52 protein-coding genes and 1 pseudogene (2 of these 53 running past the window's edge) are annotated in these 55902 nt (G+C 71.1%); 28 read left to right on the forward strand and 25 right to left on the reverse strand.

Features of this window, described 5'->3' with window-relative positions; genetic code table 11:
* On the forward strand, positions 1-116 hold the end of the coding sequence (locus tag ACZ601_RS08415; RefSeq protein WP_469534618.1) for a tetratricopeptide repeat protein. The gene continues 715 nt to the left of window position 1, outside the view; the window shows 116 of its 831 coding nt (coding positions 716-831); its start codon lies beyond the left edge, outside the window; it ends in the stop codon at positions 114-116.
* A 63-nt stretch (positions 117-179) separates the two neighbouring features.
* Here ACZ601_RS08415 and ACZ601_RS08420 read toward each other — a convergent pair whose 3' ends face one another.
* Entirely contained in the window at positions 180-830 is a 651-nt protein-coding gene (locus ACZ601_RS08420) for an NAD(P)-dependent oxidoreductase (protein ID WP_469534621.1), read from the reverse strand.
* A 126-nt stretch (positions 831-956) separates the two neighbouring features.
* Here ACZ601_RS08420 and ACZ601_RS08425 point away from each other — a divergent pair, with 126 nt between their 5' ends.
* On the forward strand, positions 957-1352 hold the full coding sequence (locus ACZ601_RS08425; RefSeq protein WP_469535274.1) for a winged helix-turn-helix transcriptional regulator: 396 nt from the start codon (positions 957-959) through the stop codon (positions 1350-1352).
* Here ACZ601_RS08425 and ACZ601_RS08430 read toward each other — a convergent pair.
* Together ACZ601_RS08430 and ACZ601_RS08435 are read right to left on the reverse strand one after the other, a co-directional pair.
* Complete coding sequence (locus ACZ601_RS08430) at positions 1305-1616, reverse strand: hypothetical protein (protein WP_469534624.1); 312 nt, start codon at positions 1614-1616, stop codon at positions 1305-1307. The two genes, ACZ601_RS08425 and ACZ601_RS08430, sit on opposite strands and share 48 nt — an antisense overlap.
* The gene (locus ACZ601_RS08435) at positions 1613-1927 is read right to left on the reverse strand and encodes a hypothetical protein (protein WP_469534627.1); all 315 of its coding nucleotides are present in this window, start codon (positions 1925-1927) and stop codon (positions 1613-1615) included. Before ACZ601_RS08435 ends, ACZ601_RS08430 begins: the two co-directional genes overlap by 4 nt.
* A gap of 150 nt (positions 1928-2077) precedes the next feature.
* On the opposite strand from ACZ601_RS08435, the gene ACZ601_RS08440 reads away from it, so the two are divergent.
* The 5 genes and pseudogenes from ACZ601_RS08440 to ACZ601_RS08460 all read left to right on the forward strand — a co-directional run.
* The gene (locus tag ACZ601_RS08440) at positions 2078-2917 is read left to right on the forward strand and encodes a helix-turn-helix domain-containing protein (protein ID WP_469534630.1); all 840 of its coding nucleotides are present in this window, start codon (positions 2078-2080) and stop codon (positions 2915-2917) included.
* On the forward strand, positions 2889-3116 hold the full coding sequence (locus tag ACZ601_RS08445) for a DUF397 domain-containing protein (RefSeq protein ID WP_469534632.1): 228 nt from the start codon (positions 2889-2891) through the stop codon (positions 3114-3116). The genes ACZ601_RS08440 and ACZ601_RS08445 overlap by 29 nt, the downstream gene beginning before the upstream one ends.
* 56 nt (positions 3117-3172) lie before the next feature.
* Positions 3173-3382 carry a DUF397 domain-containing protein gene (locus tag ACZ601_RS08450; RefSeq protein ID WP_469534634.1) on the forward strand — a complete coding sequence of 70 codons (210 nt, stop codon included), beginning with the start codon at positions 3173-3175 and terminating at the stop codon, positions 3380-3382.
* Between the two features lie 245 nt (positions 3383-3627).
* Positions 3628-4413: a class I SAM-dependent methyltransferase gene (locus tag ACZ601_RS08455; RefSeq protein ID WP_469534636.1), complete on the forward strand. Its 786-nt coding sequence runs from the start codon at positions 3628-3630 to the stop codon at positions 4411-4413.
* A gap of 57 nt (positions 4414-4470) precedes the next feature.
* Positions 4471-4697: pseudogene (locus tag ACZ601_RS08460) on the forward strand (hypothetical protein); the annotation flags it as partial.
* Positions 4698-5920: 1223 nt separating this feature from the next.
* Here ACZ601_RS08460 and ACZ601_RS08465 read toward each other — a convergent pair.
* On the reverse strand, positions 5921-7843 hold the full coding sequence (locus ACZ601_RS08465) for a serine/threonine-protein kinase (RefSeq protein WP_469534639.1): 1923 nt from the start codon (positions 7841-7843) through the stop codon (positions 5921-5923).
* A gap of 226 nt (positions 7844-8069) precedes the next feature.
* Here ACZ601_RS08465 and ACZ601_RS08470 point away from each other — a divergent pair, with 226 nt between their 5' ends.
* Positions 8070-8660, forward strand: a complete 591-nt coding sequence (locus ACZ601_RS08470; protein WP_469534641.1) for a TetR/AcrR family transcriptional regulator — start codon at positions 8070-8072, stop codon at positions 8658-8660.
* Between the two features lie 211 nt (positions 8661-8871).
* Here the strand turns inward: ACZ601_RS08470 and ACZ601_RS08475 are convergent, their stop codons facing one another.
* The 3 genes from ACZ601_RS08475 to ACZ601_RS08485 all read right to left on the reverse strand — a co-directional run bounded on the left by ACZ601_RS08475 (position 8872) and on the right by ACZ601_RS08485 (position 12071).
* On the reverse strand, positions 8872-9699 hold the full coding sequence (locus ACZ601_RS08475; RefSeq protein WP_469534644.1) for a sugar phosphate isomerase/epimerase family protein: 828 nt from the start codon (positions 9697-9699) through the stop codon (positions 8872-8874).
* The gene (locus ACZ601_RS08480; RefSeq protein WP_469534647.1) at positions 9696-10841 is read right to left on the reverse strand and encodes a dihydrodipicolinate synthase family protein; all 1146 of its coding nucleotides are present in this window, start codon (positions 10839-10841) and stop codon (positions 9696-9698) included. The genes ACZ601_RS08475 and ACZ601_RS08480 overlap by 4 nt, the downstream gene beginning before the upstream one ends.
* A gap of 78 nt (positions 10842-10919) precedes the next feature.
* A complete protein-coding gene (locus ACZ601_RS08485; RefSeq protein ID WP_469534649.1) occupies positions 10920-12071 on the reverse strand; it encodes a Gfo/Idh/MocA family protein in 1152 nt (383 codons plus the stop codon).
* Positions 12072-12200: 129 nt separating this feature from the next.
* Between ACZ601_RS08485 and ACZ601_RS08490 the strand changes: the two genes are divergently transcribed.
* Both ACZ601_RS08490 and ACZ601_RS08495 read left to right on the forward strand, forming a co-directional pair.
* Positions 12201-13319, forward strand: a complete 1119-nt coding sequence (locus ACZ601_RS08490) for a LacI family DNA-binding transcriptional regulator (protein ID WP_469534652.1) — start codon at positions 12201-12203, stop codon at positions 13317-13319.
* 245 nt (positions 13320-13564) lie between these two features.
* On the forward strand, positions 13565-14353 hold the full coding sequence (locus tag ACZ601_RS08495; RefSeq protein WP_469534655.1) for a sugar phosphate isomerase/epimerase family protein: 789 nt from the start codon (positions 13565-13567) through the stop codon (positions 14351-14353).
* 87 nt (positions 14354-14440) lie between these two features.
* On the opposite strand, the gene ACZ601_RS08500 is transcribed toward ACZ601_RS08495, so the two are convergent.
* Complete coding sequence (locus tag ACZ601_RS08500) at positions 14441-15334, reverse strand: EamA family transporter (protein ID WP_469534657.1); 894 nt, start codon at positions 15332-15334, stop codon at positions 14441-14443.
* 100 nt (positions 15335-15434) lie between these two features.
* Between ACZ601_RS08500 and ACZ601_RS08505 the strand changes: the two genes are divergently transcribed.
* Positions 15435-16343 carry a LysR family transcriptional regulator gene (locus ACZ601_RS08505; protein ID WP_469534660.1) on the forward strand — a complete coding sequence of 303 codons (909 nt, stop codon included), beginning with the start codon at positions 15435-15437 and terminating at the stop codon, positions 16341-16343.
* Between the two features lie 162 nt (positions 16344-16505).
* Positions 16506-18356: a glycoside hydrolase family 3 protein gene (locus ACZ601_RS08510; RefSeq protein ID WP_469534663.1), complete on the forward strand. Its 1851-nt coding sequence runs from the start codon at positions 16506-16508 to the stop codon at positions 18354-18356.
* A gap of 63 nt (positions 18357-18419) precedes the next feature.
* Here the strand turns inward: ACZ601_RS08510 and ACZ601_RS08515 are convergent, their stop codons facing one another.
* The 4 genes from ACZ601_RS08515 to ACZ601_RS08530 all read right to left on the reverse strand — a co-directional run bounded on the left by ACZ601_RS08515 (position 18420) and on the right by ACZ601_RS08530 (position 26249).
* On the reverse strand, positions 18420-19895 hold the full coding sequence (locus ACZ601_RS08515; protein WP_469534666.1) for a S28 family serine protease: 1476 nt from the start codon (positions 19893-19895) through the stop codon (positions 18420-18422).
* 100 nt (positions 19896-19995) lie between these two features.
* Positions 19996-20412 (reverse strand): hypothetical protein, encoded by a 417-nt coding sequence (locus ACZ601_RS08520; protein ID WP_440574776.1) that lies wholly within the window; start codon positions 20410-20412, stop codon positions 19996-19998.
* Positions 20413-20932: 520 nt separating this feature from the next.
* On the reverse strand, positions 20933-24673 hold the full coding sequence (locus tag ACZ601_RS08525) for an ABC transporter ATP-binding protein (RefSeq protein WP_469534670.1): 3741 nt from the start codon (positions 24671-24673) through the stop codon (positions 20933-20935).
* Positions 24674-24791: 118 nt separating this feature from the next.
* On the reverse strand, positions 24792-26249 hold the full coding sequence (locus ACZ601_RS08530; protein ID WP_469534672.1) for an MFS transporter: 1458 nt from the start codon (positions 26247-26249) through the stop codon (positions 24792-24794).
* A gap of 179 nt (positions 26250-26428) precedes the next feature.
* Between ACZ601_RS08530 and ACZ601_RS08535 the strand changes: the two genes are divergently transcribed.
* On the forward strand, positions 26429-27082 hold the full coding sequence (locus tag ACZ601_RS08535) for a TetR/AcrR family transcriptional regulator (RefSeq protein ID WP_469535276.1): 654 nt from the start codon (positions 26429-26431) through the stop codon (positions 27080-27082).
* A 4-nt stretch (positions 27083-27086) separates the two neighbouring features.
* On the opposite strand, the gene ACZ601_RS08540 is transcribed toward ACZ601_RS08535, so the two are convergent.
* The 3 genes from ACZ601_RS08540 to speB form a co-directional block, all read right to left on the reverse strand.
* Entirely contained in the window at positions 27087-27980 is an 894-nt protein-coding gene (locus ACZ601_RS08540; RefSeq protein ID WP_469534675.1) for a serine hydrolase, read from the reverse strand.
* A 177-nt stretch (positions 27981-28157) separates the two neighbouring features.
* Complete coding sequence (locus ACZ601_RS08545) at positions 28158-29849, reverse strand: thiamine pyrophosphate-binding protein (protein WP_469534677.1); 1692 nt, start codon at positions 29847-29849, stop codon at positions 28158-28160.
* Positions 29846-30814 (reverse strand): agmatinase, encoded by a 969-nt coding sequence (gene speB, locus ACZ601_RS08550; protein ID WP_371773072.1) that lies wholly within the window; start codon positions 30812-30814, stop codon positions 29846-29848. Before speB ends, ACZ601_RS08545 begins: the two co-directional genes overlap by 4 nt.
* Before the next feature lie 323 nt (positions 30815-31137).
* Between speB and ACZ601_RS08555 the strand changes: the two genes are divergently transcribed.
* Complete coding sequence (locus ACZ601_RS08555) at positions 31138-31890, forward strand: TMEM175 family protein (protein WP_469534680.1); 753 nt, start codon at positions 31138-31140, stop codon at positions 31888-31890.
* A gap of 5 nt (positions 31891-31895) precedes the next feature.
* Here ACZ601_RS08555 and ACZ601_RS08560 read toward each other — a convergent pair whose 3' ends face one another.
* Positions 31896-33377 carry a sodium:solute symporter family protein gene (locus tag ACZ601_RS08560; protein ID WP_469534682.1) on the reverse strand — a complete coding sequence of 494 codons (1482 nt, stop codon included), beginning with the start codon at positions 33375-33377 and terminating at the stop codon, positions 31896-31898.
* 131 nt (positions 33378-33508) lie between these two features.
* Here ACZ601_RS08560 and ACZ601_RS08565 point away from each other — a divergent pair, with 131 nt between their 5' ends.
* Positions 33509-34981 carry a PucR family transcriptional regulator gene (locus tag ACZ601_RS08565; protein WP_469534684.1) on the forward strand — a complete coding sequence of 491 codons (1473 nt, stop codon included), beginning with the start codon at positions 33509-33511 and terminating at the stop codon, positions 34979-34981.
* Positions 34982-35003: 22 nt separating this feature from the next.
* Here ACZ601_RS08565 and ACZ601_RS08570 read toward each other — a convergent pair whose 3' ends face one another.
* Both ACZ601_RS08570 and ACZ601_RS08575 read right to left on the reverse strand, forming a co-directional pair.
* Positions 35004-36518, reverse strand: coding sequence for an MDR family MFS transporter (locus tag ACZ601_RS08570; RefSeq protein WP_469534686.1), 1515 nt, complete (start codon positions 36516-36518; stop codon positions 35004-35006).
* A gap of 32 nt (positions 36519-36550) precedes the next feature.
* A complete protein-coding gene (locus ACZ601_RS08575; RefSeq protein WP_469534688.1) occupies positions 36551-37147 on the reverse strand; it encodes an NADPH-dependent FMN reductase in 597 nt (198 codons plus the stop codon).
* A 126-nt stretch (positions 37148-37273) separates the two neighbouring features.
* Here ACZ601_RS08575 and ACZ601_RS08580 point away from each other — a divergent pair, with 126 nt between their 5' ends.
* From ACZ601_RS08580 to ACZ601_RS08595, 4 genes are all read left to right on the forward strand, one after another.
* Positions 37274-38023 (forward strand): TetR/AcrR family transcriptional regulator, encoded by a 750-nt coding sequence (locus tag ACZ601_RS08580; protein WP_469534691.1) that lies wholly within the window; start codon positions 37274-37276, stop codon positions 38021-38023.
* 170 nt (positions 38024-38193) lie between these two features.
* On the forward strand, positions 38194-39351 hold the full coding sequence (locus ACZ601_RS08585) for an acyl-CoA dehydrogenase family protein (RefSeq protein ID WP_469534693.1): 1158 nt from the start codon (positions 38194-38196) through the stop codon (positions 39349-39351).
* 20 nt (positions 39352-39371) lie between these two features.
* Positions 39372-40259 (forward strand): acyl-CoA thioesterase II, encoded by an 888-nt coding sequence (tesB, locus tag ACZ601_RS08590; protein ID WP_469534697.1) that lies wholly within the window; start codon positions 39372-39374, stop codon positions 40257-40259.
* 59 nt (positions 40260-40318) lie between these two features.
* The gene (locus ACZ601_RS08595; RefSeq protein ID WP_469534700.1) at positions 40319-41368 is read left to right on the forward strand and encodes a cation diffusion facilitator family transporter; all 1050 of its coding nucleotides are present in this window, start codon (positions 40319-40321) and stop codon (positions 41366-41368) included.
* A gap of 30 nt (positions 41369-41398) precedes the next feature.
* Here the strand turns inward: ACZ601_RS08595 and ACZ601_RS08600 are convergent, their stop codons facing one another.
* A complete protein-coding gene (locus ACZ601_RS08600; protein ID WP_469534703.1) occupies positions 41399-41761 on the reverse strand; it encodes a DoxX family protein in 363 nt (120 codons plus the stop codon).
* A 122-nt stretch (positions 41762-41883) separates the two neighbouring features.
* On the opposite strand from ACZ601_RS08600, the gene ACZ601_RS08605 reads away from it, so the two are divergent.
* Positions 41884-42261 (forward strand): winged helix-turn-helix transcriptional regulator, encoded by a 378-nt coding sequence (locus ACZ601_RS08605; RefSeq protein WP_440574726.1) that lies wholly within the window; start codon positions 41884-41886, stop codon positions 42259-42261.
* A gap of 24 nt (positions 42262-42285) precedes the next feature.
* Here ACZ601_RS08605 and ACZ601_RS08610 read toward each other — a convergent pair whose 3' ends face one another.
* The 4 genes from ACZ601_RS08610 to ACZ601_RS08625 all read right to left on the reverse strand — a co-directional run bounded on the left by ACZ601_RS08610 (position 42286) and on the right by ACZ601_RS08625 (position 46980).
* Positions 42286-43065, reverse strand: a complete 780-nt coding sequence (locus ACZ601_RS08610) for a phosphatase (RefSeq protein WP_440574727.1) — start codon at positions 43063-43065, stop codon at positions 42286-42288.
* Positions 43066-43131: 66 nt separating this feature from the next.
* Complete coding sequence (locus ACZ601_RS08615) at positions 43132-44655, reverse strand: DUF6056 family protein (RefSeq protein WP_469534708.1); 1524 nt, start codon at positions 44653-44655, stop codon at positions 43132-43134.
* A gap of 69 nt (positions 44656-44724) precedes the next feature.
* Positions 44725-46161, reverse strand: a complete 1437-nt coding sequence (locus tag ACZ601_RS08620) for a glycosyltransferase (RefSeq protein WP_469534710.1) — start codon at positions 46159-46161, stop codon at positions 44725-44727.
* Between the two features lie 183 nt (positions 46162-46344).
* Complete coding sequence (locus tag ACZ601_RS08625; protein WP_469534711.1) at positions 46345-46980, reverse strand: SACE_7040 family transcriptional regulator; 636 nt, start codon at positions 46978-46980, stop codon at positions 46345-46347.
* Positions 46981-47076: 96 nt separating this feature from the next.
* Here ACZ601_RS08625 and ACZ601_RS08630 point away from each other — a divergent pair, with 96 nt between their 5' ends.
* Genes ACZ601_RS08630 through ACZ601_RS08645 form a run of 4 tightly spaced genes read left to right on the forward strand, consistent with a single transcriptional unit; the run spans position 47077 to position 52907 of the window.
* Positions 47077-48684 (forward strand): carboxyl transferase domain-containing protein, encoded by a 1608-nt coding sequence (locus ACZ601_RS08630; protein ID WP_440574731.1) that lies wholly within the window; start codon positions 47077-47079, stop codon positions 48682-48684.
* Between the two features lie 13 nt (positions 48685-48697).
* Positions 48698-50779: an acetyl/propionyl/methylcrotonyl-CoA carboxylase subunit alpha gene (locus tag ACZ601_RS08635; protein ID WP_469535278.1), complete on the forward strand. Its 2082-nt coding sequence runs from the start codon at positions 48698-48700 to the stop codon at positions 50777-50779.
* Positions 50776-51735: a hydroxymethylglutaryl-CoA lyase gene (locus ACZ601_RS08640; RefSeq protein WP_469534715.1), complete on the forward strand. Its 960-nt coding sequence runs from the start codon at positions 50776-50778 to the stop codon at positions 51733-51735. Before ACZ601_RS08635 ends, ACZ601_RS08640 begins: the two co-directional genes overlap by 4 nt.
* A gap of 5 nt (positions 51736-51740) precedes the next feature.
* On the forward strand, positions 51741-52907 hold the full coding sequence (locus tag ACZ601_RS08645) for an acyl-CoA dehydrogenase family protein (protein ID WP_469535282.1): 1167 nt from the start codon (positions 51741-51743) through the stop codon (positions 52905-52907).
* 81 nt (positions 52908-52988) lie between these two features.
* Here the strand turns inward: ACZ601_RS08645 and ACZ601_RS08650 are convergent, their stop codons facing one another.
* Both ACZ601_RS08650 and ACZ601_RS08655 read right to left on the reverse strand, forming a co-directional pair.
* Positions 52989-53189, reverse strand: coding sequence for a hypothetical protein (locus ACZ601_RS08650; RefSeq protein ID WP_440574733.1), 201 nt, complete (start codon positions 53187-53189; stop codon positions 52989-52991).
* 172 nt (positions 53190-53361) lie between these two features.
* Positions 53362-54141, reverse strand: a complete 780-nt coding sequence (locus ACZ601_RS08655; RefSeq protein WP_469534719.1) for a GntR family transcriptional regulator — start codon at positions 54139-54141, stop codon at positions 53362-53364.
* Between the two features lie 58 nt (positions 54142-54199).
* Here ACZ601_RS08655 and ACZ601_RS08660 point away from each other — a divergent pair, with 58 nt between their 5' ends.
* The 4 genes in view from ACZ601_RS08660 to ACZ601_RS08675 are tightly spaced (at most 38 nt apart) and all read left to right on the forward strand, a layout consistent with a single transcriptional unit that may run on beyond the window.
* Entirely contained in the window at positions 54200-54616 is a 417-nt protein-coding gene (locus ACZ601_RS08660; RefSeq protein WP_469534724.1) for an NUDIX hydrolase, read from the forward strand.
* A 37-nt stretch (positions 54617-54653) separates the two neighbouring features.
* The gene (locus tag ACZ601_RS08665; protein ID WP_469534728.1) at positions 54654-55337 is read left to right on the forward strand and encodes a YdcF family protein; all 684 of its coding nucleotides are present in this window, start codon (positions 54654-54656) and stop codon (positions 55335-55337) included.
* A gap of 38 nt (positions 55338-55375) precedes the next feature.
* On the forward strand, positions 55376-55594 hold the full coding sequence (locus tag ACZ601_RS08670; RefSeq protein WP_371773050.1) for a type II toxin-antitoxin system VapB family antitoxin: 219 nt from the start codon (positions 55376-55378) through the stop codon (positions 55592-55594).
* Positions 55591-55902: the 5' portion of a PIN domain-containing protein gene (locus ACZ601_RS08675; RefSeq protein WP_469534732.1), read on the forward strand. It continues 114 nt past the right edge of the window; 312 of the gene's 426 nt are visible here — the first part of the coding sequence; its start codon is at positions 55591-55593; its stop codon lies off the right edge, out of view. Before ACZ601_RS08670 ends, ACZ601_RS08675 begins: the two co-directional genes overlap by 4 nt.

A 55902-nucleotide genomic window follows, 5' to 3' on the forward strand; every position in this document is an offset into this window, starting at 1 on the left:
CCCGCCGCCAGGCCGTAGCCGCTCACGATGCCTGCCTGGCCTCGTTCGGCCCGGACCACCGCCGCACCGTCGAGGCCCGAACGCTGCTTGAGCATATGGACGGCACTCGGGCATAAGCGCGCACTGTTGACGGCCGAACTCGACCACGACGGACCGGGAGCGACGCCCCAGCCCGGCGGTCAGCCCGCCACCGCAGTGAGGGAGCGGTGGTGCTTCGGGGTCTCGATCTCGTCGATCAGGGCGACCGCGAGGTCCGTGTAGGAGAAGGACGGGGCGCCGTCGGCCATCACCTGCTCGCCGCCCGTCCGGTACCGGCCGGTGCGCGGGGCCTCGTCGTCCAGCATCACGGGCGGCGGGGCGATGACGAGCCAGTCGATTTCGGTCTCTGCGGCGCGGAGCACGTCGAGTTCGGCGGAGTGCCCGAGCGAGAAGGCCCGCGCCTCTGCGGGGAAGCCGGGAGCGTCGTGGACGACCACGCCGGGCGCGATCTCCAGGACGGACCCGATGCCGATGAGCACCAGCCGGCCGACGCCCGCCCGCGCCAGCCCGTCCAGCAGCGCGTGCGCCGCGCTCACGTAGAAGTCCCGCGACGGCACGTCCATCCGCCCGGCCGCGCTGATCGCGGCGTCGTGCCCCGCCGCGGCCTCCGCGACGCTGTCCGCCCGGGTGACATCACCGGCGACGACGCGGATGCCGTCACCGGTCGGGCCCGTGTACGCGGCCACGTCCCGCACCACGGCCGTGACCCCGTGCCCACGGGCGACGGCCTCCGCAACGGCCCGCCGCCCGGCCCGTCCACCGGCTCCGAAGACAATGATCCTGCTGCTCATGGGGTTCCCCCTCGCCAAGGCCCGCGGACCGCCGGCCGATGAGGCGGACGCTAGCCCCGCACCCCATGGTTTCCGCAACGATAGTTACGTACGCTCGCCAGGGTGAGCCAACCACTTGATCCCGAAATGTTCACCGGCTGCTCCCACACCCCTTCGCCGTTCCGGATCGGCGGCAAATGGACCCCGAAGATCATCCGGTGCCTGGAGTCCGGCCCGCGGCGCTTCTCCGAACTGGAGGTCCCGCTGCGCGGCATCACGCCGAAGGTGCTGACGGAGACCCTGCGCTCGCTGGAACGGGACGGCCTGATCACCCGCACCGTCGGAGCCGGTGTCCCGCCCCGGGTGGACTACGAACTGACCCCGCTCGGCCGTACGTTGATCGGCCCGATGGCCGCCTGCTGCGCGTGGGCGGCGGAGCATCTGCCGACGCTCCGGGACGCCCGGGACGCCTACGGCTCCGCCGGCTCCCCCGGCTCACCAGTCGTCGATGTCGAGGTCGGCCCCCTTCAGGCCCAGCCGTGATCCCCGGCTCTCCGCGACCCGCTTGGCCGTCCGCAGCGACTCGGTCAACCGGCTGGCGAGGAAGTGGAGTTCCACCCCGGTGGCCTTCCGGTCCGCCAGGAGCTCGGTGGCGTGACCGATCAGATCACCCGCCATCGCGAGCTGGATGTTCTCGAAGCCGTCCGCCATCCGCGACACGTACCCGGTGCCGTCCCCGATGACGTAACACGGCTTGTCGTCCTGCCCCGTCCAGGGCAGCTGCCTGATCCCCTCGGACTCGCTCATGCCGTGACCTCGGCTCCACGGACGAAGCGAGGCCCGTCCGCCCCGCGCACGGCGATCCACAACGCCCTGCACCGCGCCTGCCTGCGCCGCTCCTCGGCCACGCGCCGCTCGTGCGCGACGAGATACGGGCGTACGAGCGGACTGTCCTCGCCTCGCGGGGGACGCTCGCCCGTGCGGTAAGCGGTCGGCCCGTTCACGTAGTCGCAGGAGTACGGGTACAGGTAGAGGTCCCGCCCGCGCCTCCTCCGGAACCGGAGCCGGAGCCGGAGCCGCGCCAGCGGCTCAAGGAGCCGGGCGATGGGGTGCTTCATGTCAGCCTGCTTTCTCTTCTTCTCTCGATTCCGCACAGCGAGCCCGCTGCTTTGTGTAGCGAACCCATCACAGAGTGGGGTCAGGAGTGGCTACGCTGCCAGGGGTTGGGGGATGACAGCGCGCACGTCAGGTCAGGGAGTCGAGGCCGCATGGAGATCAACGGAAAGCCGCGTACGCCACGGGAGAAGTACGGGGAGGAGCTGCGGTTACGGCGGATCGCCGCCGGACTGACGCAGGAGGCCCTGAGCGAACAGGTGGTCTGCTCCCCCACGCTGATCAGTCACTGGGAGGCGGGGCGGCGGCTGCCGAAGCCGGATGATGCCCGGCGCATCGACATCGCGCTGAAAACTGACGGGTTCTTCGTCAGGTGGCTGGCCGACCTCGATTCGAAGTTCGCCCAGTTCTTCTCGGCGGTGGCCGAGTTGGAGCGCGAAGCCACGGAGATCCGTCAGTATGGCCTGTCTCTGATCCCTGGCCTTCTACAGACGGACGCATACGCACGTGCGGTGTTCCAGGCCTATCGGCCAAACTACTGTGCGGAGGAGCTTGACGAATTCATCGTCAACCGCATGGAACGCGGCCGGTTGCTCAGAGAGTCGAGTACTCCCGTCACCTGGACGCTTCTCGACGAGGCCGCGCTCCGGCGGTGCATCGGCGGCCCACAGACCATGGCAGAGCAGCTGCACAAGGTAGCGGACATGGCGGAGTCAGGTCGTCTGCGGCTGCACGTGCTGACCTTCGCGTCGGGGGCACACGCGCTCCTGGAAAGCGCGCTCTATCTGCTGAATTTCGCGGACGCCGCCCCGCTCGCGTACGTCGAGGGTCTCCGCACCGGAAACCTGATGGACGATCCGGCGCTGGTAGAGGCCTGTCACGCGTCCTACACTCTCGCCCTGAGCGAGGCAGCCTCCCAACAGACTTCTGTGGCCCTCGTCAGAGCTATCGCAGAGGAGCACGAAAATGCGCAGCATCAACCACACCGTCGCTGATGCCACGACGCTGGCCGGGTGGTTCAAGTCCAGCTACAGCGGGGGCTCCAACGGTGACTGCCTTGAGGTCGCGGGCAGCTACGCCTCCGTCCCCGTGCGCGACAGCAAGGCGGGCCCGACCGGGCCGGCCGTCGTCTTCTCTGCGGACGGCTGGGCGTCGTTCGTCGCCGCGGTCAAGCAAGACCGGTTCACGAGCTGAACCCCGACCCATATGGAAGCCCTCTCCACCGGCAGCCATCTCGGAGGAACACGAACATGCACAACGCTGAGCACAGCTTCACCGGCTGGTACAAGTCCAGCTACAGCGGCGCCAATCAGGGCGAGTGCCTTGAGGTCGCGGGCGGCTACGCCTCCGTCCCCGTACGCGACAGCAAGGCGGGCACGACCGGGCCCGCCGTCGTCTTCTCTGCGGACGGCTGGGCGTCGTTCGTCGCCGCGGTCAAGCACGGGCAGCTGACCGCCTGATACGTCGCGGGCCCCGGCGACGCGTCAGGCGGCAGCCAGAAAACACCTCCCGGCGGTGTCCGCGACACCCCCGTGAATGCCCTCCAAGGGCCCGTGGGGCGGCGCGCGTGCGGATGCAGTTGAGGGGTGTCGGGCCGCTCCTCCCGCCGCGCCACAGGCTCTGCGAGACACCCCGCACGCATACGCTGACCTGGCCTTATACCTGTACCCCTCCTAAACTTCCCTCATCGGGAAGGGGGTTCCGGATGGACCGGAATGTGCGCTCGGTCGAGGACGTTCTGCGGCTCATGGACGACCTGTTCGCGCCCGAGGCGGACCGGTGGACGGAGAAGGCCGGGGAGTGGTGGGACGGGTTCTACGAGGACCGGTCGAAGCCCGTGCCGTTCTTCGTGGCGAAACCGGACGAGACGCTCGTCTCCTACGTGGAACGCGGCCTGGTCGCTCCGGGACGCGCGATCGACCTGGGCTGCGGCCCCGGACGCAACGCCCTGTACCTCGCCTCGCTCGGCTTCGAGGTGGACGCGGTCGATCTGTCGCCCGGGGCCGTCGCCTGGGCCCGGGAGCATGCCGGGGAGGCGGGTGCGGACATCCGGTTCCACTGCGGGGACGCCTTCGCCGAGGGTGCACCGGAGGGACCGTACGACCTGATCCACGACTCCGGGTGCTTCCACCATCTGCCGCCGCACCGCCGGATCACGTATCTCGCGTACGTGGATCGGGTCCTGGCGCCCGGCGGGCATCTGTCGCTCGGCGCCTTCGCCTCCGGGGAGATGGGCTCGGAGCTGCCCGACGTGGAGCTCTACCGGACGGCGCGCCTCCATGGCGGTCTGGCGTACACCGCAGAGTCGCTGCGCTGGATCTTCACCGGTCCGGACGGGGTGACGGGAGGGTTGGAGGAGGTCGAGCTGCGCCGGATGGAGGACGAGCCGGCCGAATCGCCTTGGTTCGGTCAGGAGTTCCTGTGGGGAGCGCTATTCCGGAGGCCTGGGAATGGCTATCTGCCGAGCCCCGTGCTGTCACATGTTCGCTGAGCCGATGCAAACAACGTCAAGACTCCATCTCCTTTGGTGGGGCCGATGCGCTGTCAGCGCATCGCACGCAAGGGAATCGAGTCATCACAGCGGCTGGGACGCCACCGCTGGACCGTCAAACCCACCATGTCGTGGCTCGCCGGCTGCCGCCGTCCCCACCGACGCTACGAGCACAAAGCCGAGCACTTCCTGCCTTCACCAGCATCGCCTGCACCCTCATCTGCTGCCGCAGACTCACCAGAAGATCTCTCGTAGGCCCGATGCCACCCAAATCATCCCGATGAGGACAACGAACACGCCAATTGCTCTGAAGGTGTTCACGGTCGCCGCTCCGGGGTCCACGAAATCGGAGACGCGTTCAAAAAGTCTCCCCGCAAGGTTCCAGAAGTTCCCGAGAAGCGAGACCCCGAAGAACAGGAGTGAGGCACCGACTAGAGTCGACAGCATCCGAATTTGTCCCCCAGCGTGATCTGATACTGCGCCAGCAGAGCGACGAGACCGGGTCACGTGACTTCGCGGTGCGGCAGGACATCCGATATTAGGAGCACCCTAGCCACTCGGCCCGGAACTGCGACCGCCCCACTGCAGTGCCGTGAAGCAGCGCAGAGTGCCGATCAACGGCACCGCCAGGTTCCCTCAAGGTGTCTGCCGGTTGCAGCCGAGGGCCCAAACCAGCCGCTCAACGCTCCTATGGACCTGGAAGCTGTCGGCCAGACCAGATGAGATGACGTCTTGGCAGAGCAGCCACGAGATCGCGTTCCCGCCCGGCCTGAAGCCCGGGATTCCCGCGCGCAGACCGGGGATGGACGATCCGTCGCTGGTAGAGGCCTGTCAGGCGTCCTGCACTCTCGCTCCCAGCGAGGCGGCGTCCAGGCGGAATTCACACACGCAGCCAATTCCGAAGCCCCGGGAGCTGCGCCGGGTCGGAGAGCGTCAGCTCGAAAGCGATGCTCTTACACGCCCCATCTCGTTCGAGCCCATACGGCCATTACTGCCCCGGTCAGAGTGGCAGCGCCCACGACCGAACATCCCGACCCCGCGGCTGCGCCCCCTCCGGACCCACTTTTCGGACCGTCCCAGGTCGAGTTGGTTCGCAGATTCAAGCGACGCCAGATTTCCTCCTCATGATCACGCATAAAAAAGCTAGACGCCTGCCCAGTGGACAAATTTTCCGGCACCGGGTAGACAAACCATGCACGCATCGGCGGCGCTGTCACCAGAAAAAGGCCACCCGAATTCGATGCATTTCTCACCATTGATACAACACCTGCACCCGTAGGGTCTGCTGATCCCTCAGCCTCCAGGTAATCAGCTAAACCCTCCAGCGCCTTTCCCTTCGTCTCGTAGCTCTCAGGGCAGGTAACAATATTCCCGCGACGCAGACCCGTAGCTTCGAATTCCGCCCAACCCCACTGCCTGGACATAACGCCTCCATTGGAATTTCGACTGTTCTCACACCGTTGATGGAGTACCCGGTAGTGGAGTGCGCCGGGCCGTCGTTCAGCAGTCACCCCCGCTTGTAGTAGTAGCCGTTGGCGGTGCCGTCCCCCACGTTGTGCTGTATTCCGCTGCCGTTGAGGGTGAAGTAGGAGGCGTTGAGAGCCGTGTAGCAGTATCCGGGGTTCGCGCCCTCGATCTTCATAGCGCTGACGTTGATCCGGGCGCCGCCGTTCGCCGTGGATTCCACCGTGGCCACATACGGGCAGGGGACGTACGGGTAGTCGGTCAGGCGTACGTTGCCCTTCGAGGAGATGGTGATGGTGCCGGGCTGGCCGGTGTTGACGGTCTCGCCGTACTTCCAGGTGCCCGCGAACGCGGACGGCACGACGCTCCCACCGCCCGAACCGCCCGTGGAACCCGAGGCGTTGCCGGAGCCTCCGCCTCCCGAGCCGCTCGTAGAACCCGACGTGCCGCTCGATCCCCCCGTGCTCGCGCCGCCGCCCGACGTGTCGGTGCCCCCCGCGGACGACGATCCGCCGCCGGAGGACGTGTCCGATCCGGAGGTGCCGCCGGACGACGTGCCTCCGGCTGCGCCGGAGTCGGAGCCGCCACTGTCCGCGGCCACCGCGTCGCGGCCGTCCGTGCCGTCCCGACCGTCCTTCCCGCCGTCGCCCTCCTTGTCCCCTCGTGCCGCCGGCTTCCCGGGGCTCTTGTCGCCCTGGGGGGACGGAGTGCCCGCCCGCGACGGCGGCGGCGAGGCTGGGCCTGCCGTCGCGCTGCTCGACGGCGGCGACGCGTGGGCTCCGCCGCCGCTGTCGCCACTGAACGGCTGGAGCACCACCAGCGTGGTGCCGCCCCCGGCCAGGACGAAGACCAGCGGGACGGACACGAACCAGCGGCGCCGCCTCTCCCGTTCCTTCTTCCGTTCCGGCTGCTTCGCCTCGGCGGCGGGGACAGCCCCGGGAGTCGCTGCGGCTGCCGGGCGCAGGGGGACCGTCCCCCGGTCGACGGGCTCCTCTCGGACCGGTGCCGCCTCCGCGTCCAGCAGCCGTGCCGACTGCCGGGCCAGGTGGCCCACGACCTCCGCCGGCAGCCACGACGCGCTCGCCGGGACATGGTCCGGCTCGGCCAGCAGGTCGTTCACGGCCGGGCGTTCGGCTACATCCTTCGCCAGGAGCCGGGTGATCAGGGCTCGCAGCCGCTCGTCGCCGACCTCGCCGAGGTCGGGTTCCTCCTCGACGATGTGGTACATCACCGCGTGCTGGTTGCTCACCCCGTTGCCGAACGGGAGTCTGCCGGTTGCCGCATACGTCAGGACACAGCCGAGGGTGAACACGTCGCTCTTCGCGACGGCGCCCTCGCCGCGTATCTGCTCCGGAGCCATGAAGCCCGGTGATCCGATCACCATGCCCGTACTGGTGAGGGCCTCGACCGAGGTCTCGGCCGCGCGGGCGATGCCGAAGTCGATGACCTTGGGGCCCTCGACCGTGATCATCACGTTCGAGGGCTTCAGATCCCGGTGGACGATGCCCGCCGCGTGGACGTCCTTGAGCGCGCGCAGGAGCCCGTCCGCGAGGGCGAGCACGGACTCGGCGGGGAGCGCCCCGTGGCCGCGGACGACCTGTTCGAGGGAGAGGCCGGGCACGTATCCCGTGGCCACCCAGGGGAACTCCTCGTCCGGGGCCGCGTCCAGCACCGGTGCGGTGTAGCGCTCCCCCACTCGCCGGGCCGCGTCGACCTCACGCCGGAAGCGGGCTCTGAACTGCGGGTCCGCGACGTGCTCCGCGTGCACCACCTTGACGGCGACCGTGCGGCCGCCCTCGGAACGGGCCAGGTAGACCCGGCCCATGCCGCCCGCCCCGAGCCGGCCGAGCAGCAGGTAGGGCCCGATACGGGCGGGGTCGGTCGCGGTCAGCGGCTTGATGCCGCCGTCGGGGTAGTCCTCGGCGCCCCCGTGATCGCCGTGGTCTCCGTCGTGCACGCTGGTCATGGTCGAGCGCTCCCCCGTGTGTCCCGCCCCCCTGGTCCCGGAGAGCGTGTGCCATCCGAACTCGGCCTGGTTTCGGACGACTTGATGCATCGAGTGCTCAGTCTGGAGCATGGGACGCACTTATTGGAACTACTTCTGGAAAAAATTATGGAAGCTTCTCCTATCCTGTCTCCGGGGAACCCATGAGAGACAGGACCGGAATGGTCCAGAAGCAAGGACGGCGTCGATGAGTCCGAAGCAACAACGCGGTGAGGCCACTGCCGCACAGGTCCTCGACTGCGCACTGGCCATCTACGCGGCGCAGGGCGAAGCCGGCCTCACTCTGGGTGCGATCACCTCGGCCAGCGGGGTCAGCACGGGAAGCATCTACCACCACTTCGGCAGCCTCCCCGGCGTGGTGTCCGCGCTCGGGCAGTCCTGTCTGGGCCGGCTCCTCGACGAACTGGGCGGTGCCCTGCGGGAGACGGACGGAGCACGGGCCGGCGTCCGGGCCATCGTGGGTGCCTATCTGCGCTTCGTGCAGGCGAACCCCGACGCGGCGCGGCTCATGCACTCCGTCGCCGTCGACCGCGAGCTCAGCGCACACGCCCAGCAGATCCGCGGCGCCCAGGAAGCGCGGCTGGCTCCACTGGCGGCCTGGCTGCACCGCCATCAGGAATCCGGCCAACTCGCCGCTCTGCCGGTGCCCGTGCTGGAATCCCTGATCCTGGGCCCGGTGACGGGCATCGCGCGCCGCTGGCTCTCCGTCGGCGACATCGACATCGAAGAAGCTGCGCGCACCGTTCCGGAACACGTCTGGCGCTCCGTCGGCCCGTGAGGTGAAGGGTGGTGGAAGCGAAACGGGGCCCGGTCTTCCGACCGGGCCCCACTCGCTCTCCCCCACTGTCAGGGCTTCCCCATCCCCCCGGATACACCCCCCGGAAGCTCCCGACTACAGATACGACCCGGCAGAGCCCCGGAGGGTTGCACGGTCCGGCAAACTTTTTTGCCCCCGAGGTCACATCCGCCGATACCTCCCGGTCACGGCGTCAGCAGGCGTGCTCCACGTACCGGGCGGCGACCTCCGCGAGGACCTCCGCGCCGTCGCGGGCCCATAGCTCCTCGTTGAAGATCTCCACCTCGATCGGGCCGTCGAAGCCGGTGGCCTCGACCGCCGTACGGAAGGCGCGGAAGTCCACGCAGCCGTCGCCCAGTTGGCCCCTCCCGACGAGCACGCCCGCCGGGAGGGGGGTGATCCAGTCGGCGAGCTGGAAGGAGTGGATGCGGCCGCCCGCGCCCGCGCGGGCGATCTGGGCCGGGGCCTGGTCGTCCCACCAGAGGTGGTACGTGTCGACGACCACCCCGACCTGGTCCGCCGGGAAGCGTTCCGCGAGGTCCAGGGCCTGGGACAGGGTGGAGACCACGCAGCGGTCGGAGGCGAACATCGGGTGCAGCGGTTCGATCGCCAGGCGTACGCCGCGCTCGGCCGCGTACGGGGCCAGCTCCCCCAGGGCGTCCGCGATGCGCTCGCGGGCGCCGTACAGGTCCTTGGAACCGGCCGGGAGACCGCCCGAGACCAGTACCAGGGTGTCCGTGGACAGGCCCGCCGCCTCGTCCAGCGCCGCGCGGTTGTCGTCCAGGGCGCGGGCCCGCTCGGCCGGGTCGAGGGCGGTGAGGAAGCCGCCCCGGCAGAGGCTGGTGACGGACAGGCCCGCGTCGGAGAGGAGCCGGGCGGTCGCCGCTACGCCGTACTCCTGGACCGGGGCGCGCCACAGGCCGACCTTGTCGATGCCCGCCTTCACGCAGCCCTCGGTCAGCTCGGGCAGCGACCACTGCTTGATGGTCTCCTGATTGATGGAGAGACGGCCGTCGCTCATCGGGTGCCTCCGTTGACCGTGAGCAGCGCGCGCATCCGGGACTCCGCCAGTTCGGGATCGGGGAACAGGCCGAGCCGGTCGGCCAGTTCGTACGCCTTCGCCAGATGCGGCAGGGAGCGGGCCGACTGGAGGCCGCCCACCATCGTGAAGTGGTCCTGGTGACCGGCCAGCCAGGCGAGGAACACCACGCCCGTCTTGTAGTAGCGGGTCGGCGCCTGGAAGAGGTGGCGGGACAACTCGACCGTCGGGTCCAGGAGTTCGCGGAAGCCCTTGGTGTCGCCGGTGTCCAGGACCCGGACCGCGTGCGCGGCGAGCGGGCCGAGCGGGTCGAAGATGCCGAGCAGCGCGTGGCTGAATCCCCGGTCGTCGCCCGCGATCAGCTCGGGGTAGTTGAAGTCGTCGCCCGTGTAGCAGCGCACCCCGCTGGGCAGGCGGCGCCGGACGTCGATCTCGCGCTCCGCGTCGAGGAGGGAGATCTTGATGCCGTCGACCTTGTCCGGGTGTTCCGCGATGACCTGGAGGAAGGTCTCGGTGGCCGCGTCGAGATCGGCGGAGCCCCAGTAGCCGTCCAGCGCCGGATCGAACATCGGGCCGAGCCAGTGCAGCACGACCGGCTCGGTGGCCTGGCGCAGCAGGTGCGCGTACGTCTCCAGGTAGTCCTGCGGGCCGTTCGCCGCGGCGGCCAGTGCGCGGGAGGCCATCAGGATGGCCTGCGCCCCGCTCCCCTCGACCAGGGCGAGCTGTTCCTCGTACGCGGACCGGACCTCGGCCAGCGAGGCGGGGCCGGGCGGGAGCTGGTCGGTGCCGACGCCGCAGGCGATGGCGCCGCCGACGGACTTGGACTCCGCCGCCGAGCGGGCGATCAGTTCGGCGGCGCCCGCCCAGTCCAGGCCCATGCCGCGCTGGGCGGTGTCCATGGCCTCCGCGACCCCGAGGCCGTGCGACCAGAGGTGACGGCGGAAGGCGAGGGTGGCGTCCCAGTCGACGGCGGCCGGGGAGTCGGGGCTGACGTCCGCGTACGGGTCGGCCACGACGTGGGCGGCCGAGAAGACCGTACGGGAGGCCAGGGGCGCCCCGCCGGGGGCGAGGTCGAGCGGGGTGGTGCGGGGCTCGTACGGGCCCTGCGGGAGGTGGATGGTCACGTGGTCAACTCCGGTGCAACCTGCGGAAGGTACATGGTCACGTGGTCAACTCCGGTGCGTCTTGCGGGGGCTGGATGGTCACAGGCTCAGCTCCGGGACGTCGAAGCGGCGGCCGTCCGCAGAGGACTTGAGGCCGAGCTCCGCGAGCTGGACGCCGCGCGCGCCCGCCATCAGGTCCCAGGTGTAGGGCTCGTCCAGCACGATGTGGCGCAGGAACAGCTCCCACTGGGCCTTGAAGCCGTTGTCGAAGACCGTGTTGTCGGGGACTTCCTGCCACTGGTCGCGGAAGGACTCGGTGGCCGGGAGGTCGGGGTTCCAGACCGGCTTGGGCGTGGCCGAGCGGTGCTGGACGCGGCAGTTGCGCAGCCCGGCGACGGCGGAGCCGTGGGTGCCGTCGACCTGGAACTCGACCAGCTCGTCGCGGTTGACGCGCACCGTCCAGGAGGAGTTGATCTGCGCGACGGCGCCGCTCTCCAGCTGGAAGATGCCGTACGCGGCGTCGTCGGCGGTCGCGGCGTACGGCTTGCCGTGCTCGTCCCAGCGCTCCGGGATGTGTGTCTGGACGTGCGCCTGGACGGTGGTGACCCGGCCGAACAGCTCGTGAAGCACGTACTCCCAGTGCGGGAACATGTCGACGACGATGCCGCCGCCGTCCTCCGCGCGGTAGTTCCAGGACGGGCGCTGGGCCTCCTGCCAGTCGCCCTCGAAGACCCAGTAGCCGAACTCGCCCCGGATGGAGAGGATCTCGCCGAAGAAGCCGCCGTCGATCAGACGCTTCAGCTTCAGCAGGCCCGGGAGGAAGATCTTGTCCTGGACGACGCCGTGCTTGATGCCGGCCTCGCGGGCGAGCCGGGCCAGCTCCAGGGCGCCCGCGACGTCGGTGGCGGTGGGCTTCTCGGTGTAGATGTGCTTGCCCGCCGCGATGGCCTTCTTGATCGCTTCGACGCGTGCCGAGGTGACCTGGGCGTCGAAGTAGATGTCGATGGTCTCGTCCGCGAGGACCGCGTCGAGGTCGGTCGACCACTCGGTGAGGCCGTGCTGCTCTGCAAGCGCCTCCAGGGCGTGGGCCCGGCGGCCGACAAGGACCGGCTCGGGCCAGAGCACGTCGCCGTTGCCGAGGTCGAGTCCGCCCTGCTCCCTGATCGCGAGGACCGAGCGCACCAGGTGCTGCCGGTATCCCATGCGACCCGTGACGCCGTTCATGGCGATGCGCACCGTCCTGCGTGTCACGAAAGATCCTCCATACCGTCGTAGCAAGCGCTTTCTATCTTGGATGACGCTAGCCTGCCGACAGCGGCCCGGACAAGAGGGGCCCACCGATTGGGCCTCTCCCCTCATCACTCCCCCGGAGGAATCTCGATGACAGTCACCCTGGCGGACGTGGCGGCTCGCGCCCGGGTGTCACCGGCCACGGTGTCCCGTGTGCTGAACGGCAACTACCCGGTGGCCGCGTCCACTCGGGAGCGGGTCCTGCGTGCGGTGGACGATCTGGACTACGTACTGAACGGGCCCGCCAGCTCACTCGCGGCCGCCACCTCCGACCTGATCGGCATCCTGGTCAACGACATCGCGGACCCGTTCTTCGGGATCATGGCGGGCGCCGCGCAGTCGGAGATCGGCGGTCCGGGCGACGGTTCCGGCCGGGCGGGCGGCGAGAAGCTCGCGATCGTCTGCAACACCGGCGGCACCCCAGAACGCGAGCTCACCTACCTGACCCTGCTCCAGCGCCAGCGCGCCGCCGCCGTCGTCCTCACCGGCGGCGCGGTGGAGGACCCGGCGCACCAAGCCGCGATGTCCGCGAAGCTGGCGAAGCTCGCGGACGCCGGGACCAGGGTGGTCCTGTGCGGGCGGCCCCCGCTGCCGGACAGCGAATCGGTCCTGGCCGCGCTCGCCTTCGACAACCGGGGCGGCGGCCGGCGGCTGACCGAGCACCTGATCTCGCTGGGCCACCGCAGCATCGGCTACGCGGCGGGCCCATTGGAACGGACCACGACCCGCCACCGCCTTGAGGGCCACCGCGAGGCGATGAGGGCCGCAGGGCTGTACGGGGACTGGGACGGGGACGGCGGTGCTGCTGCTCCAGCCGGGGGCGGGGGCTCCCGTACCGGGGAGCGCCTCACCGTGCACGGCTCCTACGACCGCAGCTCCGGCTACGACGCCACGGTCGAACTCCTGCGCCGCGAACCGGGGATCACGGCCGTCGTCGCCGCGAACGACACGGTGGCCCTGGGCGCCGCCGCGGCGATCCGCGACCGGGGCTTGCGCATCCCCGAGGACATCTCGGTGGCCGGTTTCGACGATCTGCCGTTCTCGGTCGACGTGGTCCCGGCGCTGACGACCGTACGGCTGCCCCTCTTCGAAGCGGGGGCGCGGGCGGGCCGGCTGGCGACGGGCAAGGAGGCCCCGCCGCCGGGCGGCATCGCGACGATCCCGGCGGAGCTGATGGTGCGCGGCTCAACGGCGGCACCCCGGGGGTGAGCCCGCTCCCTGTGACCGGGTCCGCCGAGGGACCCCGCTCCCGGTGACCGGGTCCGCCGAGGGACCCCGCTCCCGGTGACCGGGTCCGCCGGGATGGCCCCTCCCCGTGACCGGGTCCGCCGGGACGGGACTTGGATCCCCTGACCGGGGCATCCGTAGTTCAGGCCGCAAGCCGATGAAGTGCCGGCCACCGACCGGGCCGTACGGTGCGGGGGCAGGGCAGGTACCGATGGAAGGACATGCACGTGAAGCTCGCTTTCTCCACCCTCGGGGTGCCGGGGCTGCCGATATCCGAGGTCGTCCGGCTGGCCGCCGAGCACGGCTACCAGGGGGTGGAGCTGCGCGCCCACCCGGAGGAGCCGGTGCACCCCGGGCTCTCGATGCTCGAACGCGCCGACGTGGTCGAGGAGTTCAAGCGGGGCGGGATCGAGATCCTGACCGTGGCCGGTTACGTCAGGGCCGCGGCGGAGGGTGACGACCAGGCGGTGCTCGACGAGCTCGCCGGCCTGGTGGAGCTGGCCCGGGACCTGGGGGCGCGCAACGTCCGGGTCTTCCCCGGCGGCGGCGACCAGGACGCGGAGACGGCCGACGCGACCGCCGCCCGCAGGCTGGCCGCCGCCGCTCCGTACGCCGCGGACATGGGCGTACGCATCCTGCTGGAGACCCACGACTCGCACCGCGCGGGAGCCGCCGTGGCCCGGGTGGTGGGGACGGTGGGGCACGGGAGCATCGGTGCGCTGTGGGACATCATGCACACCTGGCTGGCCGGTGAGGAGCCGGTCGCGAGCCATGCGGTGCTGGCCCCGCACCTGGGCTACGTCCAGGTGAAGGACATCGCGTCCGCCGAGGACACCGAGCCCCTCGCCCTGGGCGCCGGGGTGCTGCCGCTGCAAGCCTGCCTGGACACCCTGGACGCGGACAGCTGGGTCTGCTGGGAGTACGAGAAGCGCTGGCACCCGGGAGCGGCGGAGCTGCCGGGGCTGCTGAGCGCGGGGCGCGAGCACCTGCTGCGGCTGGGCGCGCCGAAGCAGTAGGGCGGACCCGTAGCGACGTAGCGACGTAGCGACCCGGAGCAGGCCGTAGCCGCCCGGGAGCCGGCCCCTCAGACGGGAGCCGGCCCCTCAGACGGGGGCCGGCTCCGGGACGGTGACACGCGGGCGCCGCGCCCCGGCGAGCGAGGTCAGCCCCACCCCGCCGACCAGCAGCGCCGCCGCGCACCACCGCAGCGGGCTCACCGACTCGTCGAGCAGCAGGGCGGCGGACGACATCCCGAAGACGGGCACCAGCAGGGTGAACGGGGCCACGGAGGACGCCGGGTACCGGCTCAGCAGGAAGCCCCAGGCCCCGAAGCCGAACACCGTGGTGATCCACGCGACGTAGACGATGATCCCGGCGCCGCTCCAGTCGAGCGCGGCCAGTGCCCGGGTATCGCGGTCCCAGCCCTCGAAGAGGAGCGAGAGCCCGAGCAGCGGCAGCACCGGGACGGTGGAGACCCAGACCATGAAGTTGAGGGCGTCGGGCGGGGCGGCCTTGCGGGTCAGCACGTTGGACACGCCCCAGCAGGCCGCCGCCGCGATCACCAGGACGAAGGCGAGCACCGGGCCGCTCGCGCCCTCGTCGACTGCGGCCACCCCGATGCCCGCGAGGGCCACGCCCATCCCCAGTACCCGTACCCGCCCCGGCCGTTCGCCCAGCGCGAGCGCCGCGAACAGGGCGGTGAAGACGGCCTGGACCTGGAGGACGAGGGAAGAGATCCCGGCGCCCATCCCCCGGTCCATACCGATGAACAGCAGCCCGAACTTGGCCATACCCAGGGCCAGTCCGACCCCCACGACCCACTTCCAGGCGACTTTCGGGCGGCCGACGAAGAAGACCGCGGGCAGCGCCGCGACCAGGAAGCGCAGGGCGGAGAAGAGCAGCGGCGGGAAGTGGGCGAGGCCCAGCTCGATGACGACGAAATTGACACCCCAGACGGCTGCCACCAGGGCGGCCAGGGCGATGTGGAGGGGACGCATGCCCCGAGGATCACCCGCACCGACCGTTTAGCACCAGCGCGCATTTCTACATGGTGGAATTGAGCGACGCTAACGATTCCCGAGGCTCCCGGAGGCTCCGGTGCTCGATCTCTCCCGGCTGCGCGCGCTGCACGCCATCTCCGTCCACGGTTCCGTCGCGGGCGCCGCCGCCGCGCTCGGCTACACCCCGTCGGCGGTCTCGCAGCAGATCACCAAACTGGAGCGGGAGACCCGTACGACCCTGCTTGAACGTCGAGGACGCGGGGTCGCGCTCACCGAGGAGGCGCTCCATCTGGCCGCCACGGCTCAGCAGTTGCTGGCGATCGTGGAGCGGGCCGAGACGACTCTGGAGGAGCGCAGGGGGCTGCCGACGGGGCGGTTGTCGATCGGCGCGTTCGCCTCGGCGGCGCGTGGGCTGCTGCCCGGGGTGCTGGCGGAGCTGGACCGGGAGCACCCGGCGCTGGACGTCCGGATGACCGAGGTCGATCCGCACCTCTCGGTCGACCTGGTGGCCAAGGGCGTGATCGACCTGGCCGTCGCGCACGACTGGGACATCGCGCCGCTGCCCGCCCCGGAGGGCCTGGCACAGGCGGAGATCGGGAAGGACCGCTGCGATCTGCTGGTGCCGGAGGGTCACCGGCTGGCAGGCCTGGACGGGGTGCGGCGCGAGGAGCTGGCGCGGGAGCGGTGGATCTGCCAGCCGCCCGGGACGGTCTGCCACGACTGGCTCGTACGGACGCTGCGCACCGCGGGCTACGAGCCGGACATCCGGCACCAGGCCGAGGAGAACCACACCCAACTGGCCCTGCTCGCCGCCGGTCTCGGGGTCGCGATGATGCCCCGGCTGGGGCGCGGTCCGCTGCCGGACGGCGTGGTGGCGGTGCGGATCGAGCCGGTTCCGGTGCGCCGGCTGTACGCGCTGTGGCGTACGGAGGCGGCCCGCCGCCCGGCGATCACGGCGGCTGTCTCGGCGCTCCAGGCGCACGGCGCGGACGTGGGGCTGCGCTAGGCCGTGTCTGGCGGCCGCCGGTTCCGGGGCGCGAGCCCCGGCCCCGAGGACGCGCGCAAAACGGTCCGCACTCTTGACCGGAAGTTATTTTCTGGATATCCGTGATCCCTGGAAGTTTCTTTCACCATCATCTCGTCACCGAGTACGGCCGAAGGAGCTCACGTGCACCACCGCCCCTCCAGACGCACCCTCCTCACCGCAACCGCCGCCACCGCAGTCGTCGCGGCGACGGGCACGGCAGTCGCCCCCGGCGCCGTCGCCGCCCGGAACTCCTCCGGCGGCAGCCACAACTCCGCAGCCACCACCCGGCGGCTGAAGCGGCTCATCTCCCGGATGAGCCTGGAGGAGAAGGTCGGCCAGCTGTTCGTCATGCGGGTCTACGGGCACTCCGCCACCGACCCCGACCAGGCCGACATCGACGCCAACCTCGCCGAGATCGGCGTGCGCACCGCGGCGGAGATGATCGCCAAGTACCACGTCGGCGGCATCATCTACTTCACCTGGGCGCACAACACCCGTGATCCGCACCAGATCGCGGACCTCTCCAACGGCATCCAGCGGGCCGGCCTGGCGGGGCCCAGCTCGCTGCCGCTCCTCATCTCCACCGACCAGGAGCACGGCATCGTCTGCCGGGTCGGTGAGCCCGCCACGCTGATGCCGGGCGCGATGGCGCTGGGCGCGGGCCGTTCGCGTTCCGACGCCCGCGAGGCGGGGCGGATCGCGGGCGCCGAGCTGGCGGCGATCGGCATCTGCCAGAACTACGCCCCGGACGCGGACGTCAACGTCAACCCGGCGAACCCGGTGATCGGGGTGCGCTCCTTCGGCTCGGACCCGCAGTCGGTGGCCGGGATGGTCGCGGCCCAGGTGAAGGGGTACCAGAGTGCCGGGATCGCCTCCACGGCCAAGCACTTCCCCGGTCACGGCGACACCAGCACCGACAGCCACACCGGCCTGCCGGTCATCACCCACACCCGCGAGCAGTGGGCCGAGCTGGACCGGCCGCCGTTCCGGGCCGCGATCGCCGCCGGTATCGACTCGATCATGACCGCGCACATCGTGGTGCCCGCGCTCGACCCGTCCGAGGACCCGGCGACCCTGTCCCGGCCCATCCTCACCGGAATCCTGCGCGAGGAGCTGGGTTACGACGGCGTCGTGGTCACCGACTCGCTCGGCATGGAGGGCGTGCGGACCAAGTACGGCGACGAGCGCGTGCCGGTGCTCGCCGTGCAGGCGGGCGTCGACCAGCTGCTCAACCCGCCGGACCTCGACGTCTCCTGGAACGCGCTGCTGGCAGCCGTGAAGAGCGGCGAGGTCAGTGAGGCCCGGATCGACGAATCGATCCTGCGCATCCTGCGGCTGAAGACGAAGCTCGGGCTGTTCGAGGACCCGTTCGTGAGCCGCCGGGGCGTGGACCGTACGGTCGGCACCCGGTCGCACCTGGCCACCGCCGACCGGATCGCGGAGCGCACCACCACGCTGCTGGCCAACAAGGGCGCGCTGCTGCCGCTCTCCCGCCGCTCGCACCGCGAGCTGCTGGTGGTGGGGGCCGACCCGGCCTCCCCGTCCGGTACGACGGGGCCGCCGACGGCCACCCTGGCCGCGGAGTTCAAGGAGCTGGGGTACGCGGCCAGCGCCCTGTCCACCGGCACCGCGCCCGCCCAGGCGGACATCGACGCGGCGGTGGCGGCCGCGCGGGGCAAGGACGCGGTGGTGGTGGGTACGTACAACGTCACCTCGACCAGCTCGCAACGCGCCCTGGTGAGCGCGCTGGCCGCGACCGGCGTGCCGGTGATCACGCTCGCGATCCGCAATCCGTACGACATCGCCCAGCTGGACGGTACGGGGCACGCGGCGAGCCTGGCCGCGTACTCCTGGACGGATGTCGAACTACGGGCGGCGGCCCGGGTGATCGCGGGCCGCGCCGAACCGCGTGGCGCCCTGCCGGTGCCGGTCCAGCGCGCGGACGACCCGTCGCAGGTGCTGTACCCGGTGGGCTACGGGCTGTCGTACTAGGTCGTTCGGAACATGCCGGGCGATTCCGTGCCGGCGGCCACTGCGGCCGCCGGCACGGGGGCGTTACGGGCGCCGGTGGCCGAGCCGGTGCTCGGTCGTCAGGTCCCGCTTGTCGAGCACCGCGTCGAACTTCGCGAGCGGCTTCGCCTTCGCCGGGTCCGACTGGACGGCGGCCGGGGCGACGCCCGCCCAGCGCAGGATGGCGGCGGTGGCCGTGGCGTTCTCGGCCGGGACGAGACCGGCGACGCTCGCCCCGTGGTTGCCGCCGGGCACGGTGAAGACGTGACTGTCACGGGCTCCGGCGCCGAGCCGGAAGCGCTCCGCGCCGTAGGGGTCGTTCTCCCCGTACACGTACAGCATGTGGTCGGCGTGGTGCTTCACCCAGGTGTCGATGTCGCGCATCACCCCCGGCTGGAACCTCATCGGGATCGAGCGCGGCACGAAGGTGCGCGGCGGCTGGTAGCCGTAGCGGCTCAGCTTGCCGAGCCAGGGCTGCTTGATGTCGGGCGAACCGAGCTGAGTACCCGCCTGGTAGTAGTACGGCGTGTACGTCTCCAGGCCCTGGTCGGCGTAGGCGGAGAAGCCCGAGATCGAGTCGACGGAGTCCCAGATCTCCTGGTCGGTGGCGGACTTGGCGTCCGCCGGGAGCGATTCGCAGTCGGCGAGCAGGCTGTACTGCCAGAACGCCCAGACGTAGTCCAGGACGACGGCCTCGTACGCCCTGTCGAGGGAGCCGACGGTGTTGAAGGTGTAGCCGTTGTCTGCGGCGTACTTCCGGTACTTCTTCTCCAGCGGCTCCCGGCGGATGAGCGCCTGGCGCTGCACACCGTTCAGCTTGTCGCGGCACTCCTTGGTCCCGACGCTCGCCAGGAACCGGTCGTACGTCGAGTCCTCCTTGTCGACCACGTCGTTGGGCGCGACGTACGCGACGACGCCGTCCATGTCCTTGGGGTAGTAGCGCTCGTAGTACGTGGCCGTCATGCCGCCCTTGGAACCGCCGGTGGTCAGCCAGTTCTTCGAGTAGATCTTCTTCAGCGCGGTGAAGACCCGGTGCTGGTCACTGGCGGCCTGCTGGATGTCGAGCTTGGACCAGTCGGCGGGCGACGGGCGGGACGGGGTGAAGAACCGGTACTCCAGCGAGACCTGGTTGCCGTCCACGATCCGGGTCGGCTCGGAGCGGCTCGGGTTGGTGGAGACGTTGTATCCGCTGGTGAAGAACACCGTCGGGCGGGAGGTGTCCTTGTGCAGCAGGGTGATCCGCTGCTTGAACGTTCCCTTGGACGGGTGCCGGTGGTCGACCGGCTGGGTGTAGTCGAGGACGAAGTAGCGGTAGCCCGGATAGGGCTTCTCCTCGATCAGGCTCATTCCCGGGATGGCCAGGATGCGGTCCTTGATGTCCGTGCTCGTGCCGGTGTCACCGACGGCGGAACGGAGCGCGGCCGGTTCTGCGGCGGTGGCCGCCCCGGCGGAGGCACCCGTCGCACTCACCGTGCCGATGAGCATCGCGAGCGACAGGACACCTCTGAGAGCCTTGCGCATTCTCACCCTCCCCTTGATTCACGACAGACCACGTGAACCTAGCGGGGCAACACCGGTGCCGCCAGACCTCATTGCCGCCGGGGCCGGACAAATCACCCGGTCAGCACAGGATCCAGCCCGTGGTGCCCGTCTTCCCCGAGATCGTGCCGGACACCCGGACGCACCGGTTCAGGGCGTGGACCGTCACCGGACCGGCCTGCTGCGTGAAGTTGCCCTTGTCGACGACGGGGCGGCCGCCGCGCGGCTGGATCTGTACGGACATCTTGCGGCGCGCACCGGGCTTGACGGCGACCGCGAGGGCGCAGGCGTAGGAGCGGGTCCGGTAGACGCGCAGTTCGCCCGTGCCGAACTTCAGGGTCTTCGCGGGGCGTCCGGCGCAGACGGACGCGGCATCGGCGCTGCTCGCCTCCACCCCGCCGACGACGAGCCCGAGGGCGGTCGTCAGCGCCAGGGCGAGCAGCCGGTAAGGGGCTCCGCGTCCCGTGCGCCCACCGTGTCTCTCGGTCCCTCTGGTCACCGGCAACTCCATCGCCTTGTCGAACACGCGCACACCCACCCGACACATGAGCGCACACGCGCATGTGTGCGTATGACGCGGGGGCTCCCTCTGGCGGTTGCGGTTGCCCCGGACCGGGGCGCGGGGTTCCGTCCTCAATCGCCGGACGGGCTTGGATTTGGTGCGGGACTCCCGTGGGGTGTGTCTGCGCTTGTGGGTGGGGGCGGGGCCCCTCCGGGGCGTCTCCTCAGAAACTGGCGTGGCAACCGGGACCGTTGCGGGGGCCGGGTAGTACGCCATTTTCCTGCGGGGACGCCCCTGCACGGCCCCACCCGACGCCGGCCGACGCCCGCGCCCCCGGTGGCACCACCGGTGGCACCACCGGTGGAAGAACCGGGGCGCAGACGCACGGCGGGCGACCTCGCGACGCGGAGAACCCTCACCAAACAAGCCCGTCCGGCGTTTGAGGACGGAACCCTCAGCCCCGGACGAGGGGCAGCCCACGCGCGACGCCCGCACCCCGCCCCGCCGGGGCAACCCGTCACACCCCGGCGGGCTCGTCCTCTCCTATGAAGGTGCGCCACAGCACGGCGTACTTCCCGTCCAGGGCGAGGAGTTCGTCGTGCGTGCCGTCCTCGACGACACGGCCGTGGTCCATCACCACGACCCGGTCGGCGCGGGCGGCGGTGGTCAGCCGGTGGGCGACGACCAGGGTGGTGCGCCGGCCGGCCAGCCGGTCCGTCGCCTGGTTCACCAGCGCCTCGCTGGCCAGGTCGAGGGAGGCGGTGGCCTCGTCGAGCAGCAGGATGTCCGGGTCGACGAGTTCGGCGCGGGCGAGCGCGACCAGCTGCCGCTGTCCGGCGGAGAGGTTACGGCCCCGCTCCGCGACCTCGTGCAGATAGCCGCCGTCCAGGGTGGCGATCATGTCGTGCGCGCCGACCGCCCTGGACGCCGCCTCCACCTGAGCGTCGGTGGCCTCCGGCCGCCCGTACGCGATGGCGTCGCGGACCGTGCCCGCGAAGAGGTACGCCTCCTGCGGGACGACTCCGAGCCGGTGCCGGTACGCGGTGAGCCCGAGGTGGCGCAGATCGGTGCCGTCCGCCGTGACCCGGCCGGCCGTCGGGTCGTAGAACCGGGCGACGAGCTTGACCAGGGTGGACTTGCCCGCGCCGGTCTCACCGACGAACGCGACCGTCTGGCCGGCCGGGATCCGCAGGTCGACCCCGGTGAGCGCGGCCTCCTCCCCGGTGTACGCGAACGACACGTCCTCGAACGCGATCTCGCCGCGCAGCGACAGCACGTCCAGCGGCTCTTCCCGGTCGGCGGTGGACGTCGGCTCCTGGAGCAGCTCCTGGATCCGGCCGAGCGAGACGGTGGCCTGCTGGTAGCCGTCGAAGACCTGGGAGAGCTGCTGCACGGGGGCGAAGAACAGGTCGATGTAGAGCAGGTAGGCGACGAGAGCGCCCGTGGTGAGCGTGCCGTTGTCGACCCGTCCCGCGCCGACGATCAGCACCGCCGCCGCGGCCGCGGAGGACAGGAACTGGACGAACGGGAAGTAGACCGAGATCAGCCACTGGCCGCGCACCCGGGCCTCGCGGTAGTGGTCGCTGCGCCCGGCGAACCGCTCGGCACCGTCCCGCTCGCGGCGGAAGGCCTGCACGATCCGGAGCCCGGAGACGGACTCCTGGAGGTCGGCGTTGACGGCGCTGATGCGCTCACGGGCCAGCTCGTACGCCTTGACGCTGCTGCGGCGGAAGAAGACCGTGCCGATGATCAGCACCGGCAGGGTCGCGAAGACCACCAGCGCCAGTTCGACGTCCAGGACGAGCAGCGCGACCATGATCCCGAAGAAGGTGACGACGGAGACGAAGGCCGTGACCAGGCCCGTTTGCAGGAACGTGGACAGCGCGTCCACGTCCGTCGTCATCCGGGTCATGATCCGGCCGGTCAGCTCGCGCTCGTAGTAGTCGAGGCCGAGGCGCTGGAGCTGGGCGAAGATCTTCAGCCGCAGTGAGTAGAGCACCCGCTCGCCGGTGCGGCCCGTCATCCGGGTCTCACCGATCTGGGCCGCCCACTGCACCAGTACGACGACGAGGCCGAGGGCGGAGGCCGCCCAGACCGCGCCGAGCGCCAGCTGGGTGACGCCCTCGTCGATGCCGTTCCTGATCAGCACCGGCAGCAGGAGACCCGCTCCGGCGTCCACGGCCACCAGCGCAAGGCTGACCAGCAGCGGGAGCCCGAAGCCGCGCAGCAGCCGGCGGAGCCCGTAGGACTCCTCGGCGTGCACGGCGCGGGCCTCGTCGACGTCCGGGGTGTCGGTCGCCGGGGGCAGGGCGTCGACCTGGGCGAGGAGTTCGGGGGTGGCGGGCGTACCGGCCGCGTCGGTCTCCCTGGCCTGCTCCTTGCGCACCCACAGCTGGGGGGTGATGCCGCGCTCGGCGTCGAATTCGGCGTCCAGCTCCTCCTGGAGGGCGCGGTCGTCCTCGGGCTCGGCGGCGGGGCGGGCCGGCTGGTGTCCGGGCGAGGTGGAGCCCAGCTCGTCCGGGTCGGTGAGCAGCCGCCGGTAGAGCGCGGAGCGGCGCTCCAGCTCCTCGTGCGTGCCGATGTCCGCGAGCCGGCCGTTCTCCAGGACGGCGATCCGGTCCGCGAGGTTGAGGGTGGAGCGGCGGTGGGCGATCAGCAGCGTCGTGCGGCCCGCCATCACCCCGCGCAGCGCCTCGTGGATCTCGTGCTCGACCCGGGCGTCGACGGCGGAGGTGGCGTCGTCCAGGAGGAGGAGCCGGGGGTCGGTGAGGATGGCGCGGGCGAGCGCGACGCGCTGGCGCTGGCCACCGGAGAGGGTCAGCCCGTGCTCGCCGACCTCGGTCTCGTACCCCTTGGGCAGTTCGGCGATGAACCGGTGGGCCTGGGCGGCGCGGGCGGCCCGTTCGATCTGCTCGTCGGTGGCGTCCGGGAGCCCGTAGGCGATGTTGGCGCGGATGGTGTCGGAGAACAGGAAGCTGTCCTCCGGTACGAGGCCGATGGCGGCCCGCAGCGAGTCGAGGGTGAGCTCGCGGACGTCGTGGCCGCCGACCAGGACCGCGCCGTGCGTGACGTCGTAGAAGCGCGGCAGGAGCATCGAGACGGTGGACTTGCCGCTGCCGGACGCGCCGACGACGGCGACGGTCTCGCCGGGTTCGATGGTGAGCGAGAAGCCGTCGAGGACGGGGCGGTCTTCGTCATAGCCGAACCGGACGTCCTCGAACTCGACGCTGGCCCGTGCGTCGGTGGGGAGCTGCTTGCTGCCGTCCCGCATGGACGGTTCGGTGTCGATGAGTTCGAGTACGCGTTCCACTCCGGCGCGGGCCTGCTGTCCCACGGTGAGGACCATGGCGAGCATCCGGACCGGGCCGACGAGCTGGGCGAGGTAGGTGGAGAACGCGACGAACGTGCCGAGGGTGATCTCGCCCCGGGTGGCGAGCCAGCCGCCGAGGGCCAGCATGGCGACCTGGCCGAGCGCGGGGACGGCCTGGAGGGCGGGGGTGTAGCGGGAGTTCAGCCGGATGGTGCGCAGCCGCCCGGCGAAGAGCCGGCGTCCGACCTCGCGCAGCTTGCCGGTCTCCTGGTCCTCCTGACCGAACCCCTTGACGACGCGGACGCCGGAGACGGCCCCGTCGACGACTCCGGCCACGGCCGCGGCCTGCGACTGGGCGTACCAGGTGGCGGGGAAGAGCCGGGTGCGGGAGCGGCGGGCGATGTACCAGAGCGCGGGGGCGACGGCCACGGCGACGAGGGTCAGCGGCAGCGAGAGCGACGCCATGATCACCAGGGAGAGCAGGAAGAGCAGCACGTTCCCGATGGTCATCGGGAGCATGAACAGCAGCCCCTGGATCAGCTGGAGGTCGCTGGTGGCGCGCCCGACGACCTGCCCGGTGGACAGCTCGTCCTGCCGCTTCCCGTCGAGGCGGGTGATCGTCCCGTAGATCTCGGTCCGCAGGTCGTGCTGGACGTCCAGGGCGAGCCGGCCGCCGTAGTAGCGGCGGATGTACGTGGAGACGTACACGAGCGCGGCGGCCCCGATCAGCAGTCCGGTCCAGACGGCCAGGGAACGGGTGTGGTTGCCGACCACGTCGTCGATGATCACCTTGGTGATCAGCGGGACCAGGGCCATCACCGCCATTCCGGCGAGCGACGAGCCGAGCGACAGCAGCACGTTGCGCCGGTACCGCCAGGCGTAACCGCTCAGCCTGCGCGCCCAGCCAAGGGGCCGCCGCCCCTCGTCTGTCTCCCCTGCGTCCGTCACCCGGTGCCTCCCGTTCGGCCTGCGCTTCCGGAAGGCACCAACAGGGCGGGTGGCGGATTTCATCCCTCCGCAACAAATACCCGACCTTCGGCCTAGGTCCTGTGCTGCGCGTGGCGTCTCAGTGCGCTTCCTCGGTGACGCGGGAGTTGGTGAGGGAGGCTGCGCCGCCGGCGGCGATCAGTCCGACGACGACCGCGAGTATCGCGTAGGTGATCCGCTCGCCGTGGAAGAACGACGCCACCAGGGCGTCGCTCCAGGTGCCCGCGGGCAGCTGGGTGGTGACCAGTACGGCGATCAGGGTGCCGACCACGGCGGTGCCGATGCTGGTGCCGACCTCCTGGGCGGTGTCGTTGAGCGCGGTGCCGATCGAGGTGCGGTTGGCCGGCATCGCGTCGACGAGCGCGATGGCGCAGATGGTCATGACGGTGCGCAGCCCGATGGTCATCACGACCATGCAGAGCGCGATGACGCCGTACCCGTGGTCGACGCCCCAGGACAGTCCGGCCAGGGAGCCGGCCAGGCAGGCGGCGCCGACCAGGCAGGCGATGCGGTGGCCGAAGCGGGCCGCGAGCCATTCCGACAGGGGGGTCGCGAGGATCATGGTCACGATGAGCGGCAGGTTCGCCAGTCCGGCCCGTACGGGGCTCCATCCGTAGGCGTACTGGAAGTGGAGGATCAGGCCGAACATCACGGCGGCCATCGCGATGGCGGTGCCGATCTGGGCGATGGCGGCGCCTCGGACGGTGCCGTTGGAGAAGAGGCGCAGGTCGAGCATCGGCGCCGCGCTGCGGCGCTCGTGCCACACGAAGGCCAGACCCGCGACGAGGGCGCCGAGGAGCGAGGCGAGGGTGGCCGCGGAGAGCCAGCCGTGCTCGACGCCGCTGGTCAGCGAGTAGCAGGCGAGGCCGATGGTGGCGACGCTCAGGACGGCGCCCGGCAGGTCGAGCTTGTCGCGGGTCAGGTCCTGCGACCGGTCGGCCGGGACGCCGAGGCGGACGCCGATGGCCGCGATCAGGGCGATCGGGGCGTTGACGAGCAGCAGCCACTGCCACCGCACGTGGGCCAGGGCGGTGCCGCCCAGCAGCGGGCCGAGGACGAAGCCCGACATGCCGACGATGATCATCAGGGTCATGGCGCGCATCCGCAGCGCCTTGTCCTCGAAGAGCCGGAAGACCAGCGAGTTGGTGATGGGGGCCATCGCGGCGGCGGCGATGCCGAGGCCGGCCCGCAGGGTGATGAGCTGCCCCGCGGTGGAGACCGCGGCGACGCCCAGGCTGAGCAGGCCGAACACCGCGAGGCCGACCAGCAGCACGCGTCGGCGTCCGAGCCGGTCGGCCATCGAGCCAGCTGTCAGCAGCAGGCCGCCGAAGGTCAGCGAGTAGGCGCCGGTGACCCACTGCAGCGCGGTCGTGCCGCTGCCGAGGTCCCGGCCGATCGTGGGCAGCGCGATCGAGAGCAGGGTGTTGTCGACCATTTCGACGAAGAAGGCCAGACAGAGCGCGGCCAGGGGTATCCATGCGGCGCGCAGGGACGGATAGGTGCGTGGCGCGGCGGGCGCGGCGGCGGTGGTGGTCATGACGGGCCTCCTTCCGGAACGTCTCCGGGTATCGAACGACGTTCTACAATGGAACGTGGTTCGACCATAGAACGTAGTTCGATAAATGCGCAAGCTGTGATTGGATGGGAGCCATGACAGGCCCGCGACCCCGACCCGCCGACCGCCCTTCCCGAGGACGTCAGCGCGGTTCGCACTCCATCGAGGCCGTCCTCTCCGCCGCCGTGGCCCTGCTCGACGAGGCGGGCGCGCCGGCCCTGACCCTGCGCGCCCTCGCGGCCCGGCTCGGCACGGGCGTCGGCAGCATCTACTGGTACGTCTCGGGCAAGGACGACCTGCTCGGCCGCGCCATCGACCACGTGCTCGGCGGGGTGCTGGCCACCGTCGAGAAGCAGACGGGCAGCGGCGACCCGATCGACGACCTGCGGGTGATGGCCGTCACCCTGTTCGACGCGGTCGTGGACCGGCCGTGGCTGGGCGCGCACTTCATGCAGAACATCGACGTCGAGGGCAACGCGTTGCGGCTCTACGAGGAGCTGGGAGAGAAGACACTGCGGCTCGACCTCACGCCCCGGCAGCGGTTCCACGCCGTGACGGCGGTCGTGGGCGTCGTGGTCGCCAACGCCGCCGACATGGGGCAGGAACCGCCCCAGGAGGTGGTCGACGGCCTCGTGGGCCGCGAGGAGTTCCTCGGTCGCTACGCCGCGACCTGGCGCACGCTGGACGCCGGGACGTACCCGTTCCTGCACGACATCGTCGACGAGTTCGACGGGCACGACGACAAGGAACAGTTCCTCGCCGGGCTGGAGCTGACGCTGGCGGGGATCCGCCTCCAGGCCGGGGGCGGGGCCTGACGGCTCAGCGGTTCGGCACGGCGGCGGCCAGGTGGCTCGCGTGGCGCGCGTTCAGGTCCTTGTGCACGGCCCGCGCCACCGCCTGGATGGTGTGGACGCCGTCGTTCATCGTCCTGTTGTCCTGGGTGAGCACCGAGAGCGCGTAGTCGTGGCCCTTGCCCGTGAAGGCGCCGACGCTGTGCACCCGCCAGCCGTGGCTGGCCCGTTGCAGCCAGCCGTTCTTGAGCTGGACCGTGGCGGAGGCCGGGGCGCCGGCGGGCGTTCCCCAGCGCTGCGAGGGGACGACCCGGTGCATCAGCCCGAGCTCGTAGGAGCGCGCGCTGTCGCTGAGCACCGAGTTCTCTGCGGTGAGCAGGGTCAGCAGCCGCTGTTCGTCCTGCGCGGTGATCCGGGTGAGCCCCCAGTACCCGCCGGCCCCGGGCACGGTGTGCGTCATCCCGGCCGCCTTGAGGAACGCCTTGACCTTGGTGGCGCCGAGCTGCTTCCACAGGCTGGTGGTGGCCTTGTTGTCGGACTTGGTGATCATGGCGGTGCTGAGGTCGGTCTCGCGCCGTGTGAGGGAGCGGTGGTGCTGGGCGCTGTCTCGCAGGAGCGTGGCCAGCACGGTCGCCTTCACGACGCTCGCGGAGTCGTACACCGAGGTGGCGCGCAGGGTGCACGTCGTCCTGGTGGTCCGGTCGTACAGCGCCACCGCGGTGGTGGACTTCCGCCCCTTGAGCGCCGCGGTGATGTCCTTGGACAGCGTGGCGGCGAGCCCCGCCCTGGTGGAGGCGCAGCTGACCGAGGGCGTCGCGGCGGCGGCGGGTGCCGCGCCGAGCACCATGGGTGCCAGCACCCCGGCGGCCAGGGCGGTGGCCAGCGGGCCCCGGGCGCGGCGGGATATGCGGGTGGTGGCCATGATGCGTTCCCGTCCCCTGCCTGAGTGGTCCTGCGGCGCACCTGCGGCGCCCCGCACGAAAGACTCCCGGACAACCGGAGAGTTGTATGTGACGGAAGCCCCATTCGTCGCGACTGTGACGAGAACAACGCGACGCCCCCGCAGCCGTAACGGCTCCGGGGGCGACTCGGCCGGTCTTCAGCCCTGAAGGTGTGTCGGCTCGAACATCCTGAGCAGCGCCGGGAGCACCACGACAGAGGGGCCCGGCTGCGTGAAGGACTTGGCCAGGTCGGCGGCGAGCGTCTCCGGGCTCGTACGGACCGCCGGGACGCCGAAGGACTCGGCCAGGGCGACGAAGTCCGGGCGGGACAGCTCCGTGCCGGTGCTCTCGCCGAAAGCGTCGGTCATGTACTCGCGCAGGATGCCGTACCCGCCGTCGTCCACGATCAGCCAGGTGACCGGGAGGTCGTACTGGCGGGCGGTGGCGAGCTCCGCGATGGAGTACATCGCGCCGCCGTCGCCGGAGACCGCGAGGACGGGCTTCGTACGGTCGGCCGCCGCCGCGCCGATGGCGGCCGGGAATCCGTAGCCGAGGCCGCCCGCGCCCTGGGCGGAGTGCATGGTGTTGGGGTGGCGGGCGTCGAAGGCGGACCAGGCCCAGTAGGCGAGGATCGTCATGTCCCAGAAGCTGGGGGACGTGTCGGGCAGGGCCGACCGGATCTCGCCGAGGAGGTGCTGCTCCAGGGTGCGTTCCTGGGCGTCGATCCGCTCCCGTACCCGGCCGAGCACCTCCCGGACGCGCTCGGCGGCGGTGGGGTCCTCGCGCGGGGTGACCGCTTCGAGGAGGTCGGCCAGGGCGTCCCTGGCGTCGGCGTGGATGCCGAGCGCCGGGTGGTTGGACTCCAGCTTCCCGGCGTCGGCCTCGATCTGGACGACCCGGCCGCGCGGGGCGAACGTGTAGTAGTTCGAGGAGAGTTCACCGAGACCGGAGCCGATGACCAGCAGGACGTCGGCGTCCTCCAGGAAGTCCGTCGTGTGCCGGTCCTCCAGCCAGGACTGGAGCGAGAGCGGGTGCTCCCAGGGGAAGGCGCCCTTGCCCCCGAAGGTGGTGACGACCGGGGCGCCGATCTTCTCCGCGAGGGCGCGCAGCTTGCCGGAGGCGTCGGAGCGTACGACTCCGCCGCCCGCGATGATCGCGGGCCGCTCGGCGTTCGACAGCAGGTGGGCGGCGACGGCGATGAGTTCGGGCCGGGCGTGCACCTCGCGCGGGGTCGCGTCCATCGCCGTGACGACGGGCAGCGTCGTCTCGGCGAGGAGCACGTCCTGCGGGATCTCGATCCAGACCGGTCCGTGCGGGGCCGTCAGCGCGGACTCCCAGGCGGCGGCGATCGCGGACGGGATCTGCGAGGCCGTACGCACGGTGTGCACGGACTTCACGATGTCGCGGAACGACGCCTTCTGGTCACGCAGTTCGTGCAGGTAGCCGTGGCGGCCGCCGCCGAGTCCCGCCGCCGGGATCTGGCTGGAGATCGCGAGCACGGGGGCCGAGGCCGCGGCCGCCTCCTGGAGCGCGGCGAGCGAGGTGAGCGCGCCGGGGCCGGTGGAGAGCAGGAGCGGGGCGACCTCGCCGGTGACGCGGCCGTAGGCGTCGGCGGCGAAGCCAGCGTTGTTCTCGACGCGCAGGCCGATGTAGCCGAGGGAGGAGCGGCGCAGCGCGTCGAACATGCCGAGCGCGTGCTGTCCGGGCAGCCCGAAGACGGTGGTCGCGCCGAGGCCCTGGAGGGTCTCGACGACGAGGTCGCCGCCGTTGCGTCCCGGCGGGGGGTTCAGCGCGGCGGCGATCTGCTCGGGGGTGAGCTCGGGGCGCTCGTCGTGGTGGTCGTGGCTCACTTCGTCCGGGCCTCTGCAATCTGGCGGGTCATGATCGTCGTCAGCTCGTACGCGGTGTGGGAGGCGGCGACGGAGGTGATCTCGGCGTGATCGTACGCGGGGGCGACCTCGACCAGGTCGGCGGAGACCAGGTTGCAGGAGGACAGCCCGCGCACGATTTCGAGCAGCTCACGGGAGGTGAGGCCGCCGGCCTCCGGGGTGCCGGTGCCGGGGGCGTGCGCCGGGTCGAGCACGTCGATGTCGATGGAGATGTAGAGCGGGCGGTCACCGATGCGCTGCCGGAGCTGGTCGGCGATCTCGTCGACGCCGCGCCGCATGACGTCGGCGGAGGTCACGATCCCGAAGCCCATCTTGGCGTCGTCGGTGAGGTCCTGCTTGCCGTACAGCGGGCCTCGGGTGCCGACGTGGGAGAGCGCCGAGGTGTCGAGGATGCCCTCCTCGACGGCCCGGCGGAACGGGGTGCCGTGGGTGTACTCGGCGCCGAAGTAGGTGTCCCAGGTGTCCAGGTGCGCGTCGAAGTGGAGCAGCGCGACGGGCCCGTGCTTCTTGGCGACGGAACGCAGCAGCGGCAGCGCGATGGTGTGGTCGCCGCCGAGCGTCATCAGGCGGGCGCCGGTGGAGAGCAGATCGTCGGCCGCGGCCTCGATCGTCTCGACGGCCTCGTTGATGTTGAACGGGTTGGCCGCGATGTCACCGGCGTCCGCGACCTGCGCGAGGGCGAACGGGGAGGCGTCCTGTGCCGGGTTGTACGGGCGCAGCAGCCGCGAGGCCTCCCGGATCGCGTTGCCGCCGAAGCGGGCGCCGGGCCGGTAGGAGACCCCGGTGTCGAAGGGCACCCCGACCACGGCGACGTCCGTCGTCCCGACCTCGTCGAGGCGGGGCAGCCGGGCGAACGTCGCGGGCCCGGCGTACCGGGGGACACGGGAGGAGTCGACGGGGCCGCGCGGCGTCTCTGTGCTGCTCATGGGGTGGGTGGCCTTTCCTTCGATTCCTGTGATTCCGGTGATTCCTGCGGCAGCGCGCCGCCTCTTCGGTCTTCTGCCGGGGCTTCCGGAACGGCCCGGAAGCACGCATACGGGTCCGCTGTCGACGGTAGGCGGCGGGGCAGTGGGCCAGAAGTGTAGGTTTCATCCATTCTCGCCGATCAATACGGATGAACCATCCATACCGCCTCGCGCGGCCGCCGACATTCGGCTTCCGCCGGGAGCGGTCCCCGGCGAGCTCAGGAGCGGATGGCCCGGTGCTCCATAGGATCGGGGCTCAGGATCTTGACCGACGGGAGCCCCGGATGAGCGATGACGCGCGGCCGGAGCCCGGTCTCTCGACGGAGCGGCTGAACTTCTTCACGGACGCGATCTTCGCGATCGCCATGACGCTGCTGGCCGTCGAGCTGGAGCGCCCGGACAAGGCGGAACTGGCGTCGGCCGGTTCGCTGGGCCGTTTCCTGGTGGACCAGCGGAGCTCCTACCTCGCGTTCGCGCTGTCGTTCGCCCTGCTCTGGTCGGTCTGGCGCCGCCATCACCAGCTGATGGACCGGATCCGCGTGCTGTCGAAGACCTTCGCCTTCTGGCACGCCCCGTTCCTGCTGCTGGTGGCGTTCCTGCCGTTCCCGACGGCCGTCATCGGCTCCGCGATCACCAATCCGATGGCGCAGACCCTGTTCGCCGGCACGATGGCCGGCATCCTGTTCTGCGAGGTCGCGCTGAAGGAGGTGTCGGCCGACGCCGGTCTCGTCATCGGTGACGTGGCACGGGCCCGGCGGCACGCCGACGCCTCGTGGGCGGTGGCCCTCTGGTTCACCCTGAGCCTCGGCCTCGCGTGGGCGTTCTCCTACGCCTATCTCCTGTGGTTCCTCGCGCCGTTGGCCGCCGCGTACGGCGGAACGCTCGTCACCCGGCTGCGCGCCCGCCACCCGGCCGCGCACGGCGAGGACGGGAGCGGCGAGGGCGGGCAGCGCGAGGACGGAAACGGCGAGGACCGGAGCGGCGCGGACGGGCGCGGCGAGGACGGGCGCGGCGAGGACCGGAGCGCGGACGGCTGACCGCGTCAGCCCCCGACCCGCTCCCCCACCGGCTCGACCCGCTCCGGCTCCGGCTCCCCGCCGCGCCCCGCCAGTCGCTCGCGCCATGCGGTCAGGACCGCCGCGTCCGTCGGCTTCGTGGCCAGCGAGACGATGACGTAGACGGCGAGCGAGGCCAGCAGCCCGTAGTAGACCGGCTCGTTCGCGAGGATTCCGTACCCGGCCATCAGGCCGATCACCGCGAGGCCGCCCACCGCCACGGCGGCCAGCGCCCCGGCCGCCGTGCCCCGGCGCCACAGCAGGCCGCCGAGGATCGGCACCAGCAGTCCGCCGACGAGCAGGTTGTAGGCGACGGTCAGGGCCTCGACCACGTTGTTCAGCGCGATGGCGATGAGGATCACCGCGATGCCCATGATCAGGATGAAGGCGCGGTTGCCCTTCACCTCGTCGTGTTCCGCGCCGTCCCCGCCCCGGGTGACCGCGCCCTTGAACCGGGACCAGATGTCGTTGTTGGCCACCGTCGCGCAGGCGATCAGCGCGCCGGAGGAGGTGGACATCACCGCGGCGAGCGCGGCGGCCAGGACCAGTCCGCGTACGCCGACCGGCAGTTCATCCTTGACGATGGTCGCGAAGGCCGCGTCCGCGGTGGGCAGCTTCGGGTACATGACCTTGGCCGCCGTACCGATGACCGCACCCGCGACCGCGTACACCAGGCAGTAGGTACCGGCGACCGTCCCGCCCAGCCGGGCCACCCGGTCGCTGCGGGCGGTGAACACCCGCTGCCAGATGTCCTGGCCGATCAGCATGCCGAAGGTGTAGATCAGCACGTACGTGAAGATCGTCTCGCCGCCGATGCCCAGCGGGTCGAAGTACTCGGTGGGCAGCTTGGCCTTCATCTCGCCGAAGCCACCGGCCTTGATCACCGCGATGGGCAGCAGGAGCAGCAGCACCCCGATGGTCTTGACGACGAACTGCACCATGTCCGTCAGCGTGATCGACCACATGCCGCCGAGCGTCGAGTACGCGACGACGATGGTGCCGCCGAGGATGATCGCGACGGTCCGGTTCATGTCGAAGAGGACGTCGAAGATGGTGGCGTACGCGATGGTCGAGGTGACCGCGAGCATCAGCGTGTACGCCCACATGACGATGCCCGAGATGAGCCCGGCCCGGCCGCCGTAGCGCAGGTCGAGCATCTCGGAGACGGTGTAGACCTTCAGCCGCGCGATGCGGGCGGAGAAGAACACGGAGAGGGCGAGCAGCCCGAGGCCGATGGTGAAGACCATCCAGGCGCCGGAGAGTCCGTACTGGTAGCCGAGGCCGACCCCGCCGATCGTGGAGGCGCCGCCGAGGACGATGGCGGCCATGGTGCCGGAGTACATCCAGGGGCCGAGCCGGCGGCCCGCCACCAGGAACTCGCTCTTGGACTTGGCGCGGCGCATGCCCCACCAGCCCATGGCGAGCATGCCGGCCAGATAGACGACGATCACGGCGTAGTCGACTGCCATGGGCTTTCCTCCGTCTCGTTCGAGGTCACAGGTTCGCGGGTTCGGTTGTCGTGAAGACGGTAGGTGGCCGGGAAGCGGCGCTGAAGTGTACGTTTCATCCATTCTCGACGCACGGAACGGATGAACCCTCCATGCCGGAACTCCCCACCGGACCAACGGCACCACCGGCACCGGCCACCCCGCCGACCCCGCCCATCCCGCTGACCGAGCTGCTGGCCAGGGAGGGGCTCGGGCTGCGCCGCATCGCGGGCCCTGCGGAGGCGGAGCTGCTGTGGGTGCACACCTCGGAGATGGCCGACCCGTATCCGTATCTGCTCGGCGGTGAGCTGCTGCTGAGCGCCGGGGTGCTGCTGACGGACCCGGACACCTATGTGTCACGGCTGGTGGAGGCGGGGGCGGCGGCGCTCGGTTTCGGGGTGCGGCCGGTGCACGACACGGTGCCCGCCGAGCTGATCGCGGCTTGCGAACGGTACGGGCTGCCGCTGATCGAGGTGCCGCCCGAGACCCCGTTCACGGCGATCGCCCGCGCGGTGTGGCAGCTGATGGCCCAGGCCCGGGTACGCGAGCTGCGCCGGGTGACGCGCGCCCAGCAGGCCCTGGCGACGGCGGCGGCCAGGACCGATCCGGTGCCGGCCGTGCTGCACCAGCTGGCGGCCCAGCTGGAGGGGCGGGCGGCGCTGCGCACGGCCGAGGGCGAGGAGCTGCACGCGGCCGGCCGGACCCCGGCCCCCGACGTGCGGGCCGCGCTCGCCCGGCTCTCCCGGGTGGTCGCGCCGGTCGTACGCCCCGCGCCCGCCTCGGCCACCGACACCCTGGGCACCACCCATCTCGCCGCGTACGCGCTGGGCGGCGGGCAGGGGCTCGTCCTGACCCTGGCGACGGAGCGGCGCGAGGCGGGCGACCACACCATCGCGGGGGTCGCGGTCGTCCTGCTCTCCCTGCTGGCCGCCCCGCACCAGGGCGCCGACGCCGCCGGCCGCTCGGCCGCACTGGTCCGGCTGCTGCTGGGCGCGGACCCGGCGGACGTCGCCCCACTCCTGGGCGGCGCGGAGCGGTGGACGGTGGTGCACGCGCGCCGGGGCGGCGGCGACCCGGTGGACCCGCTCACGGCCGGGGCGCTCGGCGCGGCCCTGGGCTCTGCGCTGGTCGACGCGGGCCGGGGCAGCGCGGCGGTACGGGTGCTGGTGCCCGGCGACGACCGGATCACCCCGCAGCCCGGCTGGACCCTCGGCGCCTCCGCCCCCGCCGCGATCACCGCACTGGACACGGCCGACGCCCAGGCCGCACGCGCCCTCGGCCGCGCGGAGGCGACCCGCACCCCGCTGGCGGTGGACGCGCCGGCCACCCTCCTCGCCGCCCTGATCCCCCAGGAAGCCGCCCAGGCCCACGCCCGCGCCCTGCTGGCCCCGCTCACCGAACCCCTCGCCGAGACGCTGCGCTGCTGGCTGAGCCTGCACGGCAGCTGGGACCGCACGGCGACCGCCCTCCGCGTCCACCGCAACACGGTCCGCCAGCGCATCGGGCGGTGCGCGGTGCTGCTGGAGGCGGACCTGGACGACATGGACGTACGGACGGAGCTGTGGTTCGCGCTCCGGCGGGGGTGATCGGGGACCCCTACTCCCCCGGTCACTCCTTCCGCAACGGAACCTCCCGCATCAGCCAGCCCGCCAGGAAGATCACGGCCCCCAGCAGGGCGGCTCCGAGCAGCACCCCGTGCAGGCCTTCGGTGACCGCTGTGCGTACCGTGTTCCGGATCTCGTCCGGCATCCCGCGTACCGCCGCGGGCGTCCAGGCTGTGCCGCCTTCGGGGGTGCCGCCCGCGTGGAGCCGGCTCGTGTAGACGGCGCCGAGCACCGCGATGCCCAGTGAGCTGCCGATCGTACGGACGAGGGTGGCCGTTCCCGTGGCGGCGCCCATGTCGCGCGGTGTGGCGCTGTTGATGGTGACGAGCAGCGTGCTCTGCAGCAGCAGGCCCAGGCCGATGCCCAGCACGAGGGTCAGCGCGGAGGTCAGCGCCGTGGGGGTACCGGTGTCCGTCGTCAGCAGGACGAGCGCGCCCACGGCCGTCAGCGCGCCGCCGGCGATGGGGTACGGGCGGTAGCGGCCGCCGCCGGCGAGGAGCCGCCCGACCAGGAGCTGCGCGCCGAACATGCCCGCCATCAGGGGGAGCAGCAGCATGCCGCTGGCCGTCGCGGACGCCCCGCGTACGAACTGCATGTACTGCGGCAGGTAGGTGGACGCCCCCACCATGGCGGCGCCCGCCAGGAACGTGAGGATCTGGGCGAGCGTGAAGTTGCGGTCGGCGAACAGGCGGGGCGGGATGACCGGTTCCGCAGCCCGCCGCTCGACCCGGGCGAACCAGGCCAGGGCGAGGGCGGCGGTCACCCCGAGGCCGGTGATCTGCGGTGACGACCAGGCGTACCGCGTACCGCCCCAGCTGCCCACCAGGGTGAGGGCCAGGATGGCGGCGCAGAGCAGTCCGGCCCCGGCGTAGTCGATCCGCGCCCTGATCCGCTCGGTGTGGAGGCTCAGGCGGAGGCCGATGACGAGCAGGGCGACCGCACCGAGGGGGAGGTTGACGTAGAAGACCCAGCGCCAGTTCAGCTGGTCGGTGAGGAAGCCGCCGAGCAGCGGGCCACCTACCAGGGCGACGGGCATCATGGCCCCGATCATCGCCTGCGAGTGGCCGGCCTGGGAGGGCGGCATCATGACGCCGATGATGGAGATGGCGCCGACCATGAGGCCGCCCGCACCGAGTCCCTGGACGGCGCGGAACGCGATGAGCTGGTCCATGTCCTGGGCGAGCCCGGAGAGCACCGAGCCCGCGAGGAACACCGTGATCGAGCAGATGAAGCTGCCTTTGCGCCCGTACAGGTCACCGAGTTTGCCCCAGATGGGGGTGGAGACGGAGGCGGTGAGCAGATAGGCCGTCACCACCCAGGACAGGTGGTCGAGACCGCCCAGGTCACCGACGATCGTGGGCAGGGCGGTGCCCACGATCGTGCCGTCGAGCAGACCGAGCATCAGCCCGAGGAGGAGTCCGAACAGGACCAGCTTCGACGGGCCGCTCCCGTCGTCGGCGGGTGGCCGTCCGGTGTCCGGCGTCTGTGCGGTGTGCGTGTCGTTCGTGCGCTCGCTCATGAGTCCCCCGTGCGATGTGAGGTGAGGTGAGGTCAGGCCGCGTACGGACGGATGGACCTGGCGTCCCGCAGGGCATGCCCCCACCAGGCGAGCTGGTCGAGCAGGGCCTTGGCCGCCGCGTCGACCGCGGAGTCGTCGACGGCGCCGTCCTCACCGAACCGGCCGTAGGCGTTGTGGAAGCTGACGGTGTTGCGGATGGTCGTGGCGTTGAGTTCGGCCATGACGACGCGGAGCTGCTCGACGGCGCGCAGGCCCCCGGAGAGGCCGCCGTACGAGACGAAGGCGACCGGCTTGGCGTGCCACTGCTCGTTGTGCCAGTCGATGGCGTTCTTCAGCGACGCGGGAAAGCTGTGGTTGTACTCCGGGGTGACGAAGACGAACGCGTCGGCCGCCGCGAGGCGCGGTGACACCAGGGCCAGGGCCTCTTCCGTACCCGGCGCCGGGGGCTGCCCGAACGCGGGCAGGACCGTGGGCAGCGGGGTCTCGGTGAGGTCGACGACATCCGCCGTCATGTCGTCGCGCCGGGACAGGTGCCCCTTCAGCCACTGGGTGACGACGGGTGCGAACCGGCCCTCGCGGGTGCTGCCGACGACGACGGCGACGCGGAGCTGCGGACGGGTGCTGGGCATGGGTCCCCCTGGGAGCGACAGATGTGTACAACGTATTAGTGTGCGTACAACGTATCCACCACTGTGTACGTTGTCTACCTGTAGATACGTTGTACGCTGACGGCCCCCGTCGAGAGGAGCCCGTCCGTGGCCGGCCAGAAGAAGGACAGCAGCAAGGGCACCGCTACCGGGCCGGACACCTCCCTCTGGCAGCGGCTGGAGCAGCAGGCCGCCGCACCCCGGACCTCGCTGACCCTGGAGCGGATCGGGGCCGTCGCCGTGGAGATCGCGGACGCGGAGGGCCTCGCCGCCGTCACCATGCGCAGGCTCGCCACGGAACTGGGCGTCGCCCCCATGGCCGCCTACCGCCACGTCTCCGGCAAGGACGACCTGTGGGCCCTGATGGCCGAGCGGGTGACCGCGGAGATGCGGATCCCGGCCGTGGTGACCGAGTGGCGCGAGGTGCTGCGCACCTTCGGCCTGCTGACCCGGGGCATGATGCTGCGGCACCCGTGGGTCGGGCAGCTGCCGACCCATCTCTTCGTGCTCACTCCCGGCCGGCTGGCCATCGCGGAACGGCAGCTCGCGGCGCTCGACGGGCTCGGCCTCGACGAGGACTCGATGATGGTCGCGTTCCGTACCGTGAGCGCCTTCGCCCATGGCGCCAGCCAGTCGGAGGTGGCCCTGCGGGAGTGGACGGAGTCCGCGGGCTGGTCCTCCGGCAACGAGACGCGGCTGGGCCTGGCGCCGCAGATGACGTACCTGATGGACACCGGGCGCTACCCCACCTACCGGCGCTACGGGCTGCGGGCGACCCGCAAGGACGACGCGACCTGGGCGTTCGAGACCGGCCTGGACTGCGTGCTGGACGGGATCGCCGCCCGGCTCGGCATCTGACACCGCCCGGCCCAGCCTCCGGGAGGGAGCCCCGGAAACAGCGACCGGCGCGCTCCCCGTCGGCGTGCTCAGCATCACCCTGGACAGTGCCGGTGACCGCCGGGTAACTTCTAACCAGGGCTGAGCAAGCGCTTAGCCGAGCCGAGCGAAGCCGACCAGGGAGGCACCCCGTGCGCCGTACGGTATTCAACGAGGACCACGAGGCGTTCCGGGAGACCATCCGCGCCTTCATCGCGGCCGAGGTCGTGCCGGTGTACGACGAGTGGTTCGCGGCCGGCCAGGCGCCGCGCGACTTCTACCTCAAGCTCGGCGAGCTGGGCGTCTTCGGGATCACCGTCGGCGAGGAGTACGACGGCGCGGGCATCGACTCGCACAAGTACGAGGCCGTCATCACCGAGGAGGCCGCCCGCGCGGGCGTGTCCTTCGGCGGGTCCGGCGTGCACACGCTGCTCGGGCTGCCGTACATCAAGATGCTCGCCACCGACGAGCAGAAGAAGCGCTGGCTGCCGAAGTTCGTCACCGGCGAGGAGATGTGGGCCCTCGCGATGACCGAGCCGGGTACCGGCTCCGACGTCGCGGGCATGAAGACCACCGCCAAGCTCTCCGAGGACGGCACGCACTACGTCCTCAACGGGGCCAAGACGTTCATCACCGGCGGCGTGCACGCCGACCGCGTCATCGTCTGCGCCCGCACCTCCGCCCCGCGCGAGGACGACCGCCGCTTCGGCATCTCGCTGTTCGCCGTCGACACCAAGTCCGAGGGCTACTCGGTCGGCCGCAAGCTCGACAAGCTGGGCCTGAAGGTCTCCGACACCGCGGAGCTGGCGTTCGTCGACATCAAGGTCCCGGCGGAGGACCTCCTCGGTGAGGAGAACAAGGGCTTCGGCTACCTCGGCACCAACCTGGCCTCCGAGCGCTGGGGCATCGCCTTCGGTGCGTACGCGCAGGCCGCGGCGGCCGTCCGGTTCGCCAAGGAGTACGTGCTGGAGCGCACCGTCTTCGGCAAGACCGTCGCCTCGTTCCAGAACACCAAGTTCGAACTGGCCGCCTGCCAGGCCGAGGTGGACGCGGCCCAGGCCGTCGCCGACCGGGCGCTGGAGGCGCTGGACGCCGGTGAGCTGACCGCCGCGGAGGCCGCCTCCGCGAAGCTGTTCTGCACCGAGGTCGCGCACCGCGTGATCGACCGCTGCCTCCAGCTGCACGGCGGCTACGGCTTCATGAACGAGTACCCGATCGCCCGCCTGTACGCGGACAACCGGGTCAACCGGATCTACGGCGGCACCAGCGAGGTCATGAAGTCGATCATCGCCAAGTCCATGGGCCTGTAGAGAGCGGTTACGTTCTCTCCATGAACGCAAGCCCTGATCCCCTGCTCGATCTGCTGGCCCTGCTCGACCTGGAGCAGATCGAGCGGGACATCTTCCGGGGCACGAGCCGTTCGGCGCTCGTGCCCCGCGTCTTCGGCGGACAGGTCGCGGCCCAGGCGCTGGTCGCCGCAGGCCGCACCGTCCCCGCCGAGCGGAGCGCCCACTCACTGCACTCGTACTTCCTGCGGGCCGGCGACCCCGGCGCGCCGATCGTCTACAACGTCGACCGCATCCGGGACGGGCGCTCCTTCACCACCCGGCGGGTCGTCGCCGTCCAGCACGGGCAGCCGATCTTCCACCTCTCCGCGTCCTTCCAGACGTACGAGGCCGGCCTGGAGCACCAGGCGGCCATGCCGGCCGCACCGGACCCGGAGACGCTGCCCACGGCCGCCGAGATGCTGCCGCGCTACGCGGACCGGTTCAGCGGCCCCGGTGTCGTCGACCGGCTCATCGAGGCGCGGGCGGCGGTCGACCTGCGGTACGTGGACGCTCCGCCGTTCGGCACCGTCGGGGAGTCCCGCGAGCCCCGCTCGCAGGTGTGGTTCCGTACCAACGGCAAGCTGGCCGACGATCCGCTGCTGCACGTCTGCATGGCCACGTACGTCTCCGACATGACGCTGCTCGACTCGGTGCTCCTGGCCCACGGGCGCGGCGGCTGGGCGGTCGGTGACGTGGTGGGCGCGAGCCTGGACCACGCGATGTGGTTCCACCGGCCGTTCCGGGCCGACGAATGGCTGCTGTACGACCAGGAGTCGCCGTCCGCGTCCGGCGGGCGCGGGCTGGGCCAGGCCCGTATCTACACACAGGACGGCCGCCTCGCGATCACCGTCATCCAGGAGGGCGTCATCCGGGTCCCCCGGAAGGGCTGAACGGAACCCGTGGCCGCGCGTCGGACATGCCCGGCCCGGCTGCGGACATACTCCCCACCATGAGTGACGAGAAATCAGCGGGTGGGGAGTCCACCGGGGAGTCCACGTTCACCGTCATCGTCGCCGCGGCGGCCAACCTCGGCGTCGCCGTGGCGAAGGCCGTCGCGGGACTGATCAGCGGATCGAGCGCGATGCTCTCCGAGGCGGCGCACTCGGTCGCGGACACCGTCACCGAGGTACTGCTGCTCACCTCGCTCAAACGCAGCGAGAAGCCGGCCGACGAGAACCACCCGCTGGGCTACGGCCCCGAACGCTACATCTGGGCGATGCTCGCCTCCGTCGCCACGTTCGTCGGCGGTGCGGTCTTCTCCCTGTACGACGGCGTCCACACCCTCATGGCGGGCGAGGACCTCGGAGATCCGCTGGTCTCGTACATCGTGCTCGGCATCGCCTTCCTGCTGGAGGGCTACTCGCTGCGCACCGGGCTGCGCCAGGTGCGCAGCGAGGCGGCGCGGATCGGCGCGGACCCCTCCCGCTACTTCCGCCGCACGCCCGACACCGCGGTGAAGGCCGTGGTGATGGAGGACTCGGCGGCCCTGGTCGGACTGCTGCTGGCCGCGGGCGGGCTGCTCGGCGGCCAGCTGACGGGTTCCGGCGTCTATGACGGCATCGCGTCGATCCTGATCGGGGTGCTGCTCGTGTACGTGGCCTGGGTGCTCGGCCGCTCGAACGCCCAGCTGCTGATCGGCCGCCCGGTACCGCAGTCGATGCGGACGGGGGTGCGTGAGGAGCTGCTCTCGGTGCCGCACATCATCGAGGTGCTGGAGCTGACCACGCTCATCCAGGGACCGTCCGAGGTCATGATCGCGGCGAAGGTCGACTTCCGGGACGTCGTCAGTGCCGAGCAGGTGGAGTGGGCCTGCGAGGAGGCGGAGCAGCAGTTGCGGGAGCGGTATCCGTCGATCCGGCGCGTCTATCTGGACCCGACGCCGGGGGCGGCACAGCGCCGCCGGGCCCGCACCGCCGGAGGGAATCCGGTGGTCGGGCCCGGCGACGGGGAGGGCAACGGGGACGGCGGAGGACTGTTCACCGACCGGCAGGAGGACTGAGTCCGCCGCCGGGGCGCGGTCCCGGCCCCGTCACCACGTCGTGGCGAGCCAGGCCGCCACCGCGGCGAGCACGATGAGGGCGACGTTGAGGCCGGTCTCCTTCACCTCGCTCCGTGACAGGTGCAGCGCGGTCGCCAGCACCTGGAGCACCAGGAGGCCGATCGCGGCCGCCATCGCGAGGCCGGGCGCGATCCCGGTGAGGGGCGGCAGTACGAGGCCTGCGGCACCCAGGATCTCGACGGCGCCGATGGCCCGGACCAGCCCCATCGGGACCGTGTCCACCCAGCCCATCATCGGCGCCAGCCGCTCCTTCGACTGCACGGCCTTCTTGCCGCCCGCGTACAGGTAGAAGACCCCCAGCAGCCCGGCGACGATCCAGTACGCGATCTCCATGCCCATCCCCTCCGTCAATGGTTACGACTTGTCCGTAACCACATGGTCGGTGACTATGGAGACGCTTACAAAAGGCACACCGGTGTGCCTGAGGGCTGTCCCGCAGCGAACAGGAGCCGCCGATGTCGAAGTACCGCGACAGCTGCCTCATCCGCGGTGACGGCGGCCGGGCGATCCGGGGCATCCTGGACCGCATCGGTGACAAGTGGACCCTGCTGGTGGTGGCCACCCTGGACGGCGAGCGGATGCGGTTCACCGAGCTCCAGCAGCGCATCCCGGGGATCTCGCAGCGCATGCTCACCCGTACCGTCCGGCACCTGGAGCGCGACGGACTGGTGACCCGCACGGCGTTCCCCGAGGTGCCGCCGCGCGTCGAGTACGAGCTCACCGCCACGGGGCGCACCCTGATCGGACCCGCCGTGAAGCTGGCCGAGTGGGCCGTCGACCACAATCCCGGCATCGAACGGAACCAGGCGGCCTACGACTCGGAGCGGTCCTGAGCGCGTGAGGCCGCCGCCGGACCGTCAGAGCAGCCCGGCCGCGTCCAGCAGGTACTCCGTCATCGGGTCGTAGAACCTCGGGTCCAGCACGTGGTCGTCCAGCGGGACGGCCACCTGGAGGGTTCCCTCGGCCTCCCCCAGGAACAGCGCCGGGTCGTTGCAGTCCGCGTAGCCGATGGCGTCGAGCCCGCGCTGCGCCGCGCATCCGGCCCAGCCGTGGTCGGCGACGACCAGGTCCGGCATGGGGCGCCCCTCCCGCTCCAGACCGTCCAGGATCGCCGCCATCGGGGCCGGGGAGTGGGTGTGCCAGAGGGTCGCGCCGCGCTCCTGGACGGCGACGTCGGCGAACTGGAAGACCATGCCCTCGTCCGCCATCAGCCCGGACGGGATCCGGACGATCTCGCAGCCCGCGGTTCGCAGGGCGGCCGCCGTCTGCCGGTGGACGTCCAGGAGCCCGCCCGGGTGACCGGTGGCGAACAGCACCCGCTCGGAGCCGTCGGCCGCCTTGCGCAGCCTGGCCGCCGCCCGGTCCAGGGCGGCGACGGTGAGCTCGGGGTCGATGGTGTCCTGGCCGAACCGGTGCTCCGGGTCGTCGCTGACCCCGCACCGCTCGGCCATCACGGCCAGCACGTCCTGCTCGTCGCGCCACCGGTCGCCCAGCTCCAGGCCCAGCCAGAAGTGGCGGTCGCCGTTGGCTAGCTTGCGGTAGTGGGAGAGGTTGTTGTCGCGCGGGGTGGCGACGTCTCCGGCTATACGAGTACGGACGAGTTGTTCGACGAGGGCGGCGCGGCTGGGTATCGGCATGAACCCATTGTGCCGTCAGGTGTGCGCAGTGTGCCGTGCCGAGTGGCTGTTGACCCGTGGCGCAGGTCAGCGTGGCGGCGCGGGGACCGGCCGGGTCGAGTAGGTGATCCGCTTCAGGTGGTAGTACCGCGCCGTGCAGATGGCCGGCCAGGCGCTGCGCCCGTGGTTCCCGAACGGGTCGCGCATCTGGCCCACGGAGGCCGGTGCGTACGGCAGGACCTCCGCGCCTGCGGCCACTTCCTTGCGCAGCCACCGGTCCTGCCGGTCCCAGTGCCGGGCCCGTACATCCATGTCGTGGGCCAGGCCCGTCAGCGGCACGAACAGCCCCACGCAGACCGCTGCGCAGAGCAGCGCCGCCGCCCCCGTGACGAGGGGAACGGCGGCGGTGCCCCCCGCGCGGGCGCGCAGGGCGGCGCCGCCGAGGGCGCCGAGTCCGGCGAGGAGCAGCACGAGCAGGAAGAGGTAGTCGTTCCAGGTGCGGGTGCCGTACGACATCATGTTGTGCTCGAAGGCCGGGAGGGTGACGAGCGTGCACAGGTACCCGGACACCAGGAACGCCGCCACCGCCGCCAGGGCCGGGACCAGCGGTCGGCTACGCAGGGGCCCGTCGGTGTCCGGGTCGCTCCGGCGCAGCAGCAGGCCCAGCAGCACGCCGACGGCGAGGGCGCCGAGGTAGGTCCAGGTGGTGAGGACGGTCCCGAGGATGTCGCCGTAGGTCCGTAGCGCGTCGGCCAGCGATCCGGTGTCGACGACGGACGTGGCGCCGGTGCCGAACCGCTCCCGGCGGTGCCGGGAGCCCGGCGAGGTGTAGATGATGACCAGCCCCGCCACCAGGGCGGCCAGCGCGACGCCGCACCAGAGCCGGGTGCGGTCGCGGCCGGGTCCTGGCCGCGAGCGGAGGCTGAGCAGCAGCACGGTGCAGAGCAGGACGCCCGCGACGATCGACGTCCCCTCCGAGAGGGTCCCGATGAACAGCCCGGCCACGGCGGCGACGCCCAGCGCGAGGATCAGCCCCCGGCGCGACCGGGCCCGCAGCAGCGGGATGACCGCGGCGGCGGCCAGGGCCGGGGCCACCGTGTGCGAGACGGAGGAGGCGGGCCAGTAGAACGTCTTGTACGTGTTGGGGGTGGCGAAGAAGAACACCACCGCCGTCATCGACGCGACGAGCAGCGGCACTCCGCGCGGCGCGGTCCGCCCGGCGCTGTGCAGCGCGGCCGGGATCAGCGCCCACAGCACGGCGAGGATCAGCAGTCCGCTGAGGGTGGCGTACCACTGGTGGCCCGGTACGCCGCCGGCCCCGTAGAGCGCGACCATCAGGGCGTTGGCGACGCGCCCGTTGTCGTCCAGGTAGAACTTCCCGATCATGCCGGAGACGCCGTCGTCGCGCAGGACGGGCAGGAAGCACCAGTCGTCGCCGCCCGGCCGCACCAGCCGGCCGATCCAGAAGGACGCGGCGAGCAGGGCCAGCGGGAACACCGTGAGCACGGCCGCCCAGAGCGGCAGCCGGGGCCTCGGGGGCTTCGGTGTCGCGGGTGGGGGGTTCGGTGCGGTGGGTGGGGGGTCCGCCGTTCCCGGTGGTTCCGCGGTCATGGATGTGCCGGTTCCCTTCGTGCGGGGCCGCTGTGTGCGGGTGCCGTGCCGGTGCCGCTGTGTGCGGGGTCAGTCGCCGGGGCGGCCGGTCCGGCCGCCGGGCAGTGGTTCCGGCTGCCGGGAGACGGCCGCGCCGGAGGTGATGGCCCACCGCGCGATCAGGAAGGAGAACGGGGTGGCGAGAATTCCGGCGGTCAGCGCGGCGATGTTCTTCCCCATGCCCAGATGGCTCACTCCGACATAGAGCAGGGCCCCGGAAAGGACGAGATTGACGAGGCTCGACAGCGGAAAGCGGACGAAGGCCCGCCATGTCGGACTCGTCCGGCAGGTGATGTAGGAGTTGAGCAGGAAGGAGCCGACAATGCTGACGCAATAGCCGATGACATGGGCGGACAGATAGGGAATCCAGTGGTTGAGTGTCGCGTAGACGCTCAGATAGACCGCGGTATTGACGACGCCGATCATGGCGAAGGTGATGAACTGGCGCACGGTCCGCGAACGTCCGCTGCCGAAGGCGCTCGCGCCGCCGCCTCTCACCCGTAACGGCCGCTCCGGTGCGGCGGGAGCGGCGGGGGCGGGCTGTTCGCTGGTCTCCCGGATCAGGTAGTGCGGGCGGTTCTTCGTCTCGCAGTAGATCCGGCCGACGTACTCACCGACGATGCCGAGCGTGGCCAGCTGGATCCCGCCGAGCGCCACGACGGCGGTGAGCAGGGAGGCGTATCCGGGGACCCCCACCCCGTGGCGGGCCACCTCCACGATGATCCACAAGGCGTACCCCATCGCGGCCAGCGCCATGAGGAGGCCGGCGTAGACGGCCAGGCGCAGGGGGCGGTTGTTGAACGAGATCAGTCCGTCGATGCCGTAGTTCAGCAGCCGTCTGCTGCCCCACTTCGAGCGCCCGGCCACCCGCTCGGCGTTGTGGTAGGTGAAGGTGGTGGTGTCGAAGCCGATCCAGGAGAAGATCCCCTTGGAGAACCGGTTGGACTCGGGGAGCGACAGGACACTGTCGACCGCACGGCGGGACAGCAGCCGGAAATCACCCTCGCCGTCGACCACAGAGACGTCCATGAAGTGCCCCATGGCGCGGTAGTAGCAACGGCTCGCGTACGAACGCAGAGCTCCCTCGCCCTCGCGGTCGCGCCGGGCGATCACCTGGTCATAGCCGTGCCCGCTCAACTCCATCATGCGGGGCAGGAGTTCGGGCGGATGCTGGAGGTCGGCGTCCATGAGCACCACGGAGTCCCCGCGGGTCATGCGGAGTCCGGCGAGCATGGCGGCCTCCTTGCCGAAATTACGGCTGAAGGCGGTGTACCGGACCCGTTCGTCGACGGCTGCCAGGCTGATCAGTTCGGCACGGGTGAGATCCTCGCTGCCGTCATCGACATAGCAGACCTCGAAACTCTTCCCGGTCGGTTCGAGGGCGGTGACCAGTGCGCGGTGAAACGCTTTGACGGCCTCTTCCTCGTTATAACAGGGGACGACGATCGATACCTGGCAGTTTTTCATTCAATTCCCCATCAGGCGCGGACCCGACCGCTCCGAAGCCTATGTCCGCACCCGGCAGAAACAACTCAGGCGAATGGGAGTCGTGGGGAAAATTCGGCACGGATTCGCGATCGGCGGCCCGGATTCACGCTTTCCGGCGTCCGGCGACCGGCGTCCTGCGTCCTGCGGCCTGCTGGGCGTCCCCTATTCGGAACGTCCGGCCCGCGCACCGCCCGCCGCGTCGAAGGCACCCCGGGCCAGCCGGTGCAGCAGCGCCGCGGTATCCGTACGGTCGGGCAGCGCGCCGGGACGTCCCAGGTGCGGGGTGGAGTTCAGCAGTCCGAAGACGGCGTGCACGGCGGCGCGGGCCTCGTGCTCGGGGAGGTCCGGGTAGAGGCCTCGGACGACGCCGACCCACACCTCGACGTACTGCCGCTGGAGCCGGCGCACCCGCTTGCGGTCGGTGTCCCGCAGCCGGTCCAGCTCCCGGTCGTGGAGGGTGATCAGGGGGCGGTCGTCGAGGGCGAAGTCGATGTGGCCCGCGATGAGCGCGTCCAGCAGCGCCGCGTGCGAACCGTCATGGGAGGCGGCGTCCTCGGAGACGCGCAGTTCCCCGCCGGCCAGCAGCCGCTCGCTGATGCCGACCAGCAGTTCGGCGAGCATCGCGTCCTTGCCGGGGAAGTGGCGGTAGAGGCCGGGGCCGCTGATACCGACTGCGGCGCCTATCTCGTCGACACCGACGCCGTGGAAGCCGCGCTCGGCAAAGAGGCGCGCGGCCTCCTTGAGGATCTGCTCACGGCGGGTGGGAGCCGCGACGCGGGCGGCGGCATGGGTGCTCATGACCAATCATTCTAGACAGGCGCGTTAGCGGTCGTTAACCTGTGGCTGACGTTAACGCTCACTAACACAGCGGTACGGGCAAGGGGGCTCGACAGCATGCAGCAGGCACCGGTGCTGGCGAGCGCGGCCGATCCCGCCTCCGAGGCCTGGCAGGCCAACGAGGCGGCGCATCACGCGCTCACCGACGAGCTGCGCAAGCGGCTCGCCACGGCCAGGCTCGGCGGGGGTGAGAAGGCCCGCGCCCGGCATGTGGCGCGCGGCAAGCTGCTGCCCCGGGAGCGGGTGGACACCCTGCTCGACCCGGGCTCACCCTTCCTGGAGCTGGCCCCGCTGGCGGCCGAGGGGCTGTACGGGGGCGCGGCACCCGCCGCCGGGGTGATCGCCGGAATCGGCCGGGTCAGCGGCCGGGAGTGCGTGATCGTCGCCAATGACGCGACCGTCAAGGGCGGCACGTACTACCCGATGACCGTGAAGAAGCATCTGCGGGCCCAGGAGGTGGCGCTGGAGAACCGGCTCCCCTGCCTGTACCTGGTGGATTCGGGAGGCGCCTTCCTGCCGATGCAGGACGAGGTGTTCCCGGACCGGGAGCACTTCGGGCGGATCTTCTACAACCAGGCCCGGATGTCAGGCGCCGGCATCCCGCAGATCGCGGCGGTGCTCGGCTCCTGCACGGCGGGTGGGGCGTACGTCCCCGCGATGAGCGACGAGGCCGTGATCGTCCGGAACCAGGGCACGATCTTCCTGGGCGGGCCGCCGCTGGTGAAGGCGGCGACCGGCGAGGTCGTGACGGCGGAGGAGCTGGGCGGCGGCGAGGTCCACTCCCGCACGTCCGGGGTCACCGACCACCTCGCGGAGGACGACGCGCACGCGCTGCGGATCGTGCGGAACATCGTGGCCACCCTGCCGGACCGGGGCCCGCTGCCCTGGTCCGTGCGGCCGGCCGACGAGCCGGAGGTGGACCCCGCCGGTCTGTACGGGGCCGTCCCGGTCGACTCCCGCACCCCGTACGACGTACGGGAGGTGATCGCCCGGGTCGTCGACGGATCGCGGTTCGCGGAGTTCAAGGCCGAGTACGGGACGACGCTGATCACCGGCTTCGCGCACATCCACGGCCATCCGGTCGGGATCGTCGCCAACAACGGCATCCTGTTCTCCGAGTCCGCCCAGAAGGGCGCGCACTTCATCGAGCTGTGCGACCAGCGCGGCATCCCGCTGGTCTTCCTGCAGAACATCTCCGGCTTCATGGTCGGCCGCGACTACGAGGCCGGCGGCATCGCCAAGCACGGCGCGAAGATGGTCACCGCCGTCGCCTGCACCCGGGTCCCGAAGCTGACCGTGGTGGTCGGCGGCTCCTACGGCGCGGGCAACTACTCGATGTGCGGCCGGGCCTACTCCCCCCGCTTCCTGTGGATGTGGCCCAACGCGAAGATCTCCGTCATGGGCGGCGAGCAGGCCGCGTCCGTCCTCGCCACGGTCAAGCGCGACCAGCTGGGCGACGACTGGAGCGCAGAGGACGAGGAGTCCTTCAAGGCCCCGATCCGCGAGCAGTACGAGACCCAGGGCAACGCGTACTACGCCACCGCCCGGCTCTGGGACGACGGTGTGATCGACCCGATGGAGACCCGGCAGGTGCTGGGGCTGGCCCTGACCGCCTGCGCCAACGCTCCCCTGAACGATGCCGCCTTCGGCGTCTTCCGGATGTGAGGAACAGATGACGATGTTCGACACCGTTCTCGTCGCCAACCGCGGCGAGATCGCGGTCCGGGTCATCCGGACACTGCGCGAGCTGGGAGTGCGCTCGGTCGCCGTATTCAGCGACGCGGACGCGGACGCCCGGCACGTACGGGAGGCGGATACGGCGGTACGGATCGGCCCCGCCCCGGCGTCCGAGAGCTACCTGAGCGTGGACCGGCTCCTTGAGGCGGCCCGCCGCAGCGGCGCGCAGGCCGTCCACCCCGGCTACGGCTTCCTCGCGGAGAACGCGGGCTTCGCCCAGGCGTGCGCGGACGCGGGCCTCGTCTTCATCGGGCCGCCCGCCGCCGCCATCGCGCTGATGGGCGACAAGATCCGGGCCAAGGAGACGGTCGCGGCGGCCGGCGTCCCGGTCGTCCCCGGCTCCACCGGAAGCGCCCTGACCGATGGCCAACTGGCCGACGCGGCGCGCGAAATCGGCATGCCGGTGCTGCTGAAGCCCTCGGCGGGCGGCGGCGGCAAGGGCATGCGGCTGGTCCACGACGCTGTGCTGCTCACCGAGGAGATCGCGGCGGCCCGGCGCGAGGCGCGCGCCTCCTTCGGGGACGACACCCTGCTCGTGGAGCGGTGGATCGACCGGCCGCGCCACATCGAGATCCAGGTCCTGGCGGACGGGCATGGCAACGTCGTACACCTCGGTGAGCGCGAGTGCTCGCTCCAGCGCCGCCACCAGAAGATCATCGAGGAGGCACCCTCGGTCCTGCTCGACGAGGCCACCCGCGCGGCAATGGGCGAGGCCGCCGTGCGGGCGGCCCGCTCCTGCGGCTATGTCGGCGCGGGCACGGTGGAGTTCATCGTGCCGGGCGGCGACCCGGCCGCGTACTGCTTCATGGAGATGAACACCCGCCTCCAGGTGGAACACCCGGTGACCGAGCTGATCACCGGCCTGGACCTGGTGGAATGGCAGCTGCGCGTCGCATCGGGCGAACAACTCCCTTACGCCCAGGCCGATATCACCCTCACCGGGCACGCGGTCGAGGCCCGGGTCTGCGCCGAGGACCCGGCCCGGGGCTTCCTCCCCTCGGGCGGCACGGTGCTGGCGCTGGACGAGCCGCAGGGCGGCGGGGTGCGGACGGACTCGGGGCTCGGTGAGGGCGGCGAGGTCGGCAGCCTGTACGACCCGATGCTGTCCAAGGTGATCGCGTACGGCCCCGACCGGGCCACGGCCCTGCGCCGGCTGCGAGCGGCGCTCGCGGACACGGTGGTCCTCGGCGTCCCGACCAACGCGGGCTTCCTGCGCCGCCTCCTCGGCCACCCGGCGGTGGTGGCCGGCGACCTGGACACCGGTCTGGTGGAGCGCGAGGTGGACACGCTGGTGCCGGACGGGGTGCCGGAGGAGGTGTACGCGGCCGCCGCACTGCTGCGGCAGCACTCCCCCGCCCCCGCCCCGGGGCCGCGCACCTGGACCGACCCGTTCTCGGCCGGAGACGGCTGGCGCCTGGGCGGCACCCCGGCGCGGACGCCGCACCACTTCCACATCCCCGGCCACGAACCGGTGCAGGTGGGCCTGCGTCCGTGCGGCGCGGCCACCGAGGTGACCTTCGGCCACATCGGCGAGGGCGCGCGGCCGCCGGCCCCCGACTCGGGCAGCTGCGGTCCACTGGGCCCGCTGCCCGGCAGCGCGGAGACGGCCAGGATCATCACGGCGGACGAACGCCGGGTCACCCTCGAACTGGCCGGTGTCACCCACGCGTTCGCCCACGCCGCGTCCCCGGACGGCCGCTGGTTCGGCCGCGACGGCGACACCTGGCACGTCCGGGACCACGACCCGGTGGAGGCGTCGCTGACCGGCGCCGGCCGCTCCGGGGCCGACACCCTGGCCGCACCGATGCCCGGCACCGTCACCGTGGTGAAGGTGGCCGTCGGGGACGAGGTCGCGGCCGGGCAGAGCCTCCTCGTCGTGGAGGCGATGAAGATGGAGCACGTCATCTCGGCCCCGCACGCCGGCACCGTCACCGAACTCGACGTCACGGCCGGGACCACGGTCGCGATGGACCAGGTACTCGCCGTGGTCACCCCCGTGGCCGCCGCCGGGGAGGAAGCATGACGACGACCACCCGCACCCTGCCGATGACGGTCCCCGATCCGGGCCTGCCCGCCCGGATCCGGATCCACGAGGTCGGTGCCCGCGACGGCCTCCAGAACGAGAAGGGCGTCGTACCGACCGAGGTGAAGGCGGAGTTCATCCGCCGGCTCGCGGTCGCCGGGCTCTCCACGATCGAGGCGACGAGCTTCGTCCACCCCAAGTGGGTACCCCAACTGGCAGACGCGGAACAGCTCTTCCCGATGCTGGGCGACATCGCGGACGTGGGTGACGTGGCACTCCCCGTCCTGGTGCCGAACGAACGGGGGCTGGACCGGGCACTCGCGCTCGGCGCCCGCCGGATCGCCGTCTTCGGCTCCGCGACGGAAGAGTTCGCGTCCCGCAACCTGAACCGCACGATCGACGAGTCGCTCGCCATGTTCGAGCCCGTGGTGGCCCGCGCCAAGGCGGACCGGGTGCATGTGCGCGGCTACCTGTCGATGTGCTTCGGCGACCCGTGGGAGGGGGCCGTACCGGTCTCCCAGGTCGTCCGGGTGGCCAGGGCGCTGCTGGACCTCGGTTGCGACGAGCTCTCGCTCGGCGACACGATCGGCGTCGCGACGCCCGGCCACGTACAGACCCTGCTGTCGGCGCTGAACGCGGCGGGGGTACCCACCGCCACGATCGGGGTGCACTTCCACGACACGTACGGGCAGGCCCTCTCCAACACCCTGGCCGCCCTCCGGCACGGCGTCACCACCGTGGACGCCTCCGCGGGCGGCCTCGGCGGCTGCCCGTACGCGAAGAGCGCGACCGGGAACCTCGCCACCGAGGACCTGGTCTGGATGCTCGACGGCCTCGGCATCGAGACCGGCGTCGACCTCGACGGGCTCACCGCCACCAGCGTGTGGCTCGCCGAACAACTGGGCCGACCCAGCCCGTCCCGCACCGTCCGCGCCCTGTCCCACAAGGAGCAATGACCCCCATGTCCCTGGACCACCGGCTGACCGCCGAGCACGAAGAACTGCGCCGCACCGTAGAGGAGTTCGCGCACGACGTCATCGCGCCGAAGATCGGTGACTTCTACGAGCGCCATGAGTTCCCGTACGAGATCGTGCGGGAGATGGGGCGGATGGGCCTGTTCGGGCTGCCGTTCCCGGAGGAGTACGGCGGGATGGGCGGCGACTACCTCGCGCTCGGGATCGCGCTGGAGGAGCTGGCCCGGGTCGACTCGTCGGTGGCGATCACCCTGGAGGCCGGGGTCTCGCTGGGCGCGATGCCGGTCTTCCGCTTCGGCACGGAGGAGCAGAAGCGGCAGTGGCTGCCGAGGCTCTGCGCGGGCGAGGCGCTCGGCGCGTTCGGCCTGACCGAGCCGGACGGCGGCTCCGACGCGGGCGGCACCCGGACTACGGCGGTGCTGGACGAGTCCAGCGACGAGTGGGTGATCAACGGCTCCAAGTGCTTCATCACCAACTCCGGTACGGACATCACCGAGTTGGTGACGGTCACGGCGGTGACAGGCCGCAAGGAGGACGGCCGCCCCCGCATCTCCGCGATCATCGTCCCGTCCGGCACCCCCGGCTTCACGGTCGCCGCCCCGTACTCCAAGGTCGGCTGGAACGCCTCGGACACCCGCGAGCTGTCCTTCTCCGACGTCCGCGTCCCGGCGGCGAACCTCCTGGGCGAGGAGGGCCGCGGCTACGCGCAGTTCCTGCGGATCCTGGACGAGGGCCGGATCGCCATCGCGGCCCTGTCGACGGGCCTGGCACAGGGCTGTGTGGACGAGTCGGTGAAGTACGCCGCCGAGCGGCACGCCTTCGGAAAGCCGATCGGCGCCAACCAGGCGATCCAGTTCAAGATCGCGGACATGGAGATGCGCGCCCACATGGCCCGCATCGGCTGGCGCGACGCGGCCTCCCGGCTGCTGGCGGACGAGCCGTTCAAGAAGGAGGCGGCGATCGCCAAGCTGTACTCCTCGACCGTCGCGGTGGACAACGCCCGCGAGGCGACCCAGATCCACGGCGGCTACGGCTTCATGAACGAGTACCCGGTGGCCCGGATGTGGCGCGACTCCAAGATCCTGGAGATCGGCGAGGGCACCAGCGAGGTCCAGCGCATGCTGATCGCGCGGGAGCTGGGGCTGCCGGGCTGAGCCGGGAGGCGACAGACGGATGGGGCGGGCCCGGGTGCCGGGCCCGCCCCATCCGTATCCCGGAAGGCCCCGGCTGAACCTTCACCCCTCGCCCCCTGGAACCACGTAGTCGGGGCACAGCGAGTGCCCGCACTCGCACGGCGGCCAGCGAAGGGCGGCGCCGGGCACGAGGTCGGCGCCTTCCGCATCGATACCGGACTTCGGGACGATGAGGACACCGTCCGTACCGAACTCGTTCGTCAGTCGGGACAGAGCTCGCCGCCCCTTGCTGCCGCTTGCCATTCGCCCATCCCTTTCAGCCCGCGAAGTACGCGCTCCACGAGCACTGAATCGCACACCCTTAACTCCTGCACTCATGTATATGAGTTGCGTCTTCAAGAATGCCCAACTCCTGCACATGAGTCAAGCGAGGCAGTGACCGGACCGTCGGGCGGCCCCGGTCATTGACTGCCCATCACTCTCCAGCCGGAATGCGGTAGTCGAGTACAAACTGGTCCGCCGCCATGACGGTGTCGCACACCTCCACGACGCGACCCGACTCCGCTTGAGCGCTCCGGGTGAGGTGGAGGACGGGCGAACCGGGGCTCAGACTCAGCGCCACGGTCTCCTCCTTGGTGGCAAGGCGGGCACGCACCGTCTCGGTGAACTCCGTCAACGTGTGACCGTGGTCCTCAAGCCGCGCGTAGATGCCACCGCCACCAGGGTTCTCCGCGAACAGTTCCGGAATATCCTTCGCGAGGTCCCACGGCAGATAGGAGACCGCCACCTCCGTGGGCGTCCCGTCACTGAGATACAGACGGCGGCGCGCAAGGACCTGACTCCCCGGGGGCAGGTCCAGCCGTTCCGAAATATCACTGGGCGCTTCCACCGGGCCGATGAAGAGAACCGCCACCGCAGGTGCCCTGCCCGCCTGTTCGGCTTCGGTGAGGTATGCGGCCTTACCCGCCCTGCGGTGTGAACGGCGGAACCGGTCGGAGGACTTACGGAGCACTGGCGGCCGGCTCTTCACGAACGAGCCCTTGCCGTGATGCGTATCGATCAGGCCCATCGGCCGCAGTTCGGCCACCGCCTTGCGGGCCGTCCCCTGCGAAACCGCGTAACGGGCCATCAGCACCGATTCGCTGGGCACCTTGTCTCCCGGCGCCATCACCCCGGACCTGATCTGCTGCGCCAGATCGCCGGCGATCTGCAGGTAGCGGGGCTTGCCGGAGTCTCTGGGAGCCGTGGTCGCCATACTGTTCCTTCCCTCCTATGCTCCTCTACATAAGTACGCTACCCAGGAAGGTATCCGCATGTCGCTGCACTCGGTCTCCGTGGCCGGCGTCGTCGTCCGCGAGGACGGCCGCGTACTGGTGATCCGCCGGGCCGACAACGGAGCGTGGGAGGCCCCGGGTGGCGTGCTGGAGCTCGACGAGCGGCCGGAGGACGGCGTCTGCCGCGAGGTACTGGAGGAGACCGGGGTCAAGGTCGACCCCGTGCGCCTGAGCGGCGTATACAAGAACATGGAGCGCGCGATCGTGGCGCTGGTCTTCCTGTGCCGTCCGATCGGAGGCGAGGAGCAGACCTCGGCCGAGACGTCCGAGGTCCGCTGGTTCACTCGCGAGGAAGTCCGGAGCCGAATGGCCGAGGCGTACGCCGTGCGCGTACTCGACGCGCTCGAAAGCACCACACCGCCCGTGCGCGCTCACGACGGACAGCGGCTGAGATGAATGGCCGGCGCTCGGGGCGAACCGAAAGCGAGCCACGGTGATCCCCACCAAGGTGCGGTCCGACGCCCAACTCCTCTGGGACCACCACCTGCTGCACCACGACCCGCGCCCCTGCTCGGCGGCGATCGGCCTCGGGAGCCACGACCTCGGGGTCGCGGACACCGCCGTGGGTCTCTATCGGCGCGGCATGACGCCTCTCATCGTCTTCACCGGCGCCACCAGCCGCACCACGCGTGATCGGATGCCCCGGGGCGAGGCCGTGCACTATCGGGAGCGGGCACTCGAACTCGGCGTCCCCGACAGCGCCGTGCTCGTAGAGCCGCGCGCCCGCAACACGGGCGAGAACATCCGGTTCTCCCGGGCGCTGCTCGAAGAGGCAGGTGTCACGGTCTCGTCCGTCCTGCTGATCAGCAAGCCGTACGAGGAACGACGCGCCCACGCCACGGCGCGCAAGCTGTGGCCGGGCGTCGAATTCGTGAGCGCGTCGGAACCGATCACGTTCGAGGAGTACCTGGCCTCCATCCAGGACGACCGCATGGTCATCGACATGCTGGTCGGCGCCTTGCAGCGGCTGCTCATCTACCCGGCCCAGGGCTTCATGGCCGCCGATCCGGTCCCCGGCGAGGTGGCCGCCGCGTACGAGCGGCTGCTGCGGGCGGGCTTCACGAGCCGGCTCGTCGCGGGCGAAGCCGACGCCGACGGGGCCGCTTGTATATACTGATCCAGAGAGTATATCGACCGCGCATTCGGGAGGCCCCCGTGTCCAAGACCCTCGTGGACGTCGATGATCAGATGCTCGCCTTCGCCCAGCAGCAGCTCGGCACGTCCACCAAGCGGGAGACGATCAACCGCGCGCTGACGATAGCCGCCGCGGTCAGCGCGGACGACAGGGCGCGTGCGCTTCGATGGCTCCAGGACAACGCCGACCAGTTCCTGGACTTCGACGTCCTCGAAGAGCGGGAGCGCACCGGCCTGTGAGGTACCTCGCCGACACCTCCGCGGTCTGGCGACTGCTCCGCAAGCAGGTCGGGGACCCATGGCCGCAACGGATCTCCCAGGGGCTCGTGTCCCTGTGTCCGCCCGTCGAGGCCGAACTCATGCCGGCTCTCCGCGCGGACCGCGATCACGAACCCTTCTTCACGATGCTCGGCCAGACCTTCGGCTGGGTACCGGCCCTCGAAGACCCCTGGCCGAGGGTCATCGACGTCCAGCGCGAGCTGGTGCGGATCGGCCATCACCGGGGCCCCTCGCCCATCGACATCCTGATCGCTCTGACAGCGCGACAG

It is taken from the genome of Streptomyces sp. NPDC104307, from assembly GCF_055584045.1.

Excerpts from the sequence above, each read along its gene's own strand:
- ACZ601_RS08420 (WP_469534621.1), bottom strand. The coding sequence starts at position 830 with ATGAGCAGCAGGATCATTGTCTTCGGAGCCGGTGGACGGGCCGGGCGG.
- ACZ601_RS08425 (WP_469535274.1), top strand. The coding sequence starts at position 957 with ATGTTCACCGGCTGCTCCCACACCCCTTCGCCGTTCCGGATCGGCGGC.
- ACZ601_RS08430 (WP_469534624.1), bottom strand. The coding sequence starts at position 1,616 with ATGAGCGAGTCCGAGGGGATCAGGCAGCTGCCCTGGACGGGGCAGGAC.
- ACZ601_RS08435 (WP_469534627.1), bottom strand. The coding sequence starts at position 1,927 with ATGAAGCACCCCATCGCCCGGCTCCTTGAGCCGCTGGCGCGGCTCCGG.
- ACZ601_RS08440 (WP_469534630.1), top strand. The coding sequence starts at position 2,078 with ATGGAGATCAACGGAAAGCCGCGTACGCCACGGGAGAAGTACGGGGAG.
- ACZ601_RS08445 (WP_469534632.1), top strand. The coding sequence starts at position 2,889 with ATGCGCAGCATCAACCACACCGTCGCTGATGCCACGACGCTGGCCGGG.
- ACZ601_RS08450 (WP_469534634.1), top strand. The coding sequence starts at position 3,173 with ATGCACAACGCTGAGCACAGCTTCACCGGCTGGTACAAGTCCAGCTAC.
- ACZ601_RS08455 (WP_469534636.1), top strand. The coding sequence starts at position 3,628 with ATGGACCGGAATGTGCGCTCGGTCGAGGACGTTCTGCGGCTCATGGAC.
- ACZ601_RS08465 (WP_469534639.1), bottom strand. The coding sequence starts at position 7,843 with ATGACCAGCGTGCACGACGGAGACCACGGCGATCACGGGGGCGCCGAG.
- ACZ601_RS08470 (WP_469534641.1), top strand. The coding sequence starts at position 8,070 with ATGAGTCCGAAGCAACAACGCGGTGAGGCCACTGCCGCACAGGTCCTC.
- ACZ601_RS08475 (WP_469534644.1), bottom strand. The coding sequence starts at position 9,699 with ATGAGCGACGGCCGTCTCTCCATCAATCAGGAGACCATCAAGCAGTGG.
- ACZ601_RS08490 (WP_469534652.1), top strand. The coding sequence starts at position 12,201 with ATGACAGTCACCCTGGCGGACGTGGCGGCTCGCGCCCGGGTGTCACCG.
- ACZ601_RS08500 (WP_469534657.1), bottom strand. The coding sequence starts at position 15,334 with ATGCGTCCCCTCCACATCGCCCTGGCCGCCCTGGTGGCAGCCGTCTGG.
- ACZ601_RS08515 (WP_469534666.1), bottom strand. The coding sequence starts at position 19,895 with ATGCGCAAGGCTCTCAGAGGTGTCCTGTCGCTCGCGATGCTCATCGGC.
- ACZ601_RS08530 (WP_469534672.1), bottom strand. The coding sequence starts at position 26,249 with ATGACCACCACCGCCGCCGCGCCCGCCGCGCCACGCACCTATCCGTCC.
- ACZ601_RS08540 (WP_469534675.1), bottom strand. The coding sequence starts at position 27,980 with ATGGCCACCACCCGCATATCCCGCCGCGCCCGGGGCCCGCTGGCCACC.
- speB (WP_371773072.1), bottom strand. The coding sequence starts at position 30,814 with ATGAGCAGCACAGAGACGCCGCGCGGCCCCGTCGACTCCTCCCGTGTC.
- ACZ601_RS08555 (WP_469534680.1), top strand. The coding sequence starts at position 31,138 with ATGAGCGATGACGCGCGGCCGGAGCCCGGTCTCTCGACGGAGCGGCTG.
- ACZ601_RS08560 (WP_469534682.1), bottom strand. The coding sequence starts at position 33,377 with ATGGCAGTCGACTACGCCGTGATCGTCGTCTATCTGGCCGGCATGCTC.
- ACZ601_RS08565 (WP_469534684.1), top strand. The coding sequence starts at position 33,509 with ATGCCGGAACTCCCCACCGGACCAACGGCACCACCGGCACCGGCCACC.
- ACZ601_RS08570 (WP_469534686.1), bottom strand. The coding sequence starts at position 36,518 with ATGAGCGAGCGCACGAACGACACGCACACCGCACAGACGCCGGACACC.
- ACZ601_RS08575 (WP_469534688.1), bottom strand. The coding sequence starts at position 37,147 with ATGCCCAGCACCCGTCCGCAGCTCCGCGTCGCCGTCGTCGTCGGCAGC.
- tesB (WP_469534697.1), top strand. The coding sequence starts at position 39,372 with ATGAACGCAAGCCCTGATCCCCTGCTCGATCTGCTGGCCCTGCTCGAC.
- ACZ601_RS08595 (WP_469534700.1), top strand. The coding sequence starts at position 40,319 with ATGAGTGACGAGAAATCAGCGGGTGGGGAGTCCACCGGGGAGTCCACG.
- ACZ601_RS08600 (WP_469534703.1), bottom strand. The coding sequence starts at position 41,761 with ATGGAGATCGCGTACTGGATCGTCGCCGGGCTGCTGGGGGTCTTCTAC.
- ACZ601_RS08605 (WP_440574726.1), top strand. The coding sequence starts at position 41,884 with ATGTCGAAGTACCGCGACAGCTGCCTCATCCGCGGTGACGGCGGCCGG.
- ACZ601_RS08610 (WP_440574727.1), bottom strand. The coding sequence starts at position 43,065 with ATGCCGATACCCAGCCGCGCCGCCCTCGTCGAACAACTCGTCCGTACT.
- ACZ601_RS08615 (WP_469534708.1), bottom strand. The coding sequence starts at position 44,655 with ATGACCGCGGAACCACCGGGAACGGCGGACCCCCCACCCACCGCACCG.
- ACZ601_RS08620 (WP_469534710.1), bottom strand. The coding sequence starts at position 46,161 with ATGAAAAACTGCCAGGTATCGATCGTCGTCCCCTGTTATAACGAGGAA.
- ACZ601_RS08625 (WP_469534711.1), bottom strand. The coding sequence starts at position 46,980 with ATGAGCACCCATGCCGCCGCCCGCGTCGCGGCTCCCACCCGCCGTGAG.
- ACZ601_RS08630 (WP_440574731.1), top strand. The coding sequence starts at position 47,077 with ATGCAGCAGGCACCGGTGCTGGCGAGCGCGGCCGATCCCGCCTCCGAG.
- ACZ601_RS08635 (WP_469535278.1), top strand. The coding sequence starts at position 48,698 with ATGTTCGACACCGTTCTCGTCGCCAACCGCGGCGAGATCGCGGTCCGG.
- ACZ601_RS08640 (WP_469534715.1), top strand. The coding sequence starts at position 50,776 with ATGACGACGACCACCCGCACCCTGCCGATGACGGTCCCCGATCCGGGC.
- ACZ601_RS08645 (WP_469535282.1), top strand. The coding sequence starts at position 51,741 with ATGTCCCTGGACCACCGGCTGACCGCCGAGCACGAAGAACTGCGCCGC.
- ACZ601_RS08650 (WP_440574733.1), bottom strand. The coding sequence starts at position 53,189 with ATGGCAAGCGGCAGCAAGGGGCGGCGAGCTCTGTCCCGACTGACGAAC.
- ACZ601_RS08655 (WP_469534719.1), bottom strand. The coding sequence starts at position 54,141 with ATGGCGACCACGGCTCCCAGAGACTCCGGCAAGCCCCGCTACCTGCAG.
- ACZ601_RS08660 (WP_469534724.1), top strand. The coding sequence starts at position 54,200 with ATGTCGCTGCACTCGGTCTCCGTGGCCGGCGTCGTCGTCCGCGAGGAC.